Origin of the sequence: Mangrovibacterium sp., from assembly GCF_041596335.1 — a bacterium.
Taxonomy (GTDB): domain Bacteria; phylum Bacteroidota; class Bacteroidia; order Bacteroidales; family Prolixibacteraceae; genus Mangrovibacterium.
Window position 1 is genome coordinate 1 of sequence record NZ_JBFHIT010000026.1, and the last position, 57,671, is coordinate 57,671.

The following is a 57,671-nucleotide window of genomic DNA, read 5'->3' on the forward strand; positions in this document are numbered from 1 at the left end:
ATTGTTCTTAAATTCCTAAAGCCTGACCGCCACCAATCTGGATTGTTTCAGCGGTGATGAATGAGGCATCTTTACTTGCCAGGAAGGCAACTACTGAAGCAACTTCTTCGGGTTGACCCAGTCTTCCTAACAGAATGTTGTTTTTCCACGACGCAAACACCTCGGGTTTAGTCGATTTAATTTGTGCATGGAATGGCGTGTCAATTGTACCGGGAGATACCGCGTTCACACGAATGCCATATTCCGCTAAATCTTTGGCCAATGCCCGCGTAATGGCATGAACTCCGGCTTTTGATGTTCCATAAACACCGGCTCCCGGGCCTCCTGCATTCCATCCGGCATTGGACGTATAGTTGATGATTGAAGCGTTTTCACCTTTTTTCAGGTAGGGAATGGCTGCTCTTGAGGCAAAGAATACCGAGTCAAGATTTAAGGCCATCACAAAGCGGTAGAATTCGGTGGTCATTTCTTCAAATCTCGATCTTCCGCCCAGTCCGCCGGCATTGTTTACCAGTACGTCGATGCGGCCATATTTTTCGCCAATGGCTTTGATGTTTGAGGTGACTTCTTCGTCTTTTGTAACGTCGAATCCATAGTATTCGGCTTTAATTCCTGCGGCTGTAAGTTCTTCAACGCGCTTTGCGCCGGCTTCGTCTTCAATACCGTTCAATACAACGATATATCCGTCTTTACCGAGTCGTTTTGCTACTTCGAAACCAATACCTCCTGTTGCGCCGGTAATAACGGCTACTTTTCCTGTTGAATTCATGATTTATCTTTTTTTATCGTGTTATAATTTATTCTGTTTCCTCTACGGGTTTAATTTTTCGTGCCAGCAAATAGATGGCGGTAATTCCAAGTGGAACAAACGCAGCTATCATCACAAAAATGGGCACATAAGAATAGGCTGAAATAATCGGCACCAGGAAGTTCATGATGATCACCGAAAATACGCCTACTGAGCCACCAAATCCGGCCAGTGTTCCCACTGATTTTCCATAAAACAAGTCGCTCGGAAGGGTTTGGATGTTTCCGATCGCGAACTGGAATCCGAACAATATAAAGGCGACAATCACCACAAATTTCAATGGCGTGTCGGCTATCAGGATGGTCGCTACCAAGCCCAGAAACATGATGATCCCGCCAATGGTAATCGCGGTTTTGCGGGCTTTGTCAATACTGGCTCCTTTTTTAATCATATTGCCTGAAAAATAACCACCGTAGACACTTCCGATAGCGGCTCCCACATAAGGCACCCAGGCAAAAAAGCCAATTTGCTTCACATCAAAACCGTATACTTCGGCCAGATACAAAGGCATCCAGCCAACGAACAACCACCATAGCGGCTCCAGAAAAAAGCGGGATGCCAATACGGCCCACGATTCGCGGTAGGAAAGAATCTTTTTCAGGCTCAGTCCTTTTTGTCCTTCAACATTTTCTTTTTTGTGTTGACCGGACATGATGTACTCCTGCTCCTCTTTGGTAATCCAGGGGTGTTTTTTGGGTCCGGCTTTGTGAATGATCAACCATGGAATCAACCAGATCAATCCAAACGAACCAACAATCATAAAGGTTACCTGCCACCCGAAGGCTGCCCAAAGAATCGCGATCAGAGGAGGTGCAATTACAGCTCCCAGCGATGCTCCGGCATTAAAAATACCCTGAGCGATCGCTCGTTCCTTAATTGGAAACCACTCGGCATTGTTTTTAGCTGCACCGGGCCAGTTTCCGGCTTCTCCCAGCCCCAGGGTAACCCTGAAAAAGCTGAACGAAAGGATTCCCCGCGCGAAGGCATGCATGAAGGAAGAAATCCCCCACAAGCCGACTGCGAAAACGTATCCCATTCGCGTTCCTATTTTATCGAATATCCGGCCCGAAATTGATTGACCGAACGCGTAAGCGACCATGAACACGTTCAGAATCAGTGCATAGTCGTTCTTGGTCATGTCTAAATCTTCGGCAATACTGGGCCACATCATGGCCAGGGTGCTTCTGTCAATGTAATTTATGACAGTTGCCAGGCCAATCAGCCCAATCATCCACCAACGTAATCCTTTTAGCTTCATAGTTTCTATTTTTTATCGCCGAAATACGAAACGGCTGTTCCATCTAAAAAATCTTCCCGAACCGGGCTGAATACATCAATCAGAATACCGGCTTCCAGACAAACTGCCGAGTGCAGCAGGTTTGGCGCGATGTATACGCCTTCGCCGGCTTCAATCAGACTTTTTTCTCCGTCGATGGTGAACTCGAATTTACCGGCCGCACAGAACGTTGCCTGCGTGTGAAAGTGCTGATGTGGCGAGCCAAGAGCTCCCTTTTCAAACTTCACTTTTACCATCATAATCTGGTTGTCCCAACCCTGAAACTGACGAGATACACCTCCACCGAGGTCTTCCCATTTCTCACTGTTTTTTATAAATTTTTCGCTTGCCATAACTTTATGTTTTTATTGAATGATTAATTTGTAGTCCTCCCGATTTCGGGAATTTAGTTCCAGCTCAATGAGCATGTTGTATTTCAATGACTCACCAACAGATGAGCTATTATTGATTAATATGTGTTAGACTATCCAGCTCATAGGCGTCGGAATTTGACACAATTTGCGCTTTGGGATAAATATTGATGTTTGAGATTTTTGTGATTGGTTCTCCGTTGGTCAAATGCAATTTAACCGGAGCAGAATCGAGAAAATCAACGTCTTGAACATTGGCGATCTGAACTCCATGAATATAAATGCTTCCGCCGGTTTTATTGCGCTTGTCGAGTCCCGATTTGATAACCTTGCAATTTTTGAAGGTCAAACTCGGTCCGAAAGTGCTTTCATCCGTTCCTCCCCGGTAAAGGTTTAAAACGGCACCGCCAACCTGCTCGAACGTATTGTTTTCGTAGACGACATATTCGGCACAGTACGCCCCGATATCATCGATTTCTTTATTAAGTGAAGCGACACTTCCCGATATGTTTTTGAACGAGCAGTTTCGAATTACCACCGAATCGGCGAACGTATTCGGGGACACACGTAAAAAGTCGAACGTGTGGTTTACCACCAAATCTTCGACGGCACAATCTTCCACAATCAATTTATAGTTGCGGTTCATCGAGTGCCGGCTTGTTCCAACAATGCAGTTTCCGGCCATATCGGGCGACATAACGCCGCTCATTTTCAAACCTTGCAGCTTTAAAGCTCCTTCATTTTGAATCAAAAACATGTCATTCTTTTCGGTAAACAGCTGCGCTTTTCCGCTGTTTGCGGCTTTAATCGTGAGGGCATGTTCGACAGATAAATTTTTACTGTTGATGTATTCTCCATCGTTCAAAACCAGAATGTCACCCGATTTTGAATTTTGTACAGCCGCTAACAACGTATTGTATCCTGGCTCAACGACTGTTTCTACGCCGTTGCCAAAAACTAATTCTTTTTCCTCAATCGGATACCAGCTCACACCGGTATTTTCTTTCTTTGCCACCGGAGCTTTCAGCGAACAACCCGCATCCTTAATCAGCGGCGATACCGGAAATAGCAGTCCCTGTTCGTTCTTAGCCAATTCCATCGCCACAACCTCCATGTTTGTGTCGGCTAATACATCTACACCTTTGTTCAGGTAGTTGTTTGAAAAACTGATTCCGCTGATATCGTCATAAGCTGTGAATAGATTTTTCTGCGAATCACTATAGAACACATTATTCACCACCTTGGTATCAATCGGAACGGCAGACCGTTCGCTGTCGCTGCCGGCACATAATTGCACATGGTCGCAGTTCACAAAGGTGTTGTTCGAGAACTCGCCACCAATTACCTGAAAATAACGATTTAGCGTTGAATTTGGAACCCCGTTCATGACCACCATCGCTCCGCGAAACCGATAGCCTTTTAATCCTGAGAAATAATTATTGATGGCTTTATTCCGTTCATTAATAATCCGGATTCCCCCGGTGTGTTCTTTTCCGTTGCCAAAAAAGAAGTTTCCTTCGGCAATATTATCATTACCGTGACGGTACGTAAGGGTTCCGCGACATTCGTAAAAGGTGTTGTTTTTAAAGACATTACCACCACTTTTATTTGAAATAATTTCGTGTTCGCCATCGCAGCGATCGAAATAGTTGGCTTCAACCACAGTGCCTGAGTTGGATAGGGAGAAGAAGCTGGTTCCAAGGCGCATTGTTTCGCCACCGTTATTCCCGTAGTTCTGGCGGAACCCAAAATAATTGTGATCAATTTGATGATTGTTATCGTGACAAGCTTCATCGACCATACGGATGGTCATGGTAACACCACGTCCGCGCTTATCGTTAAGGACACAATGATCAACCCGGTTGTTTTTTCCGTATACTGCGATCCACGTTTCTGAAACCAGACGCTCCGGATTGTTGTAGTTGTCGATCACCACTTCGGTTAAACGGCAATGATTGGCATACACACCATTTTTTTCGCGAAAAGCGATGACCTCATTACTCGGTGTGTAACCGTTTTTAAACACCAGTCCCGATACCTCAACATACTCTCCGGCAATTCTTAGGTTCGACGAGCCCGAGAAAACAACCTTCCCTTTTTCTTCGGCTGTTACAACAATTGGCTTTTCGGCTGTCCCTTTTGCTGTAATTAGCAGTTCGGTATCTGTCCAAACACCATTCTTCAGAATTATTTGCTCACCGGGCATGGCATTAGCCAGCGCTTTATTGAACTCTTCAGCATTACTTACCATCGTACCATCCTGCTGTTGACAGGCATAAAACGGCAGTGTAAGCAGCAGTACCCAAAGATATTTGATTGTATTTTTCACAGGCATCTATTTATATTAAGTTATTGATTTTATGCTGGATCAAACTATTGTCCGCTGAACAACTTTTTAATCCCTCGTGGACCTCGCAGCGTTTTTACATTTCCTTTTTGTTGCATTTAGTACCATGCTCGTTTCATCGTTTTTTTTTGAATTCGCAGGTTAATCGCTGACGTTCATGATTAAGAGAAATACTCCATAACAGCAATGGCTCCGTTGTACGAAATAACCAGTGAGAAGATAAAAGCCAGGATCAAACCAACATTGACAGGCCAACTGATTTTATGCTCTCCCATTCGCTTGGCATTATTCACCAAAAGGATAATACCAATGACCACCAAAGGCAAAACAAACACGTTGAACACCTGGGTAAGTATTTGAGCCTGAATTGGGTTTTGCCCCGTAATGGGAACCAACAAGGCAACCACCGAAGCAATGGCGGTGACAATCCGGAATTGTTTCGAGTTCGTATCCAGTTTTCCGCTCTGATAATCGGCCAGCAACAGCGGAGCAATCATTAAACAGGGGAAAATAGAGGACAGGCCAGCACTTAAGGTTCCGAAAACAAAAATTGAAAGTGCAAAACGTCCGGCAATCGGATCGAGCGTGTGCACCATATCCAGAACCCGTGTCACCACTTTACCCTCGTGAAAAAGCGCTCCGCAAGCCACAGCCATAATTGACCCGCTAATTACAAATACTAATACAGCAGCAGTTATGGAGTCGTTTTTTTGTTTTTTCAAGTCTTTAATCGTCCATCCTTTCCCAATCACAAAAAGCGGGCGCGAAAGGAAGGTCGCTGCAGCCATTGTAGTTCCAACAAATGCTACGGTGAGCATTTTCCCTCCTTCAACATCGGGGATTGTTGGAATAAGGCCGTTGATAATCTCGGCGGGCTGCGGAAAAACAAAAAACAGTGAGACGATAAACGACAAGCCCATGATGGTGACAAAAATCACCAGGATCTTCTCGAAAAAGTCGTACTTCCCAACCATCAGCAGGGCATAGAATATAATAATAACGGCAATGGCTATTCCAAGAACAATACTGTATTCATTGTCGGAAATAGATGGAAAATACAAAGCCAAAATTTCAAAAAGCATATTGGATGAAATTCCCAAGATCCCGGTTAGAGAGTTCCATTGCCCAAACGAAATCCCAATTACAATGAGGAGTGCAATTAGCTTGCCTCCCTTTAAATGTTTTTTAAAGCCAAACAAAGCCGTCTCGCCGGTTACCAGCGTATATTTTCCGTAGGTATAGATAAGTAAACCTGAAAAAAAGCAACTAAGCAGCAACACCCAGAGCAATTGCATACCAAACGAGCTACCGGCTACAATCATCGAGGTCACACTCCCGGTACCAATCGTGTAACCGATAGCAAAAATGCCGGGGCCAAACGATAGTACAAAGGCAATCAGCTTCTTAAGGATATTCGCATTTTGAATTTTGTTTTCCATTTAGAAATTTATTTTGGTGGTAAAACCAGAGTTAACTTCGTCTTTATTTTTTATCGTTCGGAACGACAACCGAAAATGTCCGGTCATGATTAGCTATCTATCCCCAACAAGTGGGATCTCACTAACGATCAACACAACACGATCTGCAAAGCCAGTGAACCGAAATAGCAAACTTGTGAATTGCAAAGGCATACTGACGCCTTTTACTTCTTGCTTCGATTAGAGGATTTACGGAGCACATCGGCCTGATCTGGCCGGCAAACAACTTGCGGGGTTTTAACAATAAATTGAATTTTGAACGAAGGGGAACAGGAAAAATCCTGTTCCCTTTTAAAAATGCATTGAACCGATCAACTATTAATATCCTTCGTTTTGAGTTATTACTCCACGAGTAGCCAGGATCTCTGATACCGGGATTGGGAACAAATGATAATTACTATTCACCGTTTGTCCCATTTCAGCATCAACGGTATTTGTTCTCACCAAATCGAACCATCGGTGGCCTTCGAAAGCCAGCTCCAGTCTACGTTCGTCGGCAATAGCTTTTCTAACTAAAGCTTGCGTATTGATTGTTGCAGGATTTAAAACACTCAATCCGGCTCTTGTTCTGATATCATCCAACAAAGGGAGAACAGTTGATGCAGCAGAACCTGTTTCATTCAATGCTTCTGCATACAACAGAATAACATCTGCCAATCTCATTTCGATCCAGTCGTGCTCAGATCCAACTCCTCCGTCTTTCGGAAATTTGATCGCTGTAAGACCATCCTCAGCCAGAGTCACTGCTCTTCTTAAATCGGTGCCGCCACCATTGGCATCACTGGCGTCAAACGCGGCAACCAAGTCCGGATCTACCGGGTAATCAGCTTTAGGGTCATCGCCAACAAACCAGTTCCAAAAACGGGAAGCATACGAATACTCATCGATAATCGAGCTTGAAACTTGCGTTGAAAAAATGATTTCAGAATTTTCAACTTCATTTGCCGCACCAAAAATATCGGCATAGTCGGCTTTTAAACTAATTCCTGCAGCAGCAGCTCCATTTACAACAGCAGCCAAATGTGGTGCAGCACTACTATAATTGCCCATGGCCATATATACTTTGCCCAGCAATCCTTGAGCCGCGTATTTCGACGCTCTTCCATCTACTATCTCAGCATCCAAAACCGCTATCGCATCGGTCAGATCTGGAATGATCACGTTGTTATAGACATCAGTAGCCGGTTGACGCACCAAGATAGAAGTGTCAGTCGTACTTGGCGAGGCTGATAAATTAACCGTAACATCACCAAAAACCTGTACGAGTTTGAAATAGGATAAAGCCCTTAAAAATTTAGCTTCAGCTATTTCAGTAGCATCAGAAGAGTTCTCGATCACATTATTCGCACTTAATATTGACTTGTACAAAGCCGTATAGAAAGGTCCCATGAATTGATCTTCCATTGATGTCAACCCACTATCGTATTCATCAAATTCGGTATATGGAGATTCGTCCATGAGCGCATTGTCTGCTCTGAATTCGCCCATGACTGCCATTGGAGTAGCAGCGCCGAGCTGATAGTAATAAGCCGCATTCAAAACGCCCTCAAATTCGGTTAAAGAATCTGAACTGGCGATATTCGGGGGGAATTGATCCAAATCTTCACATGCTGTGGTGATCAGTAATAGTGCACCTAATAAGATATATATCGTTTTCATTTTCTTCTATTTAAAAGTTAACATTTAAACCAACAGTAAAACTTCTTACAATCGGACTCGCACCGAATTGTGCTCCATACGTTGTGGGTCCTAAATAATCATCAGTTGAAGTTGCTACACCTTCCGGGTTGTAAGAAGTATAATTATCGGCCATTAGGTACAATAAGTTAGTTGCAGCCACATACGCTCTTACAGAACCTAAACCAACTTTTTTCACCAGCTCATCCTTGAGTGTATAACCAATGGTCAGGTTTCGCAAGGCGATATACGATGCGTCCTGAACCATCGCGTCGGTTTGGTTCCGGTTCGGGGTATAGAATTCTCCGTTATGATCGGCGATATCGTCGTTATTCGCATCGAACGTGCTCTTCAGGTTTCCACCCCATTGTGATCCGTAGTACAGTGGGTCGATATTGTACACCTCAGCTCCGTGAGATCCCTGGAATTGCAATGACATGTCGAAATTCTTGTAACTTAAGTTATGCGTCATACCCCAGTAGAAATCCGGTGTATTTGAACCTAATTTAACAAGGTCTCCACCATCCGCTACGGTTCTGGTATTATCAATTTCGCCGTCACCATTTTGATCCACAACGTAAGATTCTCCGGACTGCATATTTACATACCTGGTTGGGTCATCTAAGTATTTCATTTCAACTTCGCCGATGGTTTCCAATCCCCACATTTCACCAATTTCTCCACCAACATAGTTTCTAAACACAGGTCCTCTACCACTTGTACCGTAAATTGTCTGAGGTAACTCATCCAGACCGCCCAGATCTTTAATTTCGGTACTTACTGTAGACAGGTTCGCATTGATGCTCCACGAAAAGTCATTGTTATTGATTACTCTTGCATTCAGTTCTAACTCCAAACCTGAACTTCTCACATCTCCTGAGTTAAGCACGATTGAAGTCGTACCCAACACTTCAGAAACACTTTGGTTAATCAGGATATCTTCAATATCAGAGGTATAGTAATCAACTCCCAAGGTAAAACGGTTGCCCAGGAACCCTAAGTTAAAACCATAGTTGGTCTCGGTATTTGTTTGCCAGGTCAGATCCGGGTTTGCAACGTTAGTTGGAATCAGATATCCGGTACCAAACAATGTGGCACTAGGATCCAAAAGACTCAACGCGTCGTAAGAGCCTAAAAAGGCCGTAGTTCCTAACGAACCTGTACTGAATCGCAGTTTCAATTGGCTCAGCAGGTCACTGTCGCTCAGGAACGATTCGTTGTGCATATTCCATCCCACCGAAAGTGCCGGGAAGTTGGCATACCGTTTATTCGATCCGAAACGTGAATCACCATCCCGTCTTAACGAAGCCGACACCAAATAACGATTGTCGTAGGCATAGTTAATCCTTCCGAACACACTCTCTCTCACCTGTGTTTCGTCTCTTTCAGTTACAGTGATATCGGCTGGCTCGAAGAGATTATAATTCAGAATATCGCCCAACGGCACATTCGCACCATCTAAAGCGGTTCCGCGGAAAGTGGTTTTTTGGTACTCGGCACCGGCAACGGCCGAAATGTCGTGCTTACCAAATGTTTTAGTATAGCTCAAAGTGGATACACTTAACACAGAAGATACTTTTAAATCTGTTTGATCCATGTAAGTCTGGCTGTACCGCGCACGAGAGTCGAAGCCAATTAAGCGGTGTTCATACTCTTGGGTATCTTTAAGATCACCTCCCAGAACGGTTTTAAAATCCAAGCCGTCCATGATGTTGTATTGCAGATAGGAACTAACGTTGGCGAAATAAGTTCTTTCCCAACTTTCGGTGTTATCAAGCTTCGTGGCCGGACCAGCATCACCCGATCCACCGATTCCATTGTTGGAACGTCCATAGTGCCAGTCTTGCGCAGTCATACCTGGCTCCAGGTCATAAATACTTGAAGCTTCCCACACAGAACCTCTGTATCCACTGTCAAATGCAGCGAGTCCCAGCCCCTGTGCTTTTTGATCCAGTGCCTGAACGAAGGCAATCGACGCTTCGGTATGATAAATCGGATGGATACCATAAGCTCTTAACAAGTCTCTCATGTCATGCCCCAAGATATCTCTGTCGGCAGTAAATCCATTGAAGCTTACGCCTGTCATGAACTTGTCTCCCAATTTGGCATCGATATTCAAGCGGGCATTTATTCTTTCATAACCTTGGGTAATTACTACACCCTCGGCGTTTTGATAACCAACTGAAGCAAAATAGTTCACATCATCAGTCCCTCCGCTCATGCTGAAGTCATGACTCATCATACTTCCATTTTGAAATAACCAATCTTCGGGACTTATTGCTCCCGGTGATTCTTCATAAGCGGTAAGGCGATACTCCAGGAAATCGGCATCGATATTAGAAACATCCCAGTTACCCGAAGCGATCTCTGATCTTGCATGAGCTCCCCATTCGGGCCCTGACATCAGAATATTGTCGCGGTACTTACCAGAGGTACTCGCATAAGCATTGTAGCTAAAGCTTGCTTTACCTTTCTTACCTTTTTTGGTTGTAATCAAAATAACACCATTTGCTCCTCTCGACCCGTAGATCGCAGCAGAAGCGGCATCTTTTAAAATCTCCAGACTTTCAATATCGTTCGGGTTAACAGTAGCTATACCTCCTGAGATCGGAAAACCATCCACCACGATCAGCGGAGTGGAGTCGCCGGTTATAGAGGAAGCGGCCCGAATTTGAATTTTTGGATCTGCACCAGGTGCTCCGTCCTGATTTTGGATTAATACTCCCGGCAATTTACCGGCGATGGCTTCGTCGACACGTGTCGCCTGAACAGCGGCAACATCTTCGCCGCCTACCGACGCGATTGCACCCGTGGAGTGTGATTTTTTCTGAACACCATACCCAATTACCACAACTTCATCAAGTCCGGTAACATCAGCTTTCAGTTTAATATTTAGCTGAGGTTGGCCTGCATACACGATTTCCTGGTTAAGATAACCAATAAACGAAACAACAACGGTAACCTTTTCGGCTTTGCTCGTAAAGGTAAAATTCCCATCAAAATCAGTGATGGTTCCGTTCGTCGTTCCTTTTTCTAAAACTGTTGCCCCAATTAAGGGCTCATTGTTACCGGCATCCACAATTGTTCCTTTAATTGTTACTTGCGCCGATAGCTGGAAAGCAAAAGCCAAGACTATTGCTAATAAGCTTACGATTTTTTTCATTAATTTAAAATTTAGTAATGGAAAATGATTGTATTCTATCTGGTTTATCATCGCAGAGGTCAATTAATAGTCCTGTATTTGAATAACTGCTACTCGCCAAAGTTGAAAGCTATTTGTACAAGACATTAATTTATCAGTTCGCAAGGGTTGTCTTTTTAAGGCGCCCTTTTATTCGTTCGTATTGTATTCGTTTCCGTCATTTTAAGTTATTATCCTTTGTACGACAGACTAAAATCGAGTACATCTTGCAAGTGAATTTTCATTGCTTCTTTTGCTCCTGCAGCATCTTGTTTAATAATGCAGTCCAGAATAGCGCGGTGTTCGTCGATTGATTTCTGAGACCGGCCTTCGCCACAAACATTTAGTTTTTGGTAGATCTCAAGGATATCCGGAATAATAATCAGCAGCAACGACTTTACAACCTTATTTTGGCTGGCTTCAGCAATTCTCAAGTGAAAATTGAAATCCTCCTGTACACACGGAAGGTTTTGTTCAACCCTTTCCCGGTAACTATCCAGAACGTTCTCTAAGTCTGCAATATCCCGCGTTGTCCGACGAATTGCTGCTTGAGCACAGGCATAGTTCTCCATCAACACCCGTGTTTCCACCAGGTTGGAAAAGTCGTCTTCATTAAGCTTTATCACATTGGAAATCAACCCTTCTATGGCAGTAATGTCAACTCCGGCCACAACAGTTCCGCTTTGAGGATGTGTTTTCAGAATTCCGTAGAACTCCAGCTTTTTGATAGCATCTCTGACATAAGTCCGCCCGATTCCAAACAATTCTGATAGCTTCCGCTCTGATGGCAATCGGTCGCCGGGGTTTAGTTCCCCTGAAATGATCGAATTACGAATCTGTTTAATAATCTGATCTACCGGACTTTCAACTTCTATTTCCTTAAAACTGTGTAATATATTCATAATCCGAAAATCTCTTATTAAACAATTATTGATTCTTGATTCATTAACTTGATGCTGTATTTATTAAAGACCGAACAGGTGGAAATGTGGTTCCACATTCGTTGTGGTTAGAGCAAGATTCGATTCATTCTTGATTAAAGCTCCGTGGTCTCTAAAACCCAAAAGCCGAGTAGGTCGTATCCGCACGATTTGAAAACTGCACGTCCAAACTACGCTTCGGGAGGTTGCTGTTTACAGAGCATCGAGGGATGTCGCACCCGATAGGGGGAGGATAATAAAACAGCCCCGAAGATGTCATCTGTTGTCATCTGTTGCCGTCTTAGTTTTGTTACTTTCATAAGCATTAATTTTTAAATTCGTAGTTTTTCAATCTGGTTGACCAGTTGCTATGGATTGGTTGACCAATATTACGAAGTCTAATTTTTATTGTTGTTAAAAAATCTGGTTTTGTCAACACCAGTTTGTATCTATTTGATCTACTGTCACTTAATGCCATGTGCTATAAAGCATAAAATATGAATAATCCTAAATTCTTGTTAATTTTTGTTACCAAACGGTGGATTATCAATATTGACAATTGACAAAAGTTGAAGCGAATTTAAGGATAGCCTGACTGGATCAATTCCTTAAATACCTCGCAAATGATGACAATGACAGTGAACAGCTTATGAAAAAAATGTATCTTTCCGGCAACAAAGAAATTCTGTTTCTATACGATTACGACTAGCACCTAAAAACATATTCTAAAGTTTGGTTTGACGTATCATAAATCAGATTTTCTGCCGTTTATTCTATAAATCGCGCTTATTAAGATGTCTGGTAAACAACTACGCATATTTCCCTTTCTAATTAGTTTGTTGTGGCTTAATTTGTCCATTCATCCCTCTGTTTTCAGTGCTACAAAAATCGACAGTCTGCGTAATGCCGCATTGTACAGCAGCGGCACAAAAAAAATTTCAACCCAACTGGAGCTGGCAGTTCAACTAGCGGGAAAACACCAGGTTGAAGCCGAAAACATCGCAAAGAAAGCCTTGGCCGCAGCAAAGAAAACCAAAGACAATTCCCTGATCGAACAGGGATACTTCAGCCTGGGAAAAGTATACGAAACCGGTGAAAACTTCAATCAGGCACTCGCTCATTACGACTCGGCACTGACCATTGTAAACACGATCGACGACAAATGGTTAATGGCCGACATTATGCTTCGCAAAGGCATCATACACCAAAGCAAGGGCGAGGAATCGATGGCGCTTGAATCGTTTCGGAATGTCATGCGCTTCGGACATCTCGCGGGAAACCAAAAAGCACTGGGTACCGCCTACTCAATCATGGGTAATATTTACCGAACCAACTGTCTGTACGACCGGGCAATTGAATACATTATTAAAGCAAAACTCAATTACGAAAAAACCGGTTTTACAGAAGGTGCCGGCTGGGCATCGTATCTGCTTGGACTGATATACGTAGATTTGGCACTGCCGGACAAAGCCGGCGAACACTTTGAAAACGCGCTGGAAGTCTACAAAAAGGTTGCTGAAATTGATGGACACAAAGGAGGTCTCGCCATTTGCTACGAGCAAATCGGGCTGTTGAACATGAAAGCCGGCAACTATTCGGAAGCGTCAAAAAACATTCACTATTCGCTGAATACGTTCACCGAAAACGGTTCGCTATATGGCATCGCGAACGCGTACAAAAATCTTGGGATAATTGAATACGGCCGAAATAACTTTTCGACAGCGGAAGAATACCTGAACAAATCGCTGGCAATAAAAAAGAAAACCGGCGATCTGATGGGGCAACCACATGTGTATAAATACCTGGGCTTGTGCTATATTGGGAAAGGCCAAACTGAGAAAGGGCTCAACGTTTTAAATCTTGCACTTGATATGGCGATTGCCAACAATCAAAAAAAAGCTCAATCTGACATATACTCCAGTTTGTCGGAGGTTTATCTGAATTTGAAGAACCTATCTAAAGCGGTCGCTATGCAGAAGAAGCAGATCGAACTTCAAGATTCCCTTCTCTCTGGTGCAATTAAAATAAAAATGGAGCAACTGCAGTCCATTTACGAAATCGATGAGAAAAACAACGAAATAGCTCAACTAGAGAAACAGCACGAAATTACCTTTTTAAGATTGCGCCAGCATCAAACCTCGCAGATCATCATGATCTCAGCCATCTTTTTGGCTCTGTTTATTGCCGGAATCATTTATTTTTTCTACACCAAACTGCGTCGCAAAAACGATCAGTTGAATGAGGCTATCGCCACGAAAGACAAGTTTTTCTCCATCGTTGCACACGACCTTCGGGGGCCGATTGGCTCAGCTCTGGGTTTAAGCGAATTTCTGATTGAAGAGATTGAAGCCAAAAACTATGAGACGGTGGGAACATACGCATCGGCATTTAATCAAACATTAAGCGACAGTTTCACCTTGTTGAACAATCTGCTGGCCTGGTCTCGTTCTCAACTTCAACGCATGGAATTTAATCCCCAATTCCTTTCTACCAGCCAGATTATAAACGAAACCATCGGCCTCTTTTCTTCTCCTATCGAGAAGAAACAAATCAGCGTCGCTACAAACATTGAACACGACTTGCAATTCAAAGCCGACGAAGGCATGATAAAAACCATTCTTAGGAATCTCATCTCGAATGCCATTAAATACTGTAATGAGAACGGTGAAATTAAAGTTGACTTCTATAAAGATGGGAAGTCCGTTGTTTTGTCTGTATCCGACAACGGAATAGGTATGAAGCCTGAAAAAGTCGAGAACCTGTATTCCCTGGAAATGCATTCCAGCTCGCCTGGAACCTCAGGAGAACAGGGAACCGGCTTGGGACTTATCCTGGTAAAAGACTTCGTTCAAAAACACCATGGCGAAATCCGGATTGATAGCACACCTGGCATCGGCACTACGTTCACAATCCTATTTCCACTGGAACAAACGGCAAACAAAAGCTCCGATTTGCCAACATCGTTTTTCTCCGAAAACACCACATCAGCGCCGGCAAATCAATACAATCCCGATCTTCGTTGATCACTTCAGCCAGCCACCCAAATTAGCGAACAATGTAACTGAAGGCAAACAGGTTGACAATAGGATACCTTTAAAACCGACCGGTCTATAATGCACGAGGGATATTAACCCTGGAAATAAAAAAGTCCGCCAATCGTATGATTTGCCGGACTTCGATTTGTTTTGAATTAAAACTTTTGTGGGTTGTACTGGAGTCGAACCAGTGACCCCTACCCTGTCAAGGTAATGCTCTAAACCAACTGAGCTAACAACCCGCGTGTGCCGACAAAAATACAAAATTTTCGATGTGAAAAAAGCGGAGAACAATTTTCTTGCTAGCTGCCACAAAAAAAGGAGTAACCAACAGGCTACTCCTTCAATCAATCAACTGATTTTAATATTCTTATATAAAGAATGAGACGACAAATAAAATTGCCAGCACATACATAATCGGACTAATCTCTTTGGTTTTCCCGGTCAATAGTTTCAACAAAACATACGACAACATACCAAACACAATTCCTTCGGCGATTGAGAACGCCAATGGCATCATAATAATTGTAAGGAAAACAGGGATCGACTCGGTAAAGTCATCCAGATTGATGTTTTTGATTGGGCTCATCATCATCGCACCAACCAGAATCAAAGCAGGAGCGGTAGCTGCACCCGGAATCATCAGGAAAATTGGAGAAAAGAACAAAGCCAACGCGAACAAGAAAGCGGTTGTTAAAGCTGTCAGTCCGGTTTTACCACCTTCGGCAACACCGGCAGCACTTTCAACATAAGTTGTAACGGTTGATGTTCCCAACACCGCGCCAACAGTTGTTCCGATCGCATCGGCAAACAAAGCTTGTTTTGCACGTGGCACACGACCTTCTTTATCCAGCATATTCGCTTTTGAGCAAACACCAATCAGGGTTCCAACCGTATCGAACATATCAACAAACAGGAAAGTGAATACCACCAGCAACATGTCTGTTGTGATCATCTCTGCCCATTCAAATTGCATGAAAATAGGGCTCAATGACGGAGGCGTAAAATCGAATGATTCAGGCAGATGAGTGATACCGAAAGGAATACCCAAAACAGTACCCACCAAAATTCCGATCAACAAAGCGCCTTTCACCCGAAGGGCCAGCAAAACACCCGTAATTACCAACGCGAGCAAAGCGATTAAAGCTCCGGCATTACCTGCCAGATCGGTAATTTCGCCCAGGCTTACAAACGTAGCAGGGTTTGCAACCACCACACCGGCATTTTTAAGACCGATAAAGGCAATAAAAAGACCGATACCGACTGAAATGGCATGTTTTATATTGGTTGGGATCGCGTTGACAATCATCTCGCGAATATTGAAAGCGGTCAACAGCAGGAAGATAATCCCTTCGATGAAAACTGCGGTCAACGCAAATTGCCAGCTGTGCCCCATTCCCAAACAAACTGAGAAGGCAAAAAAAGCGTTCAGCCCCATACCCGGAGCAAGCGCAAACGGTAGGCGTGCCAACAAGGCCATCACCAAAGTACCAACAACCGAAGCCAAAGCGGTAGCTGTAAATACAGCTCCTTTGTCCATTCCGGCAGCAGAAAGAATATCGGGGTTAACGGCCAAAATATAGGCCATGGTCATAAACGTGGTAACCCCGGCAAGAATCTCGGTTCTTACCGTTGTATTATTTTCTTTTAGTTTGAAGAAATTTTGCATCGCTAATTAACTTTAGAAGGTGTATTTCAGAGCTGCAGTCGGGTTCACCATGAAACCATCATTCCCGGCGAAGTTCGAGCTAATTTCAACCTCTCCACCAAACGAGAAATGTGGACACACGTTGTACCAAATTTGAGGTTCTGTCAGGAAAACAAAATCACCATAAACAGTCTCTTCTTTCCAGAAATCGGCAAAACCACTGAATGTCATTTTACCTTTCAGGAAATTCAGATACCAAACACCAGTCAACTGAAAAGATGCGTCATCAACTCCACGAATATTTTTATACAGTGCTTGTAACGTAAAGCCTCTTGAAAAGTCTTCCGCGTTCCAGCTATACTCCACACCACCTAACCAACAGTCGGCAATTTGATAGTGGCCTTCAAAAGCTCCATCTTTCCACTGTCCGAAACCACCATTGTATTCTACGTGAGCGGCAAAAGGTGACGATTCGCCCAGTTTGAACGCACGGGCAATCTCCCAATAGGCTTCACTAACTCCGTCAACATCACCAGCTCCATAATTCATATCAACGAAGAAGAAGGTGCTTCCCAATTTGTCAGGACGAAACATTTCAACGGTAGTTGTTAAATAACCACGACCATCACCCATATCATAATGAGTCTGGATATTTTGGGCCGAAACTACACCCGAAAACGCTACAGCAAGCAGGAGGAATAAAATTCTTTTCATAGTCTTTTCAATTTTTGGATTAAAAGTTAACAAGGCGGTAAAAATATAAAAAAAGTCGTAAAAATGAGACCGATAAGCTTCATCGGTTCTGTCATTCAGCTCCTTATTCTGGTGTTATACCTGGCCACTACAAACACCAACAGCAACTCCCAACAGCACGAGTTCGCACACTACTCTGTATTTCTTACACTTAGCAACAAATAGATCAACAAAAGCCCAGCATCTGAAATTGATTTTCAACCGATTTCTTTTTTGTTGACTGGAGCGCTTTTTTTACCATTTAACTGAACACATTAGGATTACAAAACCCGAAATTCGGATAACAGGAAGAAAATCCTACATTTGCTACTGATTTTTGAGACCTAAAAAGCTAGTTGCATTCTGAATTTAAATTTGGAAGTCTGGCAGATTGGTGAAAATTGACATTGAAGGATAAGGCCATGAATGAAAAGGGATTAATCGCCTGGTACAGGCAATCATTTCTGGAAAATGCGGAACTACCAGCTTTTTCCGATTACGAAGGAATTAACTACAGTTATGGCGACGGCGCCAAATTGATTTACCAAATACACGGATTTTTTGAACAGTGCCAAATAGAAAAAGGAGACAAAGTGGCGCTTCTGGGCCGAAATACGTCGCATTGGGCCATTACGTTTCTGGCTACCATTAGCTACGGAGCGGTCGCGGTGCCCATACTTCCCGACTTCAACCCGGCTGATATTCATCACATTGTCCGTCACAGCGAATCCAAAATCCTTTTTTCAGGCGACCAGTTTTCGGAGAAACTGGATATGGCCGAAATGCCGGATCTAACGGCTGTTGTCAGCCTGCAACGAATGGAACCGATCTGGGCAAAAACAAACGAAATCTTTCACTTTTGGCGACAACACAACACCGGCCGTCCGGCATTTTCACCCGAGGTTTTTATGCCAACTGAGGTCGATGACGACGACATTTGTGTGATCTCCTACACATCGGGCACATCAGGCTTCACCAAAGGAGTGATACTCCCGGTTCGCAGCTTGAAATCAAATATTCGTTTTGCACGCGAAAGAATGCCGTTGAAAAAAGGCGAAAAGATTGTTTCATTTCTGCCCATGGCTCATGTTTTTGGTCTGCTGTTCGAGTTCCTTTTTCCGGTATCGCTCGGCTGCCATCTCACCTTCCTGACCAAAGCGCCCACACCTCAGATTATTGTAAAAGCGTTCAAGGAAATACAACCACACTTGATTTTGTCGGTTCCGTTGGTGATCGAAAAAATTTACCACAAACAAGTTCAACCGGCGCTGGAAAAACCGTTGATGTGCTTCCTGTTAAAAGTACCGGTCATAAAAACTATGCTGCATCGAAAGGTGAGACAAAAACTGGTTGAAACTTTCGGTGGTCGGTTCTACGAAATTGTGATTGGTGGAGCAGCTTTAAACCGCGAAGTGGAAGATTTCTTCCGAAAAATTAAGTTTCCGTTCACCATCGGCTATGGAATGACCGAATGCGGACCACTGATTTCGTACGAGGAATGGAGCAAAACCCGTCCCTACTCGGCCGGTAAATTGGTCGACCGTATGGAATTGAAAATCGACTCGGCCGATCCGTTCAACGAAGTTGGTGAAATTTTGGTGCGAGGCGCCCATGTAATGTCGGGCTATTATAAAAACCCGGAAGCTAGCGCACAAACTATTGACGAGGAGGGTTGGCTCCACACCGGAGACCTGGGTATTACCGACCAAAATAACTTCATCTACATTCGCGGACGTAGCAAAAACATGCTGCTTGGCCCATCGGGTCAGAACATTTATCCCGAAGAGATTGAAGCCAAACTGAGTAGCCAGCATTTCATACTCGAAAGCGTGGTGGTCGACCGCGAGGGCAAGCTCGTTGCCTTGGTCTTTCCCGATTACGAGAGCCTTCAGATTCATCATACTAAAAATGAAGAAATTGCCCGCATCATGGAAGACTACCGGGTAAAAGTGAATAAAGAACTGGCCAAATACAGCCAAATTTCTCAAATTGAATTGGTTGAAACCGAATTTGAGAAAACACCAAAACGGAACATCAAACGATATTTATACACCTGATGAATTGAAGCGGTCGGAAAGTCTGTCGCTTTTTATAAATTTGCTTATATGGAAACAATACCCAAAGTTGATTGCCTGAAAATCGGCTACCTACAAAAACCGCATGGCATAAAAGGCGAAGTAGTGCTTCAGTTCGAACCGGAATACGAAAGCAGCCTCGAAGAAATGCCAACACTTTTCCTCGAAATCGACGGGCTTCTGGTTCCGTTTTTCATTCAGGATGAAGGACTTCGATTCCGTTCGGGCGAAACCGCACTCATCCTATTCGATTGGATTGACGATGAAGAGCAAGCTCGTAAAATCTGTGGAACATCGGTCTACATCCACAAAGACGATTGGATTGACGATGCTGAAGAATTGTCGCTTCACGCTTTGGTCGGCTATACTTTGTTCGATACCGAAAGGGGCAAGATTGGCTCAATTCTTGAAGTCAACGATTACGCCGGAAACTTAATTTTATCGGTTGAATACAACAAGCAAGAAGTACTCGTTCCTTTCAATGAGGATTTCCTGACTCGTTTTGATGAAGAAAAACGAGAAATGGAATTGCAATGCCCGGAGGGAATCTTCGATCTGTAATTTTTAAATTTCCCTTACATGCAAGCTTTCTTTTCTGAGAACGGCTTTTGGCATGTGCTTTTTCGAACGAAAACAGAAAACAATTAAAATGAAACACATGAAAACTAGAATGAAAAATCTGTTGTTGATCGTGCTGCTGATCATAGGAACAACCCAGGTGCAAGCCGCAGACGAAATTCGCGAGCTGGCTGCCTTCTCCGAAATTACGTTGAGAGTTCCCGGGAAGCTTCACTTGGAACAAGGGAGCAAACAATCGGTGGAACTGGTTGGTAAAGCATCCACTCTGGACCAAATCGTAACAGAGGTGAAAGATCGCCAGTTGATTATCCGCTTCAAAACCAAAAACTTACTTTGGAAAGATTTCGAAACCGGTAAAATCGAGATTTTCATCACCGTGCCCGACATCACCGCTCTCACCGTTTCCGGTTCAGGCGATATCATCAACGACGGGCCGATCAATTCGCGCATTCTGAGTCTGACCGCCAGTGGCAGTGGTAGCATAAAACTGGACGACTTGGTTTCTGAGCGTATAAAAACGACGATCTCGGGCAGTGGCAACGTGGAACTAGATGGCAACGAATCAGCTCAGGATCTGAATATTACGATTTCCGGATCGGGAGGATTCAATGGCGAAGACTTTGAAGCAGAAGATGTTACAGTACGGATTGCCGGATCGGGAAGTGCACGAATCCACTGCAACAACAGCCTGATTGCGCGCATTGCCGGATCGGGAGATGTGCTGTACAACGGAAATCCCCGAATTGACCAATCTATAGCCGGATCGGGAAACGTGAAAGAGTTGTAGCGTTTCGTCCCGGAAAAGAAGCGATTCAAAAAAGACCCACGGTTCAATTTACCATCGTCATCCTGAACATGCTTCAGGATCTCTGATTGGCAGTGCAGATTCCTTAACGAATTGGGAATCACGAACCAGAAAGGCTTTCTTGAATCGCTTTTTTTATTCCCGAATAACCTTTATTTCTCCGCCAACGCCCAACTTAATAATGCTGGAAGGTTTTGCGGCAGTTGTATCGTCCTGACGGTAAGCCACAACATAGTCGACAGACCGCTTAATATCGTCGCTAATTTCCGCAAAACAAGCTGGCGATGCCTCGCCGCTAATATTAGCCGATGTCGATACGATTGGTTTTCGAAAGCGCTGAATCAGTGCCCTGGAGAACTTTTCGTCAGTCAGCCGAATGCCAACTGAGCCATCTTCGGCCAGCAAGTTTTTCGCCAGATTTTTTGCACCCGGATAAATTATGGTCATCGGCTTATCGGTCACTTCAATCAGGCTATAAGCTATTTCCGGAACTTCGTCCATGTAACGCTCCAGCAAATTGATGTTTTCCATCAGCACCAGCATACTTTTCGAATCGGCTCTTTTCTTGATTTCGTAGACACGTTTAACAGCTTCTTCATTGGTCGCGTCGCACCCAATTCCCCAAATTGTATCAGTCGGGTACAGAATCACGCCACCTTTTTGCAGCACCTCTAGTGCTTGTTTAATATCATCCTGCATCTTATAAATTTTGATATATTTTCATCAGTTCACGAGCATATAGCTCGGGGCGAAAACGTTCGGCATTTTCTCGTCCGAGCTGTATGTGCCGATTTCTTGTTGCCTCGTCGCCCAGCAACACATTTATTCCCAAAGCAATCTCTTCGGTGTCCTCCGGGTCGACATAAAATCCACCATCGCCTCCAGCCTCGGGCATGCTGCTTCGGTTTGAAGTCAGCACCGGACAACCACAAGCCTGCGCTTCGGCAACGGGTAAACCAAACCCTTCGAAAAGCGACATAAAGATACTCAGTTCAGCCATTTGATAAAGATGAACCAACTCGTGATTACTCACCTGAGTCAGAAACATGATCCGCCCTTCGAGTTGCCTTACCAAAGGCTTCAATTTACCCATGTAAGCTGTTTGTTTACCAACCACAACAATTGGCATTTCAATCCGGTGGTCGACTAAAGCTTTCAGTACACGTTCCTGGTTTTTCCGCTTTTCAATGGTTCCCGGAATCAAAATAAATTGCTTGGGCAACCGGTATTTAAGGCGGGTAAATTCCCGATCATCTGTTAAAGAGTCTTCAAAGTAAATCGGATTTATCGATTGATACAGCAAGGCGATTTTGGATTCATCAACCTGCATAAATTCGATTAAATCGTTCTTTGTTTGACGACTAATCGCGATGATCTTGTCGGCAACATCAACTGCATGCCGATATTTACGATGATAAATTCGTCGGTCGGCAGCACGGTACAGATGCGGAAAGCGCCGAATGATGAGGTCGTGGAAGGTGACCACTTGCTTTATACGGGATCGATGCAGACCTACCGGTAACTCGTGACTCAGTCCATGAAAGATATCCAAACCGGCTTCTTTGGCTAATTCTGTTACCTGATAAGTTCTCCAAATTGGCTTAATGCTATTCCACCACGCTCCCTTGGGTGAAATGCAGACAGCATTTTCCGGCACTTCAAATAGTCCCTTCTGAACCTTGGTTGTATATAAAAAGTAGTCGTGTTCCGGATACTGATCGCACAGTGCACAAATCGTATTCCGACTGTAACTTCCCAACCCGGTTGAATTTAGAAAGGCCCGTTTAGCATCGAACCCAATTTTCAAAGGCTTAGTCATAAGTCAAAGTTAAAAAAAGACTCGAAGCGGAGACATTTCGACACAAAAAAACCGGGCAACAGCTGCTCCCGGTTTTCTTACCTATCAATTTGGATTATTCAAAATCTTTTACTCCTTCGAAATCCAGGGTCGCAAAATAGTCCTCCAGCGTTTCGGCCCGACGGATTTGAACCACTTCGCCATTCTCGCGCAGCAACAATTCAGCCGAACGTAATTTACCGTTGTAGTTGAATCCCATGGAATGCCCATGCGCACCTGTATCGTGAATCACCACCAAATCACCGGGATCAATTGACGGCAACAGGCGGTTGATGGCAAATTTGTCGTTGTTTTCGCAAAGTGAGCCGGTTACATCGTAAATGGTATTGCAAGGGCTTTTTTCTTTCCCCAAAATTGTGATGTGATGGTAAGCACCATACAGCGCCGGACGCATGAGGTTAGCCATACACGAATCCAAACCGGCATATTTCTTATAGGTTTCTTTAATGTGCAATACTTCGGAAACCAAGTATCCGTAAGGACCAGTAATCGCACGCCCCGACTCAAAGAAAATCTTCAATGGATCCAGTCCATTGGCTACAATGTATTTTTCGTAACGTTCTTTGATTCCTTCACTAACCACCTTCAGGTCAACCGGTTTATGTTCATTCTTATAGGGAATACCAATCCCTCCACCGAGGTTGGCAAACTCGAACCGAATACCCAGCTCTTTCGACAAATCCACGATTGTATCGAAAATAATATCCGCTGTTTCCACAAAATAGTTAGCATCCAATTCGTTTGAAGCCACCATGGTGTGAATACCAAATCGTTTCACTCCTCTGGCTTTCAGTCGTTCATAACCTTCGAACAATTGCTCGCGGGTAAAACCATATTTCGAATCTTCGGGATTTCCGATGATGATATTTCCTTCTTTTAAGGCTCCCGGATTATAGCGGAAACAAACCAGCTCGGGCAATCCGGCATTGGCTTCCAAATAGTCGATGTGCTTAATGTCATCCAGGTTGATGATTGCACCCAGCTCCATCGCTTTCTGATACTCGTAAGCCGGAGTGTCGTTCGATGTGAACATGATCTCTTCGCCACGCATGCCTAAACGTTCGGCCAGAACCAACTCGGCCATCGAGCTACAGTCGATCCCAAAACTCTCTTTACGCAAAAGCTTCATTAAGTAGGGGTTCGGAGCCGCTTTTATGGCATAATACTCTTTGAACCCCTCGTTCCACGAAAAAGCTTCGTTGAACTTGCGGGCATACTCCATCATTGCTTTTTCATCGTAAATATGAAAAGGCGTTGGGTGCGTTTCTATTACTTTCTCAATTTCTTCTTTTGTGAAGGGTAACTTTTTCCCGATCATATGTTTGTGATTTTTAAATACTATTTTACCAGATCAACAGTTTACTCTGCTCAAGTTGACTGGACGGCAAAGATATCAATAAATCGAACGATTTAGTTTCAAATCCGCAGCAACAGGGTTGTAAACCGATTGAATTGACAAATATTTCGCTTTTTTGTTCAAATAAAATCGTTGATTTATTAAACAAGATCTAACTTCTGGTATCTGAATGCCACCCTGCAGCTCTCAAAAAAGGTTGAAATTAAGCGCCTAGCTCGCGCAGTAACTCATCACTCAAAACACCGGAGCAAATTTCGCGTACCTCTCCGGTCATATGGATTTGCCAGTCTTCATCAATTTGCAATTTAAGTTCGCCTCCCGGCATTTTCAGGGTTAGTTTGCGTTCGGTCAAGCCTTTTTTGACCATTATCGCGGCCACTGCACTCGACGAACTTCCGGAGGCCAATGTCCAACCGGCTCCACGTTCCCAAATCAGTATTTCAACCAACTCGGGCGAAAGCACCTTGGCAAACTGAACATTGATGCGATTGGGGAATTTTGGGTGATTCTCGATCTGCGAGCCATATTTCATAATCTCGTCAACCGACAGCTCGTCTTTAATAACAACACAATGCGGATTACCAACTGAGACACAATCGATAAGGTAGCTCGTGCCGTCGAGTTCGAGCACTTCGTCCAAACACTCGGCATTCTCACTTTTCACCGGTATTTTCTCCGATTCGAAAATGGCGCTCCCCATATCAACTTTAATCATCCGGGCTTTGCCCTTGTCTTTCTCAATAATTTCGGCCTGAACCACACCACCAAGTGTGTCGATCGAAAAAGACGTTTTTGCCGTGTAGCCACAATCAAACAGGAATTTGGCAAATATCCGCAAGCCATTTCCGCTTTTCTCAGCTTCCGAACCATCCGGATTTAAAATTCGGAGTCCAAATTCAGCCCGGCTACTACCTACGAGTACCAAAATGCCATCGGAACCAATACCATAATGGACATCACAGATAAGTTGTATATTTTTTACCGTAAATTCAAAGTCTACTTTCCGACCGTCCATAACGATGTAATCGTTGCCCAGTCCGTGAGATTTTACAAAAAAGTTATTGTTCATAGAATTCCAGAATTATTGTTCATACAAAAATAACCGAAATTCAGGGTTCAACGTATTTTTTGGGTTAAATGATTCTAATAAAACGCCCCCGAATAACTGACGCCACCATCAGCCAGCTCCAGCAGCTTCGACACACATCCCGGAATCTCCGACCGATGATGGGTTACATACACCATCGTTGTATTTAGGTGACGACAAACCTGATCGAGTAAATGCACAAATCGGGAGGTTTGTTCATTATCCAAGCCCTGACAGGGTTCGTCCAGAATCAACAAAGAAGGCGACTTTACCAACGCTCTCGCTAATAACAGCGAACGCTGCTCGCCCAGCGAGGCATGCAAAAACAGTCGGTCTCTCAGATGACTAAGTCCCAGAGCCGGAAACCACTTTTCAGCCAAATCGCGCTCCAAATCGGTTGGTGCCGTCGCGAAACCAATCTCATTCCGGAACCCTGAAACAACCACCTCTAAACATGTCAACGCATCGTAATGGGCGTGAGCTTTGGTTTGTAGTCCCGGAATGGTATTGAAAATTCCTTCGCCTCTCAAAAAATAAAGGTGTAACTCGGGCGACACAAATCCGATCCGGTTTTTAATGTCCCAAATGCTTTCGCCCGATCCGCGCTGCCGATCAAACAACACCAAATCGTTTGTGTATCCTTGCGGATTATCAGCCGTCACCAAACTCAACAAGGTGGTTTTGCCAGCTCCGTTATGCCCGAGTAAAGCCCATTGTTCGCCCGGTTTTACCTGCCAGTTTACGTTGTTTAAAATCTGCTTGCCTCCGATCGTCACGTTAACGTTTCGCATCCGAATGATGTCTTCGAATTGCTCATCCGGCATCGGCATCGAAGCCAATAGCTCAGGCGATTGCGCTTCAGCCATTCCTTTGTAAGAAGGAATGCTCGGCTTAAAATCAGCGATCGAACACCATTGCTGTTGTTTCCCCTGATGAAGTTCCAACACCCGACTAACCTCTTTGGGCACGAGCCCTGCCGAGCAAATTAAAACGAATGAGACTCCATGCTGCATCTGCCTGGCGATCAGCCCGGCAAGTGTTTTCCGCGCTTCCACATCTAACCCAACAAACGGCTGATCGAGCACCAGGATATCTGGTTTCTGAAGCAATGCGGCTGCCAGTTGCGTTCGTTTTCGTTCGCCACTACTTAGTTGCAGAAGTTTACGATCGTGGATATGAGCGATGTGCATGCTTTCCATTACCTGATCAATCGCTTCGGTTGAAACATTTAAATTTGCTTTTGTTGCCACTTTTTCGAGGTACGAACGGATTGAAGGTGAATTCTCCATGCCTTGATTCTCATAGCGTTGCCCATAATAAGTACTTCGCCGCCCCGACAACGATAAGAAATGATCCTGCTGATCTACCATCAACCGATTCAAGCCACCATCAATTTCCAATCGTCCTGAACCAGGTTGAATTTGTCCGGCTATTAAACGTCCCAAACTCGTTTTTCCACTGCCCGAGCTTCCGCAAATCACCATCGACTCACCTTTCGCCAAACGAAAAGAAACAGCCTCCAGAATTTTTGTCGACCCGACACGATAACCAAGCAATTCTGCCGCAATAGTGTTGTTATCCATCATACCAACAAAGATAATAGGCCCAGACAAAAACGGATCTGATAATTGACTTTTGATTACCGACCACCCGAAACAACAAAAGCTGCCCGAGACGGACAGCTTTGTGAATTAGTCCCAACCCAGCTTATTGCAATACAAAACTAATTGGAACGCTAAATGACACCCGAACGGGGTCGCCTTGTTGCAATCCGGGCTTCCATTGTGGCAGACTGTTAACCACCCGCAAAGCTTCTTTGTCCAATGCCGGATCGACACTCCGAATGACTTTTGCATTGGTCACGCGGCCATCTTTTCCAACAATAAAATTGACATAAACTTTTCCCTGAATACCGTTTTCCTGAGCAATTACAGGGTACTTTATTGCATCGGCAATATAACGACGCAAGGCCATTTCGCCACCCGGAAATTCCGGCATTTGCTCGACAATGTAGAAAATCGGCTCTTCCTCAACTTCTTTTTCGGCCTCTGGCTTTACAGCAGATGCAATCGGTGTTACTTCCACTACTGTTTGAGCGTCGGCTTCAGTATCCTGGATTTCCAACTCCCGCTCGATGTTCACATCATTCGACACAATGTTTAAAACTTCAACCACCTTTGGAGGAGGTGGAGGTTCGGGAGGTTTCACCTGTTCTTGTCTGGTTATGGGAATTATCTCTGTTTCGATGTCCTGTACAACTACACCACCTAAATTTTGTGTTTCCTTCACCGGAGTTTTCCATTCAAATGCGATGAAGCAAATTCCCAAAGCCAGAATAAGTCCAATCTCTATAAAGAAATTGTGATAACGCTCCAGATCTACCTGTGGGTATTTTCTGACTTCCATGACTATTGGTTTTACAGTATCTCTGAACTTTAAATAGTACCTGTTGCAACCAACAGGCTAAAGGACAATTACGATTTCACCAAAGTAGTTTTCCGATAGCGGAAACGATGAACACGGTTCACGTACAGGGAGTGATTCTTTACTGCTTATACGGAAGATAAATGCACTGTGTTCCGAATTACTTAAATTGAAGTATGTTAATGTGCTTTGTTATTCAACAGATTGGAAGTGAAATTAAAAATGAAGAAAACCCGCCCTGTTTAGCCTTTGCATTCGCATTGCTAAACACTAAACAAAGCAGGCCGATGATAAATTTTATGTAGAATCGCTAATCGAGCACGAAACTCTCGGGTTCCGTGACTCCGGCAAAGAAATTCTCCAATTCTTTGAGGGTTGAATCCGTTTTGCGGACATCTTTCACAATTTTCCCTTTCTCGAGGATCACAATCCGGCTGCACACTTCAGTTATATTATCGAGCGTATGCCCCGAAATCAGAAATGTTGTTCCGTGGTCGGCCGCCTGCTTTTTAATCAGCTCCCTCAATTTGTATTGAGAACTGGGATCGAGGTTGGCAAACGGCTCATCCAGCACCACCACCTCCGGCTTCCCCATCATGGCAGCGGCAATGCCAACTTTCTTTTGGTTTCCTTTCGAAAGGTCGCGAATGAATTTTTTCTTGCCTCGAATTTCGCCGTTAAAAAAGCCGTCGAACTGTGCCAGATAGAGCTCCCGATCTGATTGGTTCATCTCACGCAGTTCGCCAACAAAGGTGAAATACTCGTCGGGAGTTAGATAGCCAATCGTGAAGCTTTCATCGATAAAAGCCCCGGTAAAAGCTTTCCAGTCTTCCGACTTTTGCACAACAACTCCGCTGTTTACCACATGCCCTTTTGAGGGCACAATAAGATCGAGCAGCAGGTTGAACAAGGTTGTCTTTCCGGCGCCGTTATTACCAACCAACCCAAACAGCTGGCCTTTTTCAATATTGAGCGAATCAATATTGAGAACAATTTCTTTATGATAAGCTTTTATCAGGTTGACAATTTCAATCATAATTACGAGTTTTTATAATCGCGAATCAGGCGATGTTTTTGTTTGTTGTAGGCTTTCTCAAAATAATTAAATAGCTGTGGTTGCAACACAATACCAACCAGCCCTATGATTCCCAGCATCACGAGCGCCGGAGTCGCATCAGTAAGCCACTTGAATAGATAAAAAACAAGGATTGGCCCAACGATCAGCGGAAAAGCGATTAGCCACTGGGTAGCTCCCATTCCCTGATAATTGAACATAGCTGACCCGCCAAGGTCGACAGACTTTTTGCTGAATGTTCCGAAGTAAAAAATGAGATTCATATTGACACCCAGATGATAGAAAAACAAGGCGGTATTGAAATAGACGATTCGAATATCAATCAAACCGTAGAGGAGTGTTACCACAAAATACACAAACGAAACAATCACATTCATATAATAAAACGCTTGTAGAAACTGCTTCATCTTGAAGTTTTGTGTCATCAGCATCCCGTAATAAGAACTGTGCCATGCCGGGAAAAACTGGCCCAGCGAAATGGTAAACATACCGGTCATAATTAGGCCACCCACGATGAGAATACCCTCCGGAATACCTTTTTCTCCGTTCTTATAAATCAGAAAGCCATAGAGCAGAAATAAAACGGTCATTAAAAACTGGGTGCGCGGACGCTTATTTCGCCAGATCATATGTACATGCAGGGTGATAAATTTTCCGTAGTCGCCCAACTCGCTCAACCAGCTAAAATCGCGAATCGTTGCATCACCTGCTTTTTTCTCAACCAAATTTAGGTAGAGGTTTGATTTCAGATACCTGTAGTTCAACCAATAACAAAGCACCGGAGGCACCAATAAAGCGACGACCATAGTCGGATTCTGAATAACAAAGTCCAGAAACGCGCCAAAAAGCTCCGTTAAACTGAGGATTCCAAAATAATTCACTCCGTAGAGTCCGGCAAAAAGTGACACAAATAAATAGATTCCCCACGAGCTTTCGTTGATCCACCATTTCAGGTACGTGTTCAGAAAATGATTCGAGAGAACAAGCAGCACAATACTTACCAACCAGGCAATCGCCCCTGTTCCCGGGTGGTCGGGGAGTACAATTCTGAAAAAGAGTGGGAGGATAAGGAAAAATGGCAATACATTAAAAAAATGAAGCAGCGATCGATTCAACAGGTAAGTCACAATCCGCCTCCTTTTCATATTTAAAATACTCAGGGGCTTGAAACTAATGGTCGGCAAATTCTGCAGGAACTGCCGAATTAGCAGATCGGAAGCAAAATAGATCAGCAAATATCGATTGAGCACACTGGTGAGCTCTTGATTCGGGAACTGTTTGGCCAAAGCTTCGGGAATGACGAATACACCGAGCGAAAAAAACACGAGCGCGAAATACAAACCTAAGAAAACGAGCATAATTGTGGTTGCAATGCTTTTCCCGAACGACGACGAACGAGTGAGCTCCTTCACCGACAGGGATAAAAGGTTTTGTTTCATTTAAACAGTTTAGAGATTAAGTTCAAAATTAAATAATCTTATTGACGATTGTGCAGCTTTTTTTGAATACTTGTTTCTCTCCATCCAAACTCAACAATTCGAAATACAACACATAAATACCTGCCGCCAGCTGGCTGCCATCGGCTCGTTTTCCGCTCCACATCCAGGTCGACTGCGAACCGATCGTTTCATTTTTTAGTGGCTGATCAATCAGGTGTCCATAGGAATCAAAAATCATCAGATTCAGCACATAATCCTTCCCGGACAGTTCAAAGCCGACACTGGCATAATCATTATAGCCATCGTTATTCGGCGAAATTACATTTGGAACGATTGTTACAGCCGGTTGTTGCAAGATGGAGGAAGTTGTTTGAGAATTCGGACATCCGGGAGTGGCGAAGCCATCCAGAGAGGCCGCTGATGCCCAGTTCGATGAATCGTTGGTTGGCTCAACCAGAGATTTTCGTTCCAATGAAACGCCATTTTCATCGGCCAACATCGGATGATGCATGTCGGCTGAATAGCCAAATTCATCAATTACTTCCAACGAATCATTCAACAATACCACCACTCCATCGTCATTCGGGAAAGATGGCAAGGAAACCTGCACAAAATTGTCGGAACAACTTTCAGGGTAAAATCCAATCAGCGTTTCCGGATTTTCACACAAAAGCAAATAGGCTCCCGAATTTAAAAAACCTGCGAACTCAGTTACCGGAACCATTTGTTTGAGTTCTCCGGCTGCATCGCGCGTGGCCACAAACAGGTGATCGGTTCGCAATGTTTTATCCGAAACATTTACGATTTCGACAAAATCGTCCGCATCGGAATAAGGGTTAAAAAGAAGTTCATTGATTAGTACATCGCCCTGAGCAGCAAGATTTTCGGGCAACAAAGGCGGCTCGACAGATTCAACCAATAGCTCATCAACAATCACTTTATCAGAAGCATAAGTACTATTGAGCCGAATTACAATTTGCAACGAATCGCCCTGCAAACCACATTGACTCACTTCAGCCTCGCCCCAGTTTCCGGCATTCTCGCCATTCGTCTCAAAAAGCTGCTCCGCCCCGTTATCCAGGCGGAAATAAACACGCACATACTTATTCGCCGTATTGTTTCCACTGCCCGTTTCACGCGCCACCAACCGGCAATCAATACTGCTTTCGCCTGCTATCGGAATCCACTCTGACGACCAAACAGCTTCGCCATCACAATCCAGCGCTTCTAATCGCCCACCGGAAGTCGACACCGTCTTCACATAATCGTTGGCTGCCTTAAAATCGCAATTCGAAGCATCGAGAAACCATCTTGAAACACCGGTCATGTCGGAATGAACTGTAACCCCATCTTCATCACCCCAATATCCTTTCTCCGCGAGGTCAAAATTTTCAACCCAAATTGGCCGGCCCGAAGTATCAATTATTAACAAGATGATTCCCAGAAAAAGAAAATAACAAGATTTAGCTTTCATCGGGTGAAAAATTAAAAGTAAACAACTAATTTTGGAGCCTTTGTATTTTATCAGTAGAAACTGATTATTAATGAATTAAATTAACAAAATTTTCCAAACTATGAAAGTTGCAATTGTTGGTGCAAGTGGAGCGGTTGGCCAGGAATTTTTGAACGTACTGGCTGAACGGAATTTTCCACTCGATGAGTTAGTTTTATTTGGGTCTGCAAGAAGTGCCGGAGCTGAATATGAATTCAAGGGAAAGAAACTGACTGTCAAAGAACTAAAGCACAACGACGATTTCAAAGATATTGACATTGCACTAACCTCGGCCGGAGCATCGATTTCAAAAGAATTTGCTGAAACCATTACTAAATACGGAGCTGTTATGATCGACAACTCCAGTGCTTTTCGTTACGATAACGATGTGCCATTAGTAGTTCCCGAAGTAAATCCGGAAGATTCGCTGGTACGTCCGCGCAATATTATTGCCAACCCGAATTGTTCAACCATTCAGATGGTCGTGGCCTTGAAACCGATTGACGACTTGTCGAGAATCACAAAGGTTCAGGTTGCAACCTACCAGGCAGCCAGTGGAGCCGGAGCTCAGGGGATTGCCGAACTGGAAGAACAAACCCGCCAGATTGCCAACGGAGAAGAGCCGACTATTGAGAAGTTCTCTCACCAATTGGCCATGAATATCATCCCTCATATTGATGTTTTTCTGGACAACGACTACACCAAAGAAGAGATGAAAATGAACTGGGAAACAAAAAAAATCATGCATACCACAGCCGAAGTTAGCGCTACCTGTGTGCGTGTACCTGTTGCCCGTTCGCACTCTGAAGCAATTTGGATTGAAACCGAAAAAGAATTGAGCGTTGCTCAGGTACGCGAAGCTTTTGAAAAATTTGAAGGCTTAACCGTAATTGACAATCCGCAGAACAAAGAATATCCAATGCCTTTGTTTGTTGCCGGAAAAGACGACGTGTATGTTGGCCGATTGCGCAAAGATGTTACCAACCCCAAAGGTCTCACCTTTTGGTGTGTGGGTGATCAGATAAAAAAAGGTGCTGCATTAAATGCGGTTCAAATTGCCGAATGGCTGATTAAAAACAACGCCCTGAAACAAGCGTAACGATTACATTATTCTAAAATAAAAAAGCCGGAAAGTTAATATCTCCGGCTTTTTCTTTTATGAAATGGGTTGGTCTGGGAAGAAACTAATCCAACTGTTAATACGGCAGGTTCTCAATATGTGACCCCTTTCCCATTGAAATATCATGAACGAATGCTTTTTATTGCTCCAGTCATCTGTTTCAACCGACGAACGAACATTTCTTTATTGTTCAGTAATCAAAAATTATCGTCTTTTCGCGATTGCGTCGTTCAAAAAACGGTTCACATGACTTAACTGCCGGAAAACAGCTACGGTCTGATCAACCAAATTGGCTGCAAGAACCTGATCGTCGTTCATTTCGTGGCCAAAAGCATACGATTTATATCGAAGCAACTGAATGTCTTCAAACTCTTTATCAAATCCTTTGGGAGCCGTTTTTAGTTGCTCGCCCATTATTTCGGGAAAGAAACGCTTGAAATCCTCATCTTCGATTACCTCTTTAAAACTTTCCGGATGCTCGTAAATCTCCTGCCGAATAGACCGGAGAACATTTGGCCCCGGACACCAAACACCTCCGCCAATAAACGACGAACCGGGTTCGAAATGAATATAATACCCACCTTGTTCGCTTTTACGCCCACCCGGAGCGATAAAACTTCCCATATTGGTTTTGTAGGGATTTTTGTCCTTCGAAAACCGCACATCGCGAAAAATGCGAAACAGGCAATCTTTCGGAGCCATTGCCGGAATATCTGAATCGAACTTGCGAATCTCCTGAATCATGATTTCAGTAAAAAACAACATCTGTTCTTTCGCTGTTTCATATTCTGTACGATGATCGTTGAACCATTCTCTCGTATTGTTCTCCTTCAATCCCTTTAAAAACTGAACTAGTGCTTGCATAGTATCTATCTAATTGTTTCCAAATTCGCTAAACGCTGAAATTTTAAATGTATTGTTATTTTTGTACTGAACACACTAGTCTATGGAAAAGTTTGCCCTGATCGTTGCCGGAGGAAGCGGAACCCGCATGGGAACCGAGATCCCGAAACAATTTCTCGAATTATGCGGAAAAGTTATTCTAATGCATAGCATTGAACGATTCAACAACTACAATGCGAACCTGAAAATTGTTGTGGTTTTGCCTGAATCGCAATTCGATTACTGGAACGATCTCTGCCAAAAATATCAATTTAAAGTTCCACACCAGTTGGTCGCCGGAGGACACTCGCGATTTCAGTCGGTGCGAAATGGCCTAAAACAAGTTTCGAACGATGCACTCGTTTTTATTCACGATGGTGTTCGCCCGCTTGTTTCGTCAGCTACCATTCAGCATTGTGAGGAAACAGCAATCGCAAAAGGCAATGCTTTACCGGTAATGCCGATCGTTGAATCGATTCGCGAACTTGACTCCAAAGGAAGCAAACATGTCGACCGTAGCCGATTTCGACTGGTACAGACTCCGCAAACATTTCAAAGCACCTTGATAAAGAAAGCATTCGAGCAAGTCGAATCGCCTTTGTTTACTGATGACGCTTCGGTCTGCGAGGCGATGGGAGTTGAAATCAATCTGGTTGACGGGAATCCCGAAAACATTAAAATTACGCAACCTCACGATCTGAAAATCGCAGAATTTCTATTGACTTTGCTCGATTAGTACGTCCATAGTTGACCGCATTCACGACCACATTCATCGACTTATATCGTCGTTGACCGATTTGCGAAGACAACAAAACTATTGTTGCTCTAGTTTTGTTTCAATTTTCTTTGGCAAGTTCGCTTAACGCAAACTTTGGAAACTTTTAATGTGTCCAGAGTTTTTTGCACCGCGATTAAAAGCTACCTTTGCTCACACAATGAACGAAAAAAAGGACATCATACTGGAAAAGGTCGCGCAACTGTTTTTCAAATATGGCATCAGGAGTGTGACGATGGACGATATCGCACACGACGCGGGTATTTCGAAAAAAACGCTCTACCAACATTTCAAAGACAAGGAAACGCTTATTTCTGAGTTTGTAGACACATTTTTCATCTGCAATCCGAATTTCAATCTCACTAAAGGCGAAGGTTTAAATGCGATTGATAAGGTGATGAAGATCCGCAAACATATGGAGGATTTATTCAAGCTGTTCCAAAGTAATCTGGAGCATGATCTCAGGCGATTCTATCCGGCAATTTATCAGACAATGGAGGACTTCAAACGCGTGAAAATCTATGAAGACGATTATTCCCTGATTGAACAGGGCAAAAAAGAAGGTTTATTTCGACAGGAAGTCGACCCCCATTTTATTGCCCGCTTAACCGTTGGTCGCTTTTTGTTGCTGTTTAATCCCGATTACGGATTGTTCACGGAGCAGGAAACCCACAGCATTGAACTATTCGACAAAGCAGTTGACTACCATTTCCATGGAATTTGCACCGATAAAGGAATTCAATATTTCAAACAACAATTAAATAAAATTCAGAATGAAAATTAGCGTACGGCAATCACTACTGTTTGCATTCATGCTCATTACTGCAGGACACGTTACCGCCCAGGATAGCTTATTCTTTTCGCTCGCCGAAGCTAAAGCCTATGCCATGGAGCATTCATACGCCATTCGTAACAGCTCGCTCGATGTTGCCGCAGCAAAAAAGAAGGTTTGGGAAACCATTGCGACAGGCCTTCCGCAAGTCTCGGGATCGGCCAGCTACAACGATAATATTACTGCCGGAAAAACGCCATTCCCGGTCGCCATTATTCCCAAAGACTATTGGCCCGTGCTTGGCATCCCTGACGATGCCTCGGTGGAAGACACCTACCCCATTTCATTCGCCCAAAAATACAGTTCGGATTTTGGCTTTCAGGTTGACCAACTCATATTTGACGGATCATACATTGTAGGAATAGGGTCGGCAAAACTATACTTACAGCTTACAACTCAGGCTCGAGAAAAGAATGAGATTGAAATCCGCCATGCCGTGGAACAAGCCTATTACGGCGCGTTAATCGCCCGTGAAAATTTATCGGTACTACAGGAGAATCTGACCAATAGCAAGAAGCAGTTTGCCGACACAAAGGCCATGTTTGAAAACGGATTTGTTGAAGAGCAAGATGTGGAGCAACTGAAGCTGATTGTTCAGAACTCGGAAAATGAGATCATGAAAGCTGAACGAGAAATACGTATCGCTGAAATTGTACTAAAATACACGATGGGAGTGGATGTAAACAGCACAATTTCGTTGATGGATAACCTGAACGAAATGATCGATCCATTGCTCTTGCATAAAGAAGACACGACGATTCCGGATTTAACGACACACATCGACTATCGGCTGTCGGACTCTCAACGCCTCAGCCAGATTAAACTTTTGAAACTTGAACAATCGGCCTTTTTACCTACAATTAGTGCTTTCTACAGCTGGAACAAATCCGCCTATGGCGATAGCTGGAATCTTTTTAAAAGTGATTCACCCTGGTATCCTTCATCCATGTTGGGTTTGAACGTTTCTGTTCCTATTTTTACTTCCGGCAATAAAGCAGCCAAAGTAAAAAAAGCTCGCATTGAGTTGGAGAAGGCTGAAAACAACCAAAAACAAGCCGTTCAAACACTTCAAAAAGACTACCTCACGGCAATCGCCGACCTGGAAACCTCAGTTGACCAGCTAAAAAACAACATCGACAATAAACTGCTGGCAAAACGCATCTACAACAAAACCCTGATCAAGTATAACAACGGAATTGTGTCGAGCACTGAACTTTCGCAAACCGAAAGTCAGTTTATTCAGGCACAGGCTTCATGGGTAGCTTCGGTCATGCAGCTCTTCACGGCAAAAATTAACTTAGACAAAGCAATTGGAAAATGAAACGAACATGTTGCTCCGAATATAAACACCAAATAGAACAATTTTTCAGCCACACGCGAGTTTGATCCGGCCATAAAAAAAAGAAACTAGTTACAGATGAAAATATTAAACGCACATCACATGAAAACAAATAAACTGCTGCTTTTCGCGATAATCGGTTTGCTGCTGGCGTCCTGTGCCGCCACGTCCGACAACAGCCCCGAGGCTAAACGCAAACAACTGGCCGATTACAAAAATGACCGCCAGACGTTAGACGAAAAAATCAAACTACTGGAAGACGAACTGGATGCTATGCGCGACATTGAATACATCAACGTTCAAACCTTGACAGCAGTGCCACAACTATTCGAGCATTTTATTGAGGTTACCGGGAAAGTTGAAGCCGATCAGGAAGTGAACGTGAGTCCTGAAGGAGCCGGCACAATTACCGATATTTTAGTACGGGAAGGCGATTTTGTGAAAAAAGGAACAAGGTTGGCCACCCTCAACACCGACATGCTCGACCAAAGTATTGCCGAAGCACAAATCAGTTTGGAGCTGGCCACCACTACTTTTGAACGTCAAAAAAATCTTTGGGATCAAAAGATTGGATCAGAACTCCAGTTTCTGCAGGCCAAATCGAATAAGGAAACACTTGAGCGCCGCGTGGAGAGTTTGCTCGCCCAAAAGGATATGGCCGAAGTAAAAGCACCGGTTGACGGAACAGTGGATGTGATTTTCCAGAAAAGAGGTGAGATTGCAGGCCCACAAATTCCGTTCGCAAAAGTTATCAATATCAGCAAGATAAAAATCTACGGCGACATTGCTGAAACCTACCTGACCAAAGTTAGCAAACGCGAAAACGTACTCATCGAATTTCCGGCGATCGGACGCCAGGAAAAGGGGACGATCGATCAGATCGGCAACTACATCGATCCGCATAACCGAACCTTCCGGGTACGCATAAACCTGCAAAATCCCGACGGAATGATTAAACCCAATATGATTTCGGTGCTGAAGATTCGCGACTATGTGGCCGATTCAGCCATTGTCATTCCTTCGCTTTTAGTGAAGCATGATTTTCGGGGCAAATACACCTTTATTGTGAATGATGAAGAGCAACCCCGAAAAGCGCAAAAAGTCTATCTCAAAACCGGCGTTTCAATTAACAACATGACTGAAATTACGCAAGGCATTGAAGCTGGTGCAACTATCATCTCCGAAGGATTCGACCAGGTAATTGACGGCACGCCGGTAGCCTATTAATTGATTCTCTATTCGACCTACAATAGAAATTATTTATCATGACGAAAGAAAAACAGACTGACAACAGTCAGCATATACACCGAAAATTTAGGCCGACCTATTTGGCCATTCAGAATAAAACAACCGTTTACATTCTGACTGCGCTAATGGTTTTCTTCGGCCTGTTTTCATACAAAATCATGCCCCGCGAATTGTTTCCCGAGGTAGTGGTTCCCTACATTTTTGTTCAAACGGTTTATCCCGGAAATTCGCCTGTCGATATCGAGAATTTCATCACCCGCCCGATTGAGAAAGAGCTAAAAGGAATGCAGGGATTGAAGAAAGTGTCTTCAGCCTCCTACCAGGATGTTAGTGTCATCATTGTAGAGTTTAATACCGATGTGGACGTGAAGGTGGCGCTTCAGGACACCAAGGATCGGGTAGATAAATCGAAAACCGAACTGCCCGACGATCTGGATACCGACCCGCTGGTTCAGGATCTTGACTTCTCGGAGTTTCCGATCATGAATATAAACCTGAGTGGCGACTTTAGTCTGCGCGATCTGAAAAAATTTGCGGAAACACTGCAGGATGAGTTTGAGGGATTGAATGAGGTCTCGGAGGCTAAACTAAAAGGAGTTGACGAACGCGAAATTCAGATCAACGTTGATCCGTACAAACTCGAAGCCAGCGGACTCAGTTTTCAGGATGTCGCATTAGCCATTCAACTGGAAAACCTGACCATGGGAGCCGGTGAATTTTCTTCCGACGAAACACGACGAGTGATTCGGGTGGAAGCGGACTTCACCAACATGAACCAAATTGCCAATACAATTATCAAACTAAATGAGGGCAAACCGGTTTATATCCGCGACATTGCAACAGTGGTCGACGGTTATAAAGAACGCTCAACGATTTCCCGTCTCGATGAAAAACCGGTGGTGACCTTGTCGATCACCAAAAAGAGTGGCCAAAATATTCTTTCTGCCACAGAAAAAGTGCGCGAGCTAATCAAGGAACATCAGGAAAGTGGCTACCTTCCATCGAATCTCGATGTACGCATCACCGATGACAACTCCTACTACATTCGTAATCAGATTGCAAACCTTGAAAATAGCATCATTCTGGGAATGATCCTGGTGATTTTCATCCTATTCCTGTTCCTCGGATTCCGGAATGCCTTATTTTCCGGGCTGTCCATCCCGCTGTCCATGTTCCTGTCGTTTGTCATTCTGCAACAAATGGACATTTCACTGAACAACATGGTGCTTTTCAGTTTGATTTTGGCGCTGGGAATGCTCGTCGACAATTCAATCGTCGTTGTTGAAAACGTCTACCGTCTTCACTCGCAGGGCTATTCCATACTTACAGCTACCAAGCGCGGCGTGAGCGAAATCGCCTTCCCGATTATTTCGTCAACACTCACCACCCTGGCCGCCTTTCTGCCTTTAATTTTCTGGAAAGGAATCATGGGCGAATTCATGAAAATATTGCCTGAAACATTGATTATTGTGCTGGCATCGTCGCTGTTTGTTGCGCTGGTACTAACCCCTCCGTTTGTTGCCAGTTTCATGAAAATTGACGTCATTAACCGGAAAGCCAATGCCAAAGTCGTAGGTCGAAATGCCGGAATCATCCTAATTTGCAGCATCCCGTTTTATTTGATCGGAGTGTATTGGTTTGCCAATGTATTGGTTGTCATCGCCCTTCTCATGATTCTAAATCTTGTTGCCTTGCGCGGAATGGCCCGTTGGTTTCAGAACACCTTTTTAGTATGGCTCGAAAACTTCTACGAGAAACAACTCAATTTCGCCCTGTCGCGCTGGCGGCCTGTGGCTTATTTCTCCGGAACCGTTCTGCTCATGTTCCTGTCAATCGCGTTCTACTTCTCTACCTCGCCCGAATTTGTCTTTTTCCCGTCATCCGAACCACAAACCATTTATGTTACCTCAGAGTTGCCATTGGGGACATCGATCGAAAAAACCGATGAAACCACTAAAAAAGTTGAAGCCATCGTTGAAACGACTCTGGAGCCCTATAAAAACATCATCAAATCGGTAACCACAAATGTGGGGAACGGAAAAGGCGGATTGTTTGAAAGCACAACAAGTCCGAATAAATCATTGATCTCAATCTCGTTCGAAGAATACAAACTTCGGGACGGAGTAAACACAACTGATGTAATGGGCGAGCTAGCCCAAAGCCTCAAAGGCTTTGTTGGGGCAAAAATTTATGTTGAAAAAGAAGACGACGGCCCACCGGTTGGCTCACCAATCAACATCGAGGTCTCGGGCGACAAATTTGACCAGCTGCTGCGAATCAGCGATGAAGTCATCACTAAAATCAACCAGGATCGCATTGAAGGGATTGAAGGATTGAAGCTCGACATTAACACCAACCAGCCGGAAATGCTGGTGCGCATTGATCGGGAAAAAGCCCGGCTATACGAATTGTCGACCTCCGAAATCGCCCTGGCTTTGCGCCACGCACTGTACGGATACGATGTGGGTGATTACAAAGATGGCGAGGACGAATACGACATTTTTATCCGACTGGACGAAAAGTACCGGAATGATGTGTCAACCTTGATGAACCAGAAAATTCTGGTTGAAGGCCACAAAATACCGATCTCCGCAGTGGCATCGTTCGAATATTCAACCACCTACGATAAAATTAACCGTATCGACAACAAACGAACCATCACCATCTCGTCGAATGTATTGGAAGGGTACAATGCGAACGCCATCAATGTTCGTATTCGTCAGGTATTGAGCAACTACGAAATCCCCCGCGGATACAGCTTGTCGTTCACCGGAGAACAACAGGAACAGGAGGAAAGCAGCAACTTTTTATTCATGGCTTTAATGATTGCTCTGGCCTCCATTACTTTAATTTTGGTCACTCAGTTTAACTCATTCATCCGCCCGCTAATTATTATGACCACCGTTTTATTCAGCACCATCGGCGTATTTTTGGGGCTGGCCATTTTCCAGATGGAATTTGTGGTGATCATGACGGGAATTGGGATTATTTCGCTGGCCGGAATTGTGGTAAACAACGGGATCGTTCTGGTTGACTATATCGACCTTCTTCGCCAACGCAAGCGCGAAGAGCTGGGATTGTCTGAAAAAGCATTCTTACAGGTTGATGAGGAAATTCACTGTCTTGTACAAGCCGGAAAAACCCGTCTGAGACCTGTACTATTAACCGCAATTACCACTGTTTTGGGGCTAATACCACTGGCAGTCGGGCTGAATTTCGATTTCTTTACCATGTTCACCGACTTCAACCCGGATGTGACCATTGGCGGAGAAACAGTCTCTTTTTGGGGACCGATGTCGTGGACTGTTATTTTCGGATTGACGTTCGCAACCTTCCTCACCTTGGTTATTTCACCCGTAATGTACATGTTAACCATTCGCATTAACTACCGCATGAAAAAGTTGATGGGTATTTTACCGAAAGACAGCATGCGCTAAAACAACTAAAAAAAATTCATTTAAAAGCCTCTCTTGGATACTATCCGAAAGAGGCTTTTCGTTTCAATATCAACAAGTTTTAACACAAAAAGTATCAGTAGAATAAACTTTTTACTACTTTCAGTGTCCAACAGCTAAACCAAAAAATTCTTCCATCATGAAAAAAAACTTCACACTTATCGCCTTGCCGCTGATCGTCCTGTTTTTTTCAGCCTGCGACAAAGAAAACACGAACCTCGACACGACTCTTTACGACGACGAAATTTCACTAATCTCGGATGAAATAGATTCTGATCTGACCTTAAACTATTTGCTTGACGGAAGTGACGATGCCAACTTTTTCGATGACCTCGAATACGACCTCAATGAGAAATCAACACATATGTATGAAGGTGTATCGTCCTGTGCTGTGAAAACCTGGTCAGTCGAAAGCGACCGCTTGGTATTGACAAGAGATTTTTCAGATAGCCGTTGCGATAGGACAGGAATCATCGTAATCGAATATTTCTTCCCTGAAACCGACGAAGAAATTACACTTAAAAAAACAATCGAGTTCATTGATTTTACCACGAACAGCGTAACCTACAATGGTAAAATAAGCCTTGAACGAACAATTGAAAGTTATAGCATTGAAGCAAGCCTTGAAATTGACCGGGTTAACACAGAAGGTGAAGCAGTTCACTTTTCAAGAAACTACAGCAGACAGCTTGATTGGCTTTGCGGTCGCGGCACCCAGTCCGAGACCTTTTCTGACCTTGACTACTCATCGTATGCAACTTCCGACAATATTAGACTGCTTAGCGGATCGAGCTCGACTGTAAAAACGGTAGCCGGAGTAGAAACTTCCTATTCACGCACAATCACCAATCCATTGCTGTATGTAGCGGCCTGCGATTTAAAAATACAAGCTGGTGAAGTTGTAATCAAAAAAGCAAACGGAACTGAGCTCGAAATAAACTATGGCGAAATGCCGGAAAGCTTAAACTGCGATGATGATTTTGAATGCGGCAACACTTTCGAAGTCACCAAAAATGGTAAAACATACTCCATGGAACTTGCTGATGGCGAAGTAGTTCAAGTGACTCAAGAGTAAAACCCGCGATTCGTTAAAAAATGAACCGGACAATCAGTCGGACATTGCGTCCAAATGCTGATTGTCCGGTTTATAGTTTTGGTGAATCAACAGAACTTCGTTCGATCTGAATCTCTATTCTAAGCCGAAATCAGGGACAGTCAATAATCAAGGTCCAGAATCATAACGGCCGTTTGAACAAAGGCAGGACAACGTTTTTCGAACAATTGATTGGAATTGGCAAACTCCCGCCCCGACTCTGTTGCAATATTCACGCCCAACAATTCTTTACAAACCAGGCTGCCTTGCTCCTTTATAAACTGTTGGTTAAAATGTTGAATATATTTTTTCATTTTCGCAGCTGTTGCTCCATCCTGATTTACCGGCCCAAATTTCATGCCCAATACCATATAAGCACCGGTAACTGCACCGCAGGTCTCGCCTTGAATCATGCCACTTCCAAAACCGCTTCCTAATTTCAAACAGACCTCCTGACTCAACCCTATTTCGGGGCCAAACACGCTCAATACTGCCTGGCAACAGTTACAGTTCTGGAAACAATCTACTGCTTTCTCCGATCTTCCCATGGTTCTTTTTTTATTCAAGTTAATCGATTTTTGTGTAAAAATCTGAACTTTAGGTCAGAAAATGCCTGTCGGAAATATTTTCTTCACATTAAACAAGCCCCACCGGTAGCGCCTGACACAGACAATTCAACGATCAGTTATTTGGTCACCTGCCAATTAAAACAATCAAAAAAACGGAGCTTTATTCGACCAAATATTCCTGTTATCACCGAAAAACAACTCGCTCGTGCTTCACCCAATATCTACCTGCACCCTCAGGCAAAAAGGCACAAAGGTCCGGCGATCGGGCCGAACCTTTGTTGGTCTGTCAGAGAAATTATTCGCCCCCTTTTAAATATAAATCGAGAAATTGGAGGATTTGCCCGTAGCCTTTAATCTCGTTCTCCTTTTTGATGAATCCATGACCTTCATCGGGGAAAACCACATATTCTACGGGAACCTCATTTGCACGGATCGCCTCCACAATTTCGTCCGACTCCACCTGCAATACACGCGGATCGTTCGCTCCCTGCAATACCATCACCGGATTTTTCACCTGATCGGCGTGGAACAAGGGCGAAATATTGTATAAACGCACTGAATCCTCGGAGAACGGATCGCCCAACTCTTCATATAGCGCTTGACGGAAAGCCTCCCAATAAGGTGGAATCGATTTCAAGGTCCGCAGCCAATTGGTTACCCCAAAAATATCGACCCCAACTTTAAACTCATCTGGCGTAAAGGTCATAGCCGCCATGGTCATATACCCACCGTAGCTTCCACCAATAATCCCTATTTTGTCCGCGTCAATATAATCTTGCTGAGCCAGCCAATCTTTTCCGGCAATACAATCTTTCAGGTCTTTATCACCATGATTGAGGTCGTCCATTTTGTAAAAAGACTTCCCATAGCCACTGCTACCCCGGTTATTTACAGCGAGAATGGCATATCCATGATTCACAAGATACTGGATCAGTGAGAAATAGCCAACCCGCGACTGACCACCGGGCCCGCCATGAACCCACACCAAAGACGGCACTTTATTTTTTGGTGACGCGACAAGCGGCTTGTAATAGATTGCCGGAATTTCAAGCCCGTCGAACGAACTAAACCGAACCACTTCAGCCGCCACCAAATCATCGGGATTAATGGCCGGATTTAGGCTGTTGGTTAATTTTTTCAATTCCCCATTTTCAAAATTGTAGACATAAATATCAGCCGGAGCCTTCGAAGTACCAATGGTTAAACGGGCCAAACTTTCGCTCTTCGAAATATTAACAGCCATGACATCTCCATCGGGAATTTCCGGTAACGCAACTTCTTCACCGGTCACGTTATTCATTATTTTCAGATTGTTTTTCCCTTCTTCGTTAATGGCAATCACCCGGTATTTCTCGTTTTCGCTCAGATAACTGTACATGACATCCCAGTTAGTCTGATATAGCACTTTCTTATTCTGGCTTTCTATTTCGTATTCAACAAGGTAGGCAAATTCATTTTCCACATTGGTTATGTAGTAAAAACGCTTGCCATCGTTGCTAAAGCCGGCACTTCCGTAGCTGCCCTTTTCGTCTGATATCTCCGTCATTTTGTTTTCAATCCGGTTGAAAAGGAACAACTTATTCTCACTCGTAGTGATTGACTTGGTTAGCGCCAATGTATTTTCATCTTTCGAAATCCCAGCGATGTCCAGTCCTTCATCATTTTGGTATATCAGTTCCGACGACCAATCGCTTAATGCCATTTTATAAAAATCGAAGAACTTCGGATCTCGCTTGTTTGAAACGAAGTACATCGATGTTTCGTCATCGCTCCATCCACCAAACGACGCTTTTTCATTTTCACCCGGAGTAAGGTCTGTCACCGCCCCATCGGCTGCCAACCGAAAAATATGGCTGAGTTCGTTTCCACCTTTGTCAGCAGAGTACAACAAATCGGTGCTTCCCGGAACAAAATCGATCGCGAAATACGATTCGGTCTCAGAAAAAGTAATCTGCTTTTTCCCCCCGTCCACTATTTCAATCTCATACGCATTGAAAATACCTGTTTCGTCGCTGCTAACCAGCAGCTTGCTTTCATCATTCGAAAATGCTCCTCCGCTGTAACGTACATTCTTATAAAACTGCTCAATACTGTACAACTGCGGTTCATACGACTTCTCCGTGGTACAAGACCAAAGCAAAGCCAAAACAAAAAAGAAAGAAAGTTTTCTCATGGTACAAAAATTTGGAGTTTTTAATCAAAAGTCATTCAACATATGGGAATAACACCCAGCAAGTTACTGATAATAACGGACAAACAGAACAGTCGATTTCAACAATGGTTTAAAATAAAAAGAACGACCAGGTGACTTTCGGGCACAAAAAAAAGGTTCAGACCTAAGCCCGAACCTTTCATATCAATAGGATTGTTTGTTTCAATTATCCGCGAACAGCAGCGATACCCGGAAGAACTTTTCCTTCCAGTGTTTCCAACATCGCGCCACCGGCAGTTGAGATGTAAGAAACTTTATCAGCGATACCGAATTTGTTAACCGCAGCAACTGAGTCGCCACCACCAACCAGGGTGAAAGCGCCATTTTTAGTTGCTTCAACAACGGCGTCACCAATTGCTTTAGTACCGGCAGCAAAAGCGTCCATTTCGAATACACCTGCAGGACCGTTCCAAAGTACTGTTTTTGAGTTACCAATAACTTCTTTGAACGTAGCGATTGTTTTAGGACCAACATCCAAACCTAACCAACCATCTTTGATGTTTTTAGTCAGGCAAACTTCGGTATTCGCGTCGTTAGCAAATTTATCAGCAGCAACACAATCTTCAGCAATAACCAGGTTCACACCTTTTTCTTTTGCTTTTTCGATGATCGTTTTAGCCATTTCCAGGTATTCATCTTCGCACAATGAAGCACCGATGTTACCACCCATCGCTTTTACGAAGGTGAAAATCATACCACCACCGATAATCAAGTTGTCAACGGTATTCAACATGTTTTCGATGATTGTAATTTTAGTTGAAACCTTAGCACCACCCATGATTGCTGTCATTGGACGAGCAGGATTAGCAACAACTTTATCCAGGTTTGAAACCTCGTCATTTACCAGGAATCCAAATAATTTATCATTTGGGAAGAATTTTGCGATAACAGCAGTTGAAGCGTGTGCACGGTGAGCTGTACCGAAGGCGTCGTTTACCCAGCAGTCACCCAATTCGGCCAACTGACCGGCGAAAGCTTCGTCACCTTTTTCTTCTTCTTTGTGGAAACGCAGGTTTTCCAACAACAAAACTTCACCCGGTTTCAGGGCTTCAGCCAATGCTTTTACTTCAGCACCAATGCAATCCGGAGCCAATTTCACGTCAACGCCTAACAGTTCAGCCAAGTGAGCTACCAGATGTTTCATTGAAAACTTATCTTCAGGACCGTTTTTTGGACGACCAAAATGAGACATGATAATGGGAGAACCACCAGCCTCGATTACTTTTTTAATAGTAGGTACCGCAGCAGTCATACGGGTATCGTCAGTAATCTCGAATTTGTCATTCAAAGGAACGTTAAAATCGACGCGGATCAGCGCTTTTTTTCCTGAGAAATCATACGATTCAATTGTCTGCATAATAGATTATTTTTAGGTTCTTTTTATTAAGACCCCAAAGATATAAAAAGAAAAGTTTGCGCTTTCGGGTACTTCTTTTTATTGCCTATTTATTAAGATTGTGGTAATAGAAAAATCATAAAAACGAAGCCGACCGACAGAATTCAAATCGATGAGCCGACAACTCTTCTTCTTGCAGATTCTATTAACAACAGGATTCACATTATTTGTTTGTTGAAGTCTCCGAGGATCTTCAATCGCAATTTCTGATTTGCCTTCCCGCTTTTTACTTTTCGCTTCTACCGCCTGCCTTGCTTTATTTTCTTATTTTTGCTTGCACTCAAAAATCAACCTATGTTTTTTCGCGACGTTATTGGACAAAAAGCTATCAAGCAACGCTTCATTCAAGCAATTAACGAGAATCGGGTGAGTCACGCCCAATTGTTTGCCGGCCCCGAAGGTTCGGGAAACCTGGCTTTGGCGCTGGCTTACGCGCAATATGTTTCGTGTACCAATAAGCAGGCTGACGATTCGTGTGGCACATGCCCGTCGTGTAAAAAATATGCCCGCTTGGCGCATCCCGACCTGCACTTTGTATTTCCGGTAGTAAAGTCGCCGAAATTTAAGGACCCGGTGAGCACCGATTATATTGAAGAATGGCGTAAAATTGTTTTGAACGGCGCCTACTTCAGCCTCGAAGACTGGTTCAATTTCATCGGGACCGACAATGCGCAAGGCATGATCTACTCGCAGGAAAGCGACGAGATTATTCGAAAGCTAAGCCTGAAATCCTACGAGTCGGAATACAAGGTGATGATTATTTGGATGCCGGAAAAGATGAACCAGGCCTGCTCGAACAAGCTGCTGAAGATGATTGAGGAACCACCTTCCAAGACCCTTTTCATCCTGGTTTCGGCCAGCGAGGAGCAATTAATCAGCACCATCCGTTCGCGCTGTCAGCTAACCAAAATACCTTCAATCGATCCCGACGAGCTGATTGAAAGGCTGAACGAACTGCCCGAAGCCGCAGGCAAGAACACAGGCAATATAGCTCACCTCTGCCGTGGTGATTACCGCAAAGCCATCCAATTGCTGAACCCTGAAAACCAGGACCGTTACAACCTCGAAAAGTTCAAGGAACTCATGCGCCTCACTTATGGCCGCAAATTCATGGAGCTTTTTTCGTGGGTCTCTGAATTGGCCGAAATTGGCCGCGAACGCCAGAAGAGTTTCCTGCAATACGCTTTGGCACAGATTCGCGAAAACTTTGTCTTCAACCTAAAAAACCCAAAACTGGTGTATATGGACGAAGAAGAACAAGCCTTTTCATCACGATTCTCTCCCTTCATAAACGAACGGAACATTATGCCAATTTCCGAAGAAATGGAAAAAACAATTTTGCATATCTCCATGAACGGAAATCCACGTATCATTTTCACCGATATGGCACTGCGAATTGTGAAGCTGATACGGAAATAATTTTGCTTCTGCCCCAAGGGCGTTCCTGACTTAAAAAGTATCATGCAGCATAAAACGTGAACAGCCCTGCCAACAGCTTTTTTAATCGGCAATTATGATTATTTTTGTTGTTTGACAGCAAATGCTGCATACTGCAATCAAACTGATTCAGTAGTAACACTTTAACTATGGAAGACAATTTATCAATCAACCGCGGATGTTGTAAAGGATCTGCCGGCACCTGCTCAAAGCTCGAAGTACACGACTGGCTGAGCGACGTAGTGCACATGGCAACCGCAGACAACATTGTTGAGGTTCGGTTTAAAAATACCCGCAAGGACTATTTCAGAAATAATAATAATCTGAAACTTAAATCAGGCGACATTGTAGCCGTGGAAGCAAATCCAGGTCACGATATCGGAGTGGTTTCATTAACCGGCGAACTGGTAAAACACCAGATTCGCAAACAGAAGGTGAAGCTTGTAAACGGCGATTTTCGCAAAATATACCGCAAAGCTAAACAAGCTGACATTGACAAGTGGAAAGAGGCAATCAGCCTGGAACACACCACCATGATCAAATCGCGCCAGATTACAAACGACCTCGGGTTGGACATGAAGATTGGCGATGTTGAGTATCAGGGAGACAAAACCAAAGCCATTTTCTACTACATTGCTGAAGGACGTGTTGATTTCAGGCAACTGATCAGGGTTCTGGCCGAGACCTTCCGGATTCGGATTGAAATGAAACAGATTGGTGCCCGTCAGGAAGCCGGACGCATTGGCGGCATTGGCCCCTGCGGACGCGAACTCTGCTGTGCGACCTGGATGAATAGCTTTGTATCGGTAACCACCAATTCGGCTCGTTATCAGGAAATTTCGCTGAATCCTCAAAAGCTGGCCGGGCAATGTGGCAAACTAAAATGCTGCCTGAACTACGAAGTGGATTCCTACATTGATGCTCAAAAAGATTTTCCGCCTAATAACATCCCGCTTCACACCGAAGCTGGTCAATACAATTTCTTCAAGGCCGACATCTTTAAACGCACCATGTACTACATTGGCGAGGGTAAAAACAACACGGGGCCGTTAGCCGTTCCGGTTGAGCGAGTGAAGGAAATCATCCTGATGAACAAGAAAGGCAAACGCCCGGATAAATTGCTCAACAATACCGACAGTATCCTGGCACAAAAGCCAAAAGAGTTCGAAGATGTTCTGTCGCAAGATAGCCTGACCCGTTTCGACCAGCCAAAACGCAACCGAAAGAAAAAGCGGCCGGCAAATAAAAATCAAGGAAACAGGCGACCATCAAACCGTCAGTCACCCAGAAAGAAAGATGGTTCAGGGACGAACAACAAGTAAGTATTTATGAAACTAAAATCCTTGTTAGCACTATCAGCCCTACTGATTGGGATCATTTCATGCAATCAGAAAAGTGAATTCGAGGCCTATCATACCCTCGACACCTCGGGCTGGCATAAAGACTCTCTGGTCGTTTTCCCGGTGCCACTTAGCGACACGTTAACCAGCCACAATGTATACCTGAACATCCGCAATGCCGGAAATTACGAGTTCAGCAACATTTGGCTTTTTATGCAAATAAAAGCGCCGGATGGAAACATTCTGACCGACACACTCGAGCTGCAACTAGCCGACCCAACGGGAAAATGGACCGGAAGCGGCATAGGTGATTTATTTGACAATCAGTTTATATACAAGAAAAATGTATTCTTCCCGGCTTCCGGAACCTACGAATTTTCTGTCCAACAAGGCATGCGCGCCACGATGTTGAAAGGAATACAAGACGTTGGCCTTCGGATTGAAAAGCGGGACGAATAAATAAGAAAATCGTGGGAAAGAATAAACTCAAGAAATTTGCTGAAATGGAGACCTTTACCAATGTGGTTCAGTCTCCGATGAAGCATCCCGACCAGCCCGACCATGAAATGAAGGGGTACTGGAATTCTAATTTTTTCAAAAAAGCGCAACCTTTGGTTCTGGAACTGGGCTGCGGAAAAGGCGAATATGCCGTATCGATGGCCCGATTTCGGCCACAGTACAATTTTGTCGGAATCGACGTTAAAGGCTCCCGGATGTGGAAAGGCGCCAAACTGGCTACCGAAAACCAAATCAACAATGTAGGCTTTTTGCGCACCAGCATCGAAATTGTCGACAAGTTTTTCGGCGAAAACGAAGTTGAAGAAATCTGGATTACCTTTCCGGATCCGCAAATGAAAAGTCCCCGCCGCCGATTGACTGCGACCAATTTTATGGAAAAATACCGGACAATTCTGGCACCGGGAGGCACAATTCACCTGAAAACCGACAGCAATTTCCAGTACCAATACACATTGGAAATGGTAAAAGAAAACAAGCTGGAAATTGTCGCAAATACCGACAATCTCTACCAATCGGAGATCCTGAATGAGTTGCTTTCCATTCAAACCTTTTACGAAAAACAATGGCGCGAACGGGGAATCGACATCAAATACCTGGCTTTCAGGCTCAACCACTCAGAGCCATTCCGCGAACCCGAGGTTGAGATTGAAAAAGACCCGTACCGAAGTTTTGGCCGGTCGGCCCGCGAATAGTGACGCATTGAGGACTTCGCTTAAAATGAACCCCTCAATGGCATAAATTCTGATTTTTATGAGCGACTTTTTCGATATGGTTTACCAGGTGGCACGACTCATCCCGTCTGGACGCGTCACCAGCTACGGAGCCATAGCCCGCTATCTGGGAACGGGCCAGTCAGCACGAATGGTCGGTTGGGCCATGAACAAATCACACAGTCAGTCAGTTTATGTTCCTGCTCACCGGGTAGTGAACTCAAAAGGCTTACTCACAGGCAAGCATCATTTTGGCGGGCCATCGGTGATGGAAGAGCTACTGAAAAGTGAAGGAATTCAGATTGAAGAAAACCAGATCATCAACTTTGAACAGGTTTACTGGGATCCCGTGAAGGAACTGAAGATTGAATAAACAGACTATATTATATTGAGGGTTTCACTTAAAGTAAAACCCTCAATAATCGAAAAAACATAAAACTTGGAACTAAAAAATTTACACTAAAATGAGTGAAGCACCACGCAAAATAATTGTCCCGAAAAATGTGACCGATACCTTACGGAAAGTGGTCTATCCGGGTTCGAAAGAAGATATCGTCAGTATGGACATGGTTCAGGAAATTCGTCTGGCCGGAAAAAAGATCTCGTTTTCGCTGGTCTTTCAACGATCTGACGACCCGAATATGGCCACGGTAATCAACGCCTGCGAAAATATCCTGATCGAAGAGCTGGGCAGCGATATCGAAATTAAAGGCAACATCACAGCCAAAGCAATCCACCAGATGGAGCGCCCTGTGTTGCCAAAAGTGAAAAATATTATTGCCGTTTCGTCAGGTAAAGGCGGTGTTGGAAAATCTACAATTTCGGTAAACCTGGCTGTTGCGCTAGCCAAAACCGGTGCAAAAGTTGGACTGATCGACGCGGATATCTATGGCCCCTCTATCCCAAAAATGTTTGGGGTTGAAGGCGAACGTCCTGCCGGATTGGTCGTCGACGGCAAAGAGATGATTCATCCGGTAGAGCAATTCGGTGTAAAAATGTTGTCGATCGGCTTTTTCGTATCGCAGGACGACGCACTGGTGTGGCGAGGACCAATGGCCTCGAACGCCTTAAAACAACTAATTAAAGACGGACACTGGGGCGAGCTCGATTATATGCTCATCGACCTTCCTCCGGGCACCAGCGACATTCACCTTACACTGGTACAAACCGTTCCGGTAACCGGAGCAATTATTGTTACCACTCCGCAAGATGTCGCTTTAGCCGATGTAGTGAAAGGAGTTAGCATGTTCCGCAGTAAAACCGTTGATGTTCCGGTTTTGGGGCTGGTTGAAAATATGGCTTGGTTCACTCCCGAAGAATTGCCGGATAATAAATACTACATCTTCGGCAAAGATGGTGGGAAAGACCTGGCGGAAGCACTTGACATCCCGCTACTTGGCCAAATTCCGATCGTTCAGATCATTCGCGAAGGCGGCGACGAAGGCACACCGGTTGCCAACGACGAAAACTCAATAATGGGCAAGGCTTTCCTCGAACTTGCGGCAAACACCATCCGCGAAGTGGAGCGTCGGAATGCCGACCTGGATCCAACGAAAAAAGTGAAAGTGAGCCGAAAATAGAACGATAAAACTGATTTACGAAACGATCGAGATAAAACTCCCGAGACTGGCGCTCATAGTGCCTTTTCGGGAGTTTCCTTTTTATACTTTCGTTAGCGGAACTTCAGCAAAAATAATGCTGAAAACGACGATGCAACTGCAACGATCCAGCAATGAAAAACAACTCTAATCCCCGTTAAAAAACAGATTCTCGCCTGCCCTTTGTCCCGATTTTCGTATTATTGTGGGAGCAAGCAAAAAGACGATAAAAGTAGGCGAATGCAACAACAAGACCGACCGGCTTTTTGACTGCCGAAAAGCAATAATATCAGCAATATTCAGTTTATCCTACAGTGCTAAAACAATCCGGATTGAAGACGAATTTTCCAAATATATTTCTGCTGCTCTTTTTGTTTCTCATCCTGGGCGGATGTTCTACGGAAAAGAATACAGCGGTAAACCGCGCGTACCACAATATCACCTCCCGGTACAACATCTATTTCAACGGAAAAGAAAGTATTAAGTCCGGCTTAATGCGTATCGACCAATCAGTGGATGACGACTACACTCAAATCCTTCCCGTTTATAAATCGAGCATGCCCGGTACCGACCGAACGGCTGCTGCCGAAATGGACAATGCGATTTCGAAAGCCTCGAAGCTGATCAAAATTCATTCGATAACCGCCAAACCAAAGCGGCGGAAAAACCGGACTGCAGCCTACAAAAATCTGGCCAGCAAAGAGGAATACAACAATTGGGTCGACGACAGTTACATCATGATGGGGGTCGCTTATTTTTACCAGAAGAAGTTTCCGCAGGCGATGGAAAACTTCAACTATGTGATCCGAAAATACAACGACAAGCCAATCCGCTACGATGCCATGGTGTGGCTCATTCGCTGTTTCTCGGAACAACAGCGCGATTCCGAAGCAATAGAGTTGATTAAAGAGATTGATGCAAGCCTGGATTTTCCGGTGCGACTGGATCAGGATTTTTCGCTCGCGGTTGCTGACTTCCACCTGAAAAAAAAGGAGTACGAAGAAGCCATTCCGGCCCTAAAAAGCGCCCTCAGCAAACCTCTAAAAAAACAGGAGAAAGCCCGCTACAAATACATTTTGGCGCAACTATATAAAGAAACAGGGAACAACGAACTGGCCATCACCACCTTTCTCGAAGTTGCCAAACTGAATCCATCGTATATGATGGCTTTCAATGCACGAATTAACGCTGTTGGTGTATTTAGCGAATCGCAAGACCAGGAAAAATTACTAAAAACGCTGAAAAAGATGTTGCGGGATGAAAAGAATGTCGAGTTTCGCGACCAGATCTATTTTGCTCTTGCCAACATCGACAGTCGGACCGGCAACAAAACTTCAGCAATCGAAAACTACCGGAAATCGGCTGCTACCAGTGTTTCGAACGACTACCAGAAAGCACTTTCCTGCCTGACACTTGCTGACATCTATTTTAAGGATCAGCAATACAGAAATGCCCGGTCATATTACGATAGCGCCATGATTGTCATTGACGAAAACTATCCAAACTACGCCTTTATTTCGGCGCGACACTCGAGCCTGATGATGCTGACCGACAACCTGCTGACCATTGAACGAGAAGATAGCCTGCAGGCCCTGGCTCGTTTAAGCGAAGCCGAACGAAACAACAAAATAGCGGGATGGGTAAAAGATGAACGCGATGCTGAAGCCAGACGCAAGCAACAGGAAAGCCAGGATCAGATGGATCGTAATTTTTTCCGGATGAACCAAAGCCGACTCGGTTTGAGTACTCAACAGAGTTCGGGGTGGTATTTCTACAACCCGTCAACCGTTACTCTGGGGAAAGCCGAATTTGAACAATCATGGGGGAACCGGAAGTTGGAAGACAACTGGAGACGAAAAAACAAAGGCATCCAATCGGAATTAGGCAGCGATGAATTGGCGGAAGAAGTTACCGACCCTGAAGCCAGCCCAAAAGCCACGCCTCGTGTAAACGACAGATTGAGCTACGAATACTATATGCAAGATATTCCGCTATCAGAGGAGGCCATGCGAGCTTCCAATATCCGCCTGCGCGATGCTCTGTTTAATGCCGGACGAATCTTCAAACAAGATTACCAAAACTACCCAATGGCGATTGGCAATTACGAGCAATTGCTGAATCGGTACGATAAAAACATCTACCAACTAACCACCTATTTCGAATTGTGGGATTTGTACTTAAAAATCAACAACAAAACTAAATCAGATTACTACCGGAATTTAATTGTGACCGATTACCCGGATAGTAAATACGCCCAATATCTGATCAATCCGAACTATTTCATCGAGCTCGAAGCTCACCAAGACAGCATCAACCGACTTTACCAACAAGCTTTCAACCAATATAAATCGGGCAATTACACCCAAGCCGGACAACTGGCCACCCTCACCAGATCGTTGGCCCCTGACAGCACACTGATGCCGCGAATCGCTTTTATCGAAACGATTGGCCAAGGCGAGAAAAGCGATTTCAACCAGTTTGGGCAATTGCTGGATCGTTACCTGACCGATTATCCGAAATCTCCGGTAAAACCATTGGCTGAGCAAATTCGCAAACTTATTCAGGATAGCACCTTGGTCGACTACCAAAAACTGGTTGCTTCGGGATATTTGAATGAGGAGATTGTGAATAACGAGCTACTGGTCGACGATCGGTCGGCCGACGATGAATTCAATGGGAAATTCTCTTACGACGAGGAGCTGTTGCATTACTTTGTAATCGCTTACGACCGCTCGGCGCAAGTGGACATTAACCGCTTGAAATTTGATATTGCCAATTACAATATCGACCATTACATGAAGACCGATTTTGATATTGAAACCGAAAATCTGAATGCAACTACAGGCTTACTCACAGTTCGTTCACTACAAAATAAGGAACAGGCGCTCATCTACTTCCGATCCATCATTCGGAAACGCGAAGTTTACCAAACGCTGAGCAATGCAACCTACCTTAATTTCGTGGCTTCAACTTACAACTATCGTGAATTGAAAGCCGATCACAACTACGAAGAGTACCTGAAATTCTTCCTCAAAAATTACAGCCGATTCATTGGGGGTGATTTCCCGGAGGACGAACTCCCCGAGCCTGAAGAACTAATGGCAAAAGCCCTGGAAGAAGAACAGCAATTGGAAGAACGGGGCAGTTTTGTGATGGTAAAGCCTGACACCAGAGAGGAATTATACACCCGTACTCCTGCAGCGCCCCACAATTTCGCGATAGCGGTAAAAGATACCGACTTCGAGCTAAAAACCATGATCAAACAGTTCAACGACTTTAATAAAGATGAATTTTCAGACCAGAAAATGGACGTGGAATCCAAGTCGATTGGTGAATACCAACTGCTTATTGTCAGCCCGTTAAACTCGGCAACGCAGGGGATGAACTACTTTAGAAAAGTAATTACGAACCGAATCCTGTTCAACGACCTTGGTGACAGGAGCTACCGCAATTTTATTATCAGCAACGAGAACCTGATTAAGTTGGCCGGTGGCAACACGGTTGATTCCTATATGGACTTTTTCAGAGATTATTATATTGGAGGACAGGCATTCAGCTCACAGGCACAGCCAGCAGCCAGCCCGGCACCTACAACCGAAATTGTTACTAAAGCACCGGTTTACGAGGGGGTTTTTAAAACTGATCTTGAGGGAGAGCATGATTTTATTCTGCTGGTTCCAACCCAGAACATGGAGGAGGAAAAACTGTTAGATGCCATCGAAAAGTACAATGAAAACGCCGACCCCTCGGGGAAATTAAAAATCGAATCGAGACCTTTCGGCAACAACCAATTATTAGTGCGCGTTTCAGCTTTCGCAGGCAAAAATTCAGCTTTCGATTACCTGAAAGGCATTGTCCGCGACCAACAAGTTTACGGGCCGCTTGGCGAACTGGAATACCGCAATTTTATCATATCGAAAACAAATTTCGACCTGCTTATCCAGAATACAGATTTGCCGGAATATCTCAACTTCTACAAAGCTGTTTACCTGTCGAACTAGGGGTTAATCTTTGTTAATAAGACCCTGCAGGTCGTTTTATTTTGCTATTATTATGGAGGTTACGAATCACTACCAGTGCCGCGTGTTCGAACCAGTGTTTAGAATTGCTGCTTATTCGAAATATGGTGAAGGGATGCATCATTTAGTTAGGAATTTAGGGGCGAAACAAATTGCCTGAAGCAAAAGCAAACCCCGGTTAAAGTAAAAACTGTATGAAAACAATCCGTATTTTGTGGACCGATGATGAAATTGACTTACTGCGCCCGCACATCATATTTCTGGAACAGAAAGGCTACAACGTAGCCACATCGACGAATGGCTCCGATGCCATTGATCTGGTTCGTGACAACCACTTCGATATCATTTTTCTGGATGAAAATATGCCCGGCCTTACTGGTTTGCAAACCCTGAACGAGATAAAAGCCATTGAGCCAAATGTTCCTGTGGTTATGATCACAAAAAGTGAGGAAGAAGACATCATGGATCAGGCAATTGGCTCAAAGATTGCCGACTACCTGATTAAGCCTGTCAATCCGAAACAAATTCTGCTTTCGATTAAAAAGAATGTCGACCAACATGAATTAGTGACCCGCAAAACCAATTCGGACTACCAAAGTGAGTTTGGTAAAATAGGCATGAAACTCAATGAACGTCTCGACCATCAGGAGTGGAAAGAGGTGTATCGAAAACTTGTTTTCTGGGAGCTCGAACTCAGTGCTTCGCAAGATTCGGCAATGGATGAAGTATTGAAGATGCAGAAATCGGAAGCCAACAACAATTTTGCCCGGTTTATTAAAAACAACTATCTCAGCTGGTTTGAAAAGGACTGCCGAAACCGGCCGTTATTGTCACCCGATTTGTTCCGACATAAAGTTTTCCCCCTGCTCGACAAAAACGAGAAGGTTTTTGTGCTCGTGATCGACAATCTGCGCTACGATCAGTTTCGTGTGCTCAGCAAAGTAGTAAGCCAGTATTTTTTAATTGAAGAAGAAGAGCTTTATTACAGCATTCTGCCAACCGCGACCATGTACGCGCGGAATTCGATTTTTGCCGGCCTCATGCCTTCTGAAATCGCCCGAATTTATCCTCAATATTGGGAAGACGACGATAACGAAGGCCATAAAAACGTTCATGAAAAAGAGTTACTTCAAACCCAAATGCAGCGCTTAGGGCGAAAGGAAAAACTGTATTTTGAAAAAGTAAGCAGCTTGAAATCGGTACGTAAATCGCAGGAAACGCTGACCAACATCTTACAAAACGACTTATCAGTGATGGTTTTCAATTTTGTAGACATGATTTCGCATGCCCGCACTGAAATGGAAGTGATGAAAGAATTAGCGGCTGATGAAAAAGCCTACCGTTCGTTGACCCTGAGTTGGTTTAACCATTCGTTTTTACTCGATCTGCTGAAAAGTCTTTCGGAGAACCACATCAAAGTTGTGGTGACAACCGACCACGGAACCGTAAGGGTGAACAATGCG

At 44.1% G+C, this 57,671-nt stretch carries 43 protein-coding genes and 1 tRNA gene (1 of these 44 running past the window's edge); 20 read left to right on the forward strand and 24 right to left on the reverse strand.

Translation table 11 applies throughout. The features are described from left to right. Positions 1–7: 7 nt before the first annotated feature. The 8 genes from ABZD21_RS10680 to ABZD21_RS10715 all read right to left on the reverse strand — a co-directional run bounded on the left by ABZD21_RS10680 (position 8) and on the right by ABZD21_RS10715 (position 12,040). On the reverse strand, positions 8–769 hold the full coding sequence (locus tag ABZD21_RS10680; RefSeq protein WP_372774974.1) for an SDR family NAD(P)-dependent oxidoreductase: 762 nt from the start codon (positions 767–769) through the stop codon (positions 8–10). Positions 770–797: 28 nt separating this feature from the next. Further along, on the reverse strand, positions 798–2,066 hold the full coding sequence (locus tag ABZD21_RS10685; RefSeq protein ID WP_372774975.1) for an MFS transporter: 1,269 nt from the start codon (positions 2,064–2,066) through the stop codon (positions 798–800). A gap of 5 nt (positions 2,067–2,071) precedes the next feature. Further along, positions 2,072–2,437, reverse strand: a complete 366-nt coding sequence (locus ABZD21_RS10690; protein ID WP_372774976.1) for a cupin domain-containing protein — start codon at positions 2,435–2,437, stop codon at positions 2,072–2,074. 109 nt (positions 2,438–2,546) lie between these two features. Then, the gene (locus tag ABZD21_RS10695; RefSeq protein WP_372774977.1) at positions 2,547–4,784 is read right to left on the reverse strand and encodes a polysaccharide lyase 6 family protein; all 2,238 of its coding nucleotides are present in this window, start codon (positions 4,782–4,784) and stop codon (positions 2,547–2,549) included. Positions 4,785–4,963: 179 nt separating this feature from the next. Continuing rightward, positions 4,964–6,241, reverse strand: coding sequence for an Nramp family divalent metal transporter (locus ABZD21_RS10700; RefSeq protein WP_372774978.1), 1,278 nt, complete (start codon positions 6,239–6,241; stop codon positions 4,964–4,966). Positions 6,242–6,598: 357 nt separating this feature from the next. After that, on the reverse strand, positions 6,599–7,939 hold the full coding sequence (locus ABZD21_RS10705) for a RagB/SusD family nutrient uptake outer membrane protein (protein ID WP_372774979.1): 1,341 nt from the start codon (positions 7,937–7,939) through the stop codon (positions 6,599–6,601). 10 nt (positions 7,940–7,949) lie between these two features. Further along, positions 7,950–11,120, reverse strand: a complete 3,171-nt coding sequence (locus ABZD21_RS10710; protein WP_372774980.1) for a SusC/RagA family TonB-linked outer membrane protein — start codon at positions 11,118–11,120, stop codon at positions 7,950–7,952. A gap of 209 nt (positions 11,121–11,329) precedes the next feature. Next, on the reverse strand, positions 11,330–12,040 hold the full coding sequence (locus ABZD21_RS10715) for a FadR/GntR family transcriptional regulator (protein WP_372774981.1): 711 nt from the start codon (positions 12,038–12,040) through the stop codon (positions 11,330–11,332). 812 nt (positions 12,041–12,852) lie between these two features. Between ABZD21_RS10715 and ABZD21_RS10720 the strand changes: the two genes are divergently transcribed. Next, on the forward strand, positions 12,853–15,081 hold the full coding sequence (locus tag ABZD21_RS10720; RefSeq protein ID WP_372774982.1) for a tetratricopeptide repeat protein: 2,229 nt from the start codon (positions 12,853–12,855) through the stop codon (positions 15,079–15,081). A gap of 179 nt (positions 15,082–15,260) precedes the next feature. On the opposite strand, the gene ABZD21_RS10725 is transcribed toward ABZD21_RS10720, so the two are convergent. The 3 genes from ABZD21_RS10725 to ABZD21_RS10735 form a co-directional block, all read right to left on the reverse strand. Next, positions 15,261–15,335 (reverse strand) — tRNA-Val (locus ABZD21_RS10725). 128 nt (positions 15,336–15,463) lie between these two features. After that, complete coding sequence (locus ABZD21_RS10730; RefSeq protein ID WP_372774983.1) at positions 15,464–16,762, reverse strand: NCS2 family permease; 1,299 nt, start codon at positions 16,760–16,762, stop codon at positions 15,464–15,466. Positions 16,763–16,774: 12 nt separating this feature from the next. After that, entirely contained in the window at positions 16,775–17,455 is a 681-nt protein-coding gene (locus tag ABZD21_RS10735; RefSeq protein WP_372774984.1) for a DUF5020 family protein, read from the reverse strand. A gap of 63 nt (positions 17,456–17,518) precedes the next feature. On the opposite strand from ABZD21_RS10735, the gene ABZD21_RS10740 reads away from it, so the two are divergent. The 4 genes from ABZD21_RS10740 to ABZD21_RS10755 all read left to right on the forward strand — a co-directional run bounded on the left by ABZD21_RS10740 (position 17,519) and on the right by ABZD21_RS10755 (position 20,914). Further along, positions 17,519–17,659, forward strand: coding sequence for a hypothetical protein (locus ABZD21_RS10740; protein ID WP_372774985.1), 141 nt, complete (start codon positions 17,519–17,521; stop codon positions 17,657–17,659). A 215-nt stretch (positions 17,660–17,874) separates the two neighbouring features. Then, entirely contained in the window at positions 17,875–19,530 is a 1,656-nt protein-coding gene (locus tag ABZD21_RS10745) for an AMP-binding protein (RefSeq protein ID WP_372774986.1), read from the forward strand. 48 nt (positions 19,531–19,578) lie between these two features. Next, positions 19,579–20,109 (forward strand): ribosome maturation factor RimM, encoded by a 531-nt coding sequence (gene rimM / locus ABZD21_RS10750; protein ID WP_372774987.1) that lies wholly within the window; start codon positions 19,579–19,581, stop codon positions 20,107–20,109. A gap of 97 nt (positions 20,110–20,206) precedes the next feature. Next, on the forward strand, positions 20,207–20,914 hold the full coding sequence (locus ABZD21_RS10755) for a head GIN domain-containing protein (protein WP_372774988.1): 708 nt from the start codon (positions 20,207–20,209) through the stop codon (positions 20,912–20,914). 153 nt (positions 20,915–21,067) lie between these two features. Here the strand turns inward: ABZD21_RS10755 and ABZD21_RS10760 are convergent, their stop codons facing one another. From ABZD21_RS10760 to ABZD21_RS10800, 9 genes are all read right to left on the reverse strand, one after another. Next, positions 21,068–21,631, reverse strand: coding sequence for an L-threonylcarbamoyladenylate synthase (locus ABZD21_RS10760; protein ID WP_372774989.1), 564 nt, complete (start codon positions 21,629–21,631; stop codon positions 21,068–21,070). Between the two features lies 1 nt (position 21,632). Then, positions 21,633–22,751, reverse strand: a complete 1,119-nt coding sequence (locus ABZD21_RS10765) for a glycosyltransferase family 4 protein (protein WP_372774990.1) — start codon at positions 22,749–22,751, stop codon at positions 21,633–21,635. Between the two features lie 94 nt (positions 22,752–22,845). Beyond that, positions 22,846–24,108 carry a diaminopimelate decarboxylase gene (locus ABZD21_RS10770; protein ID WP_372774991.1) on the reverse strand — a complete coding sequence of 421 codons (1,263 nt, stop codon included), beginning with the start codon at positions 24,106–24,108 and terminating at the stop codon, positions 22,846–22,848. Positions 24,109–24,349: 241 nt separating this feature from the next. Beyond that, positions 24,350–25,216 (reverse strand): diaminopimelate epimerase, encoded by an 867-nt coding sequence (gene dapF, locus ABZD21_RS10775; RefSeq protein ID WP_372774992.1) that lies wholly within the window; start codon positions 25,214–25,216, stop codon positions 24,350–24,352. A 74-nt stretch (positions 25,217–25,290) separates the two neighbouring features. Continuing rightward, the gene (locus tag ABZD21_RS10780) at positions 25,291–26,820 is read right to left on the reverse strand and encodes an ATP-binding cassette domain-containing protein (RefSeq protein WP_372774993.1); all 1,530 of its coding nucleotides are present in this window, start codon (positions 26,818–26,820) and stop codon (positions 25,291–25,293) included. A 121-nt stretch (positions 26,821–26,941) separates the two neighbouring features. Beyond that, a complete protein-coding gene (locus ABZD21_RS10785; protein WP_372774994.1) occupies positions 26,942–27,640 on the reverse strand; it encodes an energy transducer TonB in 699 nt (232 codons plus the stop codon). A gap of 328 nt (positions 27,641–27,968) precedes the next feature. Next, complete coding sequence (locus ABZD21_RS10790; protein ID WP_372774995.1) at positions 27,969–28,694, reverse strand: ABC transporter ATP-binding protein; 726 nt, start codon at positions 28,692–28,694, stop codon at positions 27,969–27,971. A gap of 2 nt (positions 28,695–28,696) precedes the next feature. Continuing rightward, entirely contained in the window at positions 28,697–30,172 is a 1,476-nt protein-coding gene (locus tag ABZD21_RS10795; RefSeq protein WP_372774996.1) for a DUF5687 family protein, read from the reverse strand. Between the two features lie 28 nt (positions 30,173–30,200). Next, complete coding sequence (locus tag ABZD21_RS10800) at positions 30,201–31,646, reverse strand: gliding motility-associated C-terminal domain-containing protein (RefSeq protein WP_372774997.1); 1,446 nt, start codon at positions 31,644–31,646, stop codon at positions 30,201–30,203. A 100-nt stretch (positions 31,647–31,746) separates the two neighbouring features. On the opposite strand from ABZD21_RS10800, the gene ABZD21_RS10805 reads away from it, so the two are divergent. Further along, complete coding sequence (locus ABZD21_RS10805; protein WP_372774998.1) at positions 31,747–32,763, forward strand: aspartate-semialdehyde dehydrogenase; 1,017 nt, start codon at positions 31,747–31,749, stop codon at positions 32,761–32,763. Positions 32,764–32,988: 225 nt separating this feature from the next. Here the strand turns inward: ABZD21_RS10805 and ABZD21_RS10810 are convergent, their stop codons facing one another. Continuing rightward, the gene (locus ABZD21_RS10810) at positions 32,989–33,648 is read right to left on the reverse strand and encodes a DUF2461 domain-containing protein (RefSeq protein WP_372774999.1); all 660 of its coding nucleotides are present in this window, start codon (positions 33,646–33,648) and stop codon (positions 32,989–32,991) included. A gap of 82 nt (positions 33,649–33,730) precedes the next feature. Here ABZD21_RS10810 and ABZD21_RS10815 point away from each other — a divergent pair, with 82 nt between their 5' ends. From ABZD21_RS10815 to ABZD21_RS10840, 6 genes are all read left to right on the forward strand, one after another. After that, the gene (locus ABZD21_RS10815; RefSeq protein ID WP_372775000.1) at positions 33,731–34,402 is read left to right on the forward strand and encodes a 2-C-methyl-D-erythritol 4-phosphate cytidylyltransferase; all 672 of its coding nucleotides are present in this window, start codon (positions 33,731–33,733) and stop codon (positions 34,400–34,402) included. A 199-nt stretch (positions 34,403–34,601) separates the two neighbouring features. Then, positions 34,602–35,225, forward strand: coding sequence for a TetR/AcrR family transcriptional regulator (locus ABZD21_RS10820; protein ID WP_372775001.1), 624 nt, complete (start codon positions 34,602–34,604; stop codon positions 35,223–35,225). After that, positions 35,215–36,594: a TolC family protein gene (locus tag ABZD21_RS10825; protein ID WP_372775002.1), complete on the forward strand. Its 1,380-nt coding sequence runs from the start codon at positions 35,215–35,217 to the stop codon at positions 36,592–36,594. Before ABZD21_RS10820 ends, ABZD21_RS10825 begins: the two co-directional genes overlap by 11 nt. 120 nt (positions 36,595–36,714) lie before the next feature. Beyond that, positions 36,715–37,839: an efflux RND transporter periplasmic adaptor subunit gene (locus ABZD21_RS10830; RefSeq protein WP_372775003.1), complete on the forward strand. Its 1,125-nt coding sequence runs from the start codon at positions 36,715–36,717 to the stop codon at positions 37,837–37,839. A gap of 38 nt (positions 37,840–37,877) precedes the next feature. Then, on the forward strand, positions 37,878–41,297 hold the full coding sequence (locus ABZD21_RS10835) for an efflux RND transporter permease subunit (protein ID WP_372775004.1): 3,420 nt from the start codon (positions 37,878–37,880) through the stop codon (positions 41,295–41,297). 157 nt (positions 41,298–41,454) lie between these two features. After that, the gene (locus ABZD21_RS10840; protein ID WP_372775005.1) at positions 41,455–42,390 is read left to right on the forward strand and encodes a hypothetical protein; all 936 of its coding nucleotides are present in this window, start codon (positions 41,455–41,457) and stop codon (positions 42,388–42,390) included. Positions 42,391–42,530: 140 nt separating this feature from the next. Here ABZD21_RS10840 and ABZD21_RS10845 read toward each other — a convergent pair whose 3' ends face one another. From ABZD21_RS10845 to pgk, 3 genes are all read right to left on the reverse strand, one after another. Then, entirely contained in the window at positions 42,531–42,974 is a 444-nt protein-coding gene (locus ABZD21_RS10845) for a C-GCAxxG-C-C family protein (protein ID WP_372775006.1), read from the reverse strand. A 298-nt stretch (positions 42,975–43,272) separates the two neighbouring features. Beyond that, the gene (locus ABZD21_RS10850; protein WP_372775007.1) at positions 43,273–45,150 is read right to left on the reverse strand and encodes an alpha/beta fold hydrolase; all 1,878 of its coding nucleotides are present in this window, start codon (positions 45,148–45,150) and stop codon (positions 43,273–43,275) included. A 205-nt stretch (positions 45,151–45,355) separates the two neighbouring features. Then, a complete protein-coding gene (gene pgk / locus ABZD21_RS10855) occupies positions 45,356–46,546 on the reverse strand; it encodes a phosphoglycerate kinase (RefSeq protein ID WP_372775008.1) in 1,191 nt (396 codons plus the stop codon). A gap of 333 nt (positions 46,547–46,879) precedes the next feature. Between pgk and ABZD21_RS10860 the strand changes: the two genes are divergently transcribed. The 8 genes from ABZD21_RS10860 to ABZD21_RS10895 form a co-directional block, all read left to right on the forward strand. Further along, a complete protein-coding gene (locus ABZD21_RS10860) occupies positions 46,880–48,004 on the forward strand; it encodes an ATP-binding protein (RefSeq protein WP_372775009.1) in 1,125 nt (374 codons plus the stop codon). Between the two features lie 167 nt (positions 48,005–48,171). Next, positions 48,172–49,344 (forward strand): stage 0 sporulation family protein, encoded by a 1,173-nt coding sequence (locus ABZD21_RS10865; RefSeq protein ID WP_372775010.1) that lies wholly within the window; start codon positions 48,172–48,174, stop codon positions 49,342–49,344. A gap of 6 nt (positions 49,345–49,350) precedes the next feature. Next, positions 49,351–49,821: a gliding motility lipoprotein GldH gene (locus ABZD21_RS10870; protein WP_372775011.1), complete on the forward strand. Its 471-nt coding sequence runs from the start codon at positions 49,351–49,353 to the stop codon at positions 49,819–49,821. An 11-nt stretch (positions 49,822–49,832) separates the two neighbouring features. Next, a complete protein-coding gene (gene trmB, locus ABZD21_RS10875; protein ID WP_372775012.1) occupies positions 49,833–50,573 on the forward strand; it encodes a tRNA (guanosine(46)-N7)-methyltransferase TrmB in 741 nt (246 codons plus the stop codon). A 58-nt stretch (positions 50,574–50,631) separates the two neighbouring features. Further along, positions 50,632–50,964: an MGMT family protein gene (locus tag ABZD21_RS10880; protein ID WP_372775013.1), complete on the forward strand. Its 333-nt coding sequence runs from the start codon at positions 50,632–50,634 to the stop codon at positions 50,962–50,964. Positions 50,965–51,055: 91 nt separating this feature from the next. Next, on the forward strand, positions 51,056–52,171 hold the full coding sequence (locus tag ABZD21_RS10885; protein WP_372775014.1) for an Mrp/NBP35 family ATP-binding protein: 1,116 nt from the start codon (positions 51,056–51,058) through the stop codon (positions 52,169–52,171). Positions 52,172–52,521: 350 nt separating this feature from the next. Continuing rightward, positions 52,522–56,190, forward strand: a complete 3,669-nt coding sequence (locus tag ABZD21_RS10890) for a tetratricopeptide repeat protein (protein ID WP_372775015.1) — start codon at positions 52,522–52,524, stop codon at positions 56,188–56,190. Between the two features lie 212 nt (positions 56,191–56,402). Further along, positions 56,403–57,671 carry the 5' portion of a response regulator gene (locus ABZD21_RS10895; protein WP_372775016.1) on the forward strand. 288 nt of this gene lie beyond the right edge of the window, so only the first 1,269 of its 1,557 coding nucleotides appear in the window; it begins with the start codon at positions 56,403–56,405; the stop codon falls past the right edge of the window.

What these genes read in the sequence shown, in the direction of transcription:
- ABZD21_RS10680 (WP_372774974.1), bottom strand. Translation starts at nt 769, where the DNA reads ATGAATTCAACAGGAAAAGTAGCCGTTATTACCGGCGCAACAGGAGGT.
- ABZD21_RS10685 (WP_372774975.1), bottom strand. Translation starts at nt 2,066, where the DNA reads ATGAAGCTAAAAGGATTACGTTGGTGGATGATTGGGCTGATTGGCCTG.
- ABZD21_RS10690 (WP_372774976.1), bottom strand. Translation starts at nt 2,437, where the DNA reads ATGGCAAGCGAAAAATTTATAAAAAACAGTGAGAAATGGGAAGACCTC.
- ABZD21_RS10700 (WP_372774978.1), bottom strand. Translation starts at nt 6,241, where the DNA reads ATGGAAAACAAAATTCAAAATGCGAATATCCTTAAGAAGCTGATTGCC.
- ABZD21_RS10705 (WP_372774979.1), bottom strand. Translation starts at nt 7,939, where the DNA reads ATGAAAACGATATATATCTTATTAGGTGCACTATTACTGATCACCACA.
- ABZD21_RS10710 (WP_372774980.1), bottom strand. Translation starts at nt 11,120, where the DNA reads ATGAAAAAAATCGTAAGCTTATTAGCAATAGTCTTGGCTTTTGCTTTC.
- ABZD21_RS10715 (WP_372774981.1), bottom strand. Translation starts at nt 12,040, where the DNA reads ATGAATATATTACACAGTTTTAAGGAAATAGAAGTTGAAAGTCCGGTA.
- ABZD21_RS10720 (WP_372774982.1), top strand. Translation starts at nt 12,853, where the DNA reads ATGTCTGGTAAACAACTACGCATATTTCCCTTTCTAATTAGTTTGTTG.
- ABZD21_RS10730 (WP_372774983.1), bottom strand. Translation starts at nt 16,762, where the DNA reads ATGCAAAATTTCTTCAAACTAAAAGAAAATAATACAACGGTAAGAACC.
- ABZD21_RS10735 (WP_372774984.1), bottom strand. Translation starts at nt 17,455, where the DNA reads ATGAAAAGAATTTTATTCCTCCTGCTTGCTGTAGCGTTTTCGGGTGTA.
- ABZD21_RS10740 (WP_372774985.1), top strand. Translation starts at nt 17,519, where the DNA reads ATGAGACCGATAAGCTTCATCGGTTCTGTCATTCAGCTCCTTATTCTG.
- rimM (WP_372774987.1), top strand. Translation starts at nt 19,579, where the DNA reads ATGGAAACAATACCCAAAGTTGATTGCCTGAAAATCGGCTACCTACAA.
- ABZD21_RS10755 (WP_372774988.1), top strand. Translation starts at nt 20,207, where the DNA reads ATGAAAACTAGAATGAAAAATCTGTTGTTGATCGTGCTGCTGATCATA.
- ABZD21_RS10760 (WP_372774989.1), bottom strand. Translation starts at nt 21,631, where the DNA reads ATGCAGGATGATATTAAACAAGCACTAGAGGTGCTGCAAAAAGGTGGC.
- ABZD21_RS10765 (WP_372774990.1), bottom strand. Translation starts at nt 22,751, where the DNA reads ATGACTAAGCCTTTGAAAATTGGGTTCGATGCTAAACGGGCCTTTCTA.
- ABZD21_RS10770 (WP_372774991.1), bottom strand. Translation starts at nt 24,108, where the DNA reads ATGATCGGGAAAAAGTTACCCTTCACAAAAGAAGAAATTGAGAAAGTA.
- dapF (WP_372774992.1), bottom strand. Translation starts at nt 25,216, where the DNA reads ATGAACAATAACTTTTTTGTAAAATCTCACGGACTGGGCAACGATTAC.
- ABZD21_RS10780 (WP_372774993.1), bottom strand. Translation starts at nt 26,820, where the DNA reads ATGATGGATAACAACACTATTGCGGCAGAATTGCTTGGTTATCGTGTC.
- ABZD21_RS10785 (WP_372774994.1), bottom strand. Translation starts at nt 27,640, where the DNA reads ATGGAAGTCAGAAAATACCCACAGGTAGATCTGGAGCGTTATCACAAT.
- ABZD21_RS10790 (WP_372774995.1), bottom strand. Translation starts at nt 28,694, where the DNA reads ATGATTGAAATTGTCAACCTGATAAAAGCTTATCATAAAGAAATTGTT.
- ABZD21_RS10795 (WP_372774996.1), bottom strand. Translation starts at nt 30,172, where the DNA reads ATGAAACAAAACCTTTTATCCCTGTCGGTGAAGGAGCTCACTCGTTCG.
- ABZD21_RS10800 (WP_372774997.1), bottom strand. Translation starts at nt 31,646, where the DNA reads ATGAAAGCTAAATCTTGTTATTTTCTTTTTCTGGGAATCATCTTGTTA.
- ABZD21_RS10805 (WP_372774998.1), top strand. Translation starts at nt 31,747, where the DNA reads ATGAAAGTTGCAATTGTTGGTGCAAGTGGAGCGGTTGGCCAGGAATTT.
- ABZD21_RS10810 (WP_372774999.1), bottom strand. Translation starts at nt 33,648, where the DNA reads ATGCAAGCACTAGTTCAGTTTTTAAAGGGATTGAAGGAGAACAATACG.
- ABZD21_RS10815 (WP_372775000.1), top strand. Translation starts at nt 33,731, where the DNA reads ATGGAAAAGTTTGCCCTGATCGTTGCCGGAGGAAGCGGAACCCGCATG.
- ABZD21_RS10820 (WP_372775001.1), top strand. Translation starts at nt 34,602, where the DNA reads ATGAACGAAAAAAAGGACATCATACTGGAAAAGGTCGCGCAACTGTTT.
- ABZD21_RS10825 (WP_372775002.1), top strand. Translation starts at nt 35,215, where the DNA reads ATGAAAATTAGCGTACGGCAATCACTACTGTTTGCATTCATGCTCATT.
- ABZD21_RS10830 (WP_372775003.1), top strand. Translation starts at nt 36,715, where the DNA reads ATGAAAACAAATAAACTGCTGCTTTTCGCGATAATCGGTTTGCTGCTG.
- ABZD21_RS10835 (WP_372775004.1), top strand. Translation starts at nt 37,878, where the DNA reads ATGACGAAAGAAAAACAGACTGACAACAGTCAGCATATACACCGAAAA.
- ABZD21_RS10840 (WP_372775005.1), top strand. Translation starts at nt 41,455, where the DNA reads ATGAAAAAAAACTTCACACTTATCGCCTTGCCGCTGATCGTCCTGTTT.
- ABZD21_RS10850 (WP_372775007.1), bottom strand. Translation starts at nt 45,150, where the DNA reads ATGAGAAAACTTTCTTTCTTTTTTGTTTTGGCTTTGCTTTGGTCTTGT.
- pgk (WP_372775008.1), bottom strand. Translation starts at nt 46,546, where the DNA reads ATGCAGACAATTGAATCGTATGATTTCTCAGGAAAAAAAGCGCTGATC.
- ABZD21_RS10860 (WP_372775009.1), top strand. Translation starts at nt 46,880, where the DNA reads ATGTTTTTTCGCGACGTTATTGGACAAAAAGCTATCAAGCAACGCTTC.
- ABZD21_RS10865 (WP_372775010.1), top strand. Translation starts at nt 48,172, where the DNA reads ATGGAAGACAATTTATCAATCAACCGCGGATGTTGTAAAGGATCTGCC.
- ABZD21_RS10870 (WP_372775011.1), top strand. Translation starts at nt 49,351, where the DNA reads ATGAAACTAAAATCCTTGTTAGCACTATCAGCCCTACTGATTGGGATC.
- ABZD21_RS10880 (WP_372775013.1), top strand. Translation starts at nt 50,632, where the DNA reads ATGAGCGACTTTTTCGATATGGTTTACCAGGTGGCACGACTCATCCCG.
- ABZD21_RS10885 (WP_372775014.1), top strand. Translation starts at nt 51,056, where the DNA reads ATGAGTGAAGCACCACGCAAAATAATTGTCCCGAAAAATGTGACCGAT.